This is a genomic window from Herbiconiux liukaitaii, from assembly GCF_041927495.1.
GTDB classification, from domain to species: Bacteria; Actinomycetota; Actinomycetes; order Actinomycetales; family Microbacteriaceae; genus Herbiconiux; species Herbiconiux liukaitaii.
The window spans coordinates 1-57671 of record NZ_JBHFHG010000001.1 but is presented as its reverse complement, the minus strand read 5'-3'; the positions used below and the strand labels follow the sequence as shown (position 1 = coordinate 57671).

The 57671-nt window shown below is 66.7% G+C and carries 50 protein-coding genes, 1 tRNA gene and 1 rRNA gene (1 of these 52 running past the window's edge); 18 read left to right on the top strand and 34 right to left on the bottom strand.

Annotated features, from left to right (window positions below; genetic code table 11):
- Positions 1-200, bottom strand: partial view of a hypothetical protein gene (locus tag ACEXQC_RS00260; protein ID WP_374817156.1) — the 5' end (the start) only. It extends 478 nt beyond the left edge of the window; the window shows 200 of its 678 coding nt (coding positions 1-200); the start codon lies at positions 198-200; the stop codon falls past the left edge of the window.
- An 82-nt stretch (positions 201-282) separates the two neighbouring features.
- Complete coding sequence (locus ACEXQC_RS00255; RefSeq protein ID WP_374817266.1) at positions 283-2946, bottom strand: phosphoenolpyruvate carboxylase; 2664 nt, start codon at positions 2944-2946, stop codon at positions 283-285.
- 148 nt (positions 2947-3094) lie between these two features.
- Between ACEXQC_RS00255 and ACEXQC_RS00250 the strand changes: the two genes are divergently transcribed.
- The 6 genes from ACEXQC_RS00250 to ACEXQC_RS00225 all read left to right on the top strand — a co-directional run bounded on the left by ACEXQC_RS00250 (position 3095) and on the right by ACEXQC_RS00225 (position 10674).
- A complete protein-coding gene (locus ACEXQC_RS00250) occupies positions 3095-4885 on the top strand; it encodes a DEAD/DEAH box helicase (RefSeq protein WP_374817154.1) in 1791 nt (596 codons plus the stop codon).
- Positions 4886-5165: 280 nt separating this feature from the next.
- Positions 5166-5255 (top strand): potassium-transporting ATPase subunit F, encoded by a 90-nt coding sequence (locus tag ACEXQC_RS00245; RefSeq protein WP_374817152.1) that lies wholly within the window; start codon positions 5166-5168, stop codon positions 5253-5255.
- Positions 5256-6929 carry a potassium-transporting ATPase subunit KdpA gene (gene kdpA, locus ACEXQC_RS00240; RefSeq protein WP_374817150.1) on the top strand — a complete coding sequence of 558 codons (1674 nt, stop codon included), beginning with the start codon at positions 5256-5258 and terminating at the stop codon, positions 6927-6929.
- Between the two features lie 5 nt (positions 6930-6934).
- Positions 6935-9025, top strand: coding sequence for a potassium-transporting ATPase subunit KdpB (gene kdpB / locus ACEXQC_RS00235; protein ID WP_374817148.1), 2091 nt, complete (start codon positions 6935-6937; stop codon positions 9023-9025).
- A gap of 38 nt (positions 9026-9063) precedes the next feature.
- Positions 9064-9663, top strand: coding sequence for a potassium-transporting ATPase subunit KdpC (gene kdpC / locus ACEXQC_RS00230; RefSeq protein WP_374817146.1), 600 nt, complete (start codon positions 9064-9066; stop codon positions 9661-9663).
- A 69-nt stretch (positions 9664-9732) separates the two neighbouring features.
- Positions 9733-10674, top strand: coding sequence for a LysR family transcriptional regulator (locus ACEXQC_RS00225; RefSeq protein ID WP_374817144.1), 942 nt, complete (start codon positions 9733-9735; stop codon positions 10672-10674).
- Here the strand turns inward: ACEXQC_RS00225 and ACEXQC_RS00220 are convergent.
- The 4 genes from ACEXQC_RS00220 to ACEXQC_RS00205 form a co-directional block, all read right to left on the bottom strand.
- The gene (locus ACEXQC_RS00220) at positions 10661-13051 is read right to left on the bottom strand and encodes a heavy metal translocating P-type ATPase (RefSeq protein ID WP_445451963.1); all 2391 of its coding nucleotides are present in this window, start codon (positions 13049-13051) and stop codon (positions 10661-10663) included. The two genes, ACEXQC_RS00225 and ACEXQC_RS00220, sit on opposite strands and share 14 nt — an antisense overlap.
- The gene (locus ACEXQC_RS00215) at positions 13051-13287 is read right to left on the bottom strand and encodes a heavy-metal-associated domain-containing protein (protein WP_374817143.1); all 237 of its coding nucleotides are present in this window, start codon (positions 13285-13287) and stop codon (positions 13051-13053) included. The genes ACEXQC_RS00220 and ACEXQC_RS00215 overlap by 1 nt, the downstream gene beginning before the upstream one ends.
- A 92-nt stretch (positions 13288-13379) precedes the next feature.
- Entirely contained in the window at positions 13380-13775 is a 396-nt protein-coding gene (locus ACEXQC_RS00210; RefSeq protein ID WP_374817141.1) for a hypothetical protein, read from the bottom strand.
- Positions 13772-14380: a nucleotidyltransferase domain-containing protein gene (locus ACEXQC_RS00205; RefSeq protein WP_374817138.1), complete on the bottom strand. Its 609-nt coding sequence runs from the start codon at positions 14378-14380 to the stop codon at positions 13772-13774. Before ACEXQC_RS00205 ends, ACEXQC_RS00210 begins: the two co-directional genes overlap by 4 nt.
- Positions 14381-14463: 83 nt before the next feature.
- On the opposite strand from ACEXQC_RS00205, the gene ACEXQC_RS00200 reads away from it, so the two are divergent.
- Complete coding sequence (locus tag ACEXQC_RS00200) at positions 14464-15042, top strand: YdeI/OmpD-associated family protein (RefSeq protein WP_374817136.1); 579 nt, start codon at positions 14464-14466, stop codon at positions 15040-15042.
- Between the two features lie 78 nt (positions 15043-15120).
- Here the strand turns inward: ACEXQC_RS00200 and ACEXQC_RS00195 are convergent, their stop codons facing one another.
- Both ACEXQC_RS00195 and ACEXQC_RS00190 read right to left on the bottom strand, forming a co-directional pair.
- Positions 15121-16518, bottom strand: coding sequence for a dihydrolipoyl dehydrogenase family protein (locus ACEXQC_RS00195; RefSeq protein ID WP_374817134.1), 1398 nt, complete (start codon positions 16516-16518; stop codon positions 15121-15123).
- Positions 16519-16590: 72 nt separating this feature from the next.
- A complete protein-coding gene (locus ACEXQC_RS00190; RefSeq protein WP_374817133.1) occupies positions 16591-17730 on the bottom strand; it encodes a zinc-binding alcohol dehydrogenase family protein in 1140 nt (379 codons plus the stop codon).
- Between the two features lie 141 nt (positions 17731-17871).
- Between ACEXQC_RS00190 and ACEXQC_RS00185 the strand changes: the two genes are divergently transcribed.
- Positions 17872-18402, top strand: a complete 531-nt coding sequence (locus ACEXQC_RS00185) for a TetR/AcrR family transcriptional regulator (RefSeq protein WP_374817131.1) — start codon at positions 17872-17874, stop codon at positions 18400-18402.
- A 17-nt stretch (positions 18403-18419) separates the two neighbouring features.
- On the opposite strand, the gene ACEXQC_RS00180 is transcribed toward ACEXQC_RS00185, so the two are convergent.
- From ACEXQC_RS00180 to ACEXQC_RS00165, 4 genes are all read right to left on the bottom strand, one after another.
- Entirely contained in the window at positions 18420-18803 is a 384-nt protein-coding gene (locus ACEXQC_RS00180; RefSeq protein ID WP_374817130.1) for a thioredoxin family protein, read from the bottom strand.
- 39 nt (positions 18804-18842) lie between these two features.
- The gene (locus ACEXQC_RS00175; protein ID WP_374817128.1) at positions 18843-19514 is read right to left on the bottom strand and encodes a hypothetical protein; all 672 of its coding nucleotides are present in this window, start codon (positions 19512-19514) and stop codon (positions 18843-18845) included.
- A gap of 74 nt (positions 19515-19588) precedes the next feature.
- Positions 19589-20101: a hypothetical protein gene (locus ACEXQC_RS00170; protein ID WP_374817126.1), complete on the bottom strand. Its 513-nt coding sequence runs from the start codon at positions 20099-20101 to the stop codon at positions 19589-19591.
- Between the two features lie 1129 nt (positions 20102-21230).
- Positions 21231-24062 (bottom strand): hypothetical protein, encoded by a 2832-nt coding sequence (locus ACEXQC_RS00165; RefSeq protein WP_374817124.1) that lies wholly within the window; start codon positions 24060-24062, stop codon positions 21231-21233.
- Between the two features lie 127 nt (positions 24063-24189).
- Between ACEXQC_RS00165 and ACEXQC_RS00160 the strand changes: the two genes are divergently transcribed.
- Positions 24190-24930, top strand: a complete 741-nt coding sequence (locus tag ACEXQC_RS00160) for a hypothetical protein (protein ID WP_374817122.1) — start codon at positions 24190-24192, stop codon at positions 24928-24930.
- Between the two features lie 174 nt (positions 24931-25104).
- Positions 25105-25686 carry a hypothetical protein gene (locus ACEXQC_RS00155; RefSeq protein WP_374817121.1) on the top strand — a complete coding sequence of 194 codons (582 nt, stop codon included), beginning with the start codon at positions 25105-25107 and terminating at the stop codon, positions 25684-25686.
- Between the two features lie 1003 nt (positions 25687-26689).
- Here ACEXQC_RS00155 and ACEXQC_RS00150 read toward each other — a convergent pair.
- Positions 26690-27124 carry a hypothetical protein gene (locus ACEXQC_RS00150; protein ID WP_374817120.1) on the bottom strand — a complete coding sequence of 145 codons (435 nt, stop codon included), beginning with the start codon at positions 27122-27124 and terminating at the stop codon, positions 26690-26692.
- 427 nt (positions 27125-27551) lie between these two features.
- On the opposite strand from ACEXQC_RS00150, the gene ACEXQC_RS00145 reads away from it, so the two are divergent.
- The 3 genes from ACEXQC_RS00145 to ACEXQC_RS00135 all read left to right on the top strand — a co-directional run bounded on the left by ACEXQC_RS00145 (position 27552) and on the right by ACEXQC_RS00135 (position 30724).
- Positions 27552-28712 (top strand): MBL fold metallo-hydrolase, encoded by a 1161-nt coding sequence (locus ACEXQC_RS00145; RefSeq protein ID WP_374817118.1) that lies wholly within the window; start codon positions 27552-27554, stop codon positions 28710-28712.
- A gap of 50 nt (positions 28713-28762) precedes the next feature.
- Positions 28763-29701 carry a hypothetical protein gene (locus ACEXQC_RS00140; RefSeq protein WP_374817116.1) on the top strand — a complete coding sequence of 313 codons (939 nt, stop codon included), beginning with the start codon at positions 28763-28765 and terminating at the stop codon, positions 29699-29701.
- 156 nt (positions 29702-29857) lie between these two features.
- A complete protein-coding gene (locus ACEXQC_RS00135; RefSeq protein WP_374817114.1) occupies positions 29858-30724 on the top strand; it encodes a hypothetical protein in 867 nt (288 codons plus the stop codon).
- 608 nt (positions 30725-31332) lie between these two features.
- Here ACEXQC_RS00135 and ACEXQC_RS00130 read toward each other — a convergent pair.
- Complete coding sequence (locus tag ACEXQC_RS00130) at positions 31333-33441, bottom strand: cell wall-binding repeat-containing protein (protein WP_374817112.1); 2109 nt, start codon at positions 33439-33441, stop codon at positions 31333-31335.
- Between the two features lie 306 nt (positions 33442-33747).
- On the opposite strand from ACEXQC_RS00130, the gene ACEXQC_RS00125 reads away from it, so the two are divergent.
- Positions 33748-34218: a hypothetical protein gene (locus ACEXQC_RS00125; protein ID WP_374817110.1), complete on the top strand. Its 471-nt coding sequence runs from the start codon at positions 33748-33750 to the stop codon at positions 34216-34218.
- A 785-nt stretch (positions 34219-35003) separates the two neighbouring features.
- Positions 35004-35798 carry a polyprenol monophosphomannose synthase gene (locus ACEXQC_RS00120; protein WP_374817108.1) on the top strand — a complete coding sequence of 265 codons (795 nt, stop codon included), beginning with the start codon at positions 35004-35006 and terminating at the stop codon, positions 35796-35798.
- On the opposite strand, the gene ACEXQC_RS00115 is transcribed toward ACEXQC_RS00120, so the two are convergent.
- The gene (locus ACEXQC_RS00115) at positions 35795-37216 is read right to left on the bottom strand and encodes a glycosyltransferase family 39 protein (protein WP_374817106.1); all 1422 of its coding nucleotides are present in this window, start codon (positions 37214-37216) and stop codon (positions 35795-35797) included. The two genes, ACEXQC_RS00120 and ACEXQC_RS00115, sit on opposite strands and share 4 nt — an antisense overlap.
- 212 nt (positions 37217-37428) lie before the next feature.
- On the opposite strand from ACEXQC_RS00115, the gene ACEXQC_RS00110 reads away from it, so the two are divergent.
- Entirely contained in the window at positions 37429-38217 is a 789-nt protein-coding gene (locus ACEXQC_RS00110; RefSeq protein ID WP_374817104.1) for a hypothetical protein, read from the top strand.
- Between the two features lie 88 nt (positions 38218-38305).
- On the opposite strand, the gene ACEXQC_RS00105 is transcribed toward ACEXQC_RS00110, so the two are convergent.
- Positions 38306-38379, bottom strand: a tRNA-Pro gene (locus ACEXQC_RS00105).
- 311 nt (positions 38380-38690) lie between these two features.
- On the opposite strand from ACEXQC_RS00105, the gene ACEXQC_RS00100 reads away from it, so the two are divergent.
- Both ACEXQC_RS00100 and ACEXQC_RS00095 read left to right on the top strand, forming a co-directional pair.
- Entirely contained in the window at positions 38691-39413 is a 723-nt protein-coding gene (locus ACEXQC_RS00100) for a TetR/AcrR family transcriptional regulator (RefSeq protein ID WP_374817102.1), read from the top strand.
- A 34-nt stretch (positions 39414-39447) separates the two neighbouring features.
- Positions 39448-40401: an ROK family protein gene (locus ACEXQC_RS00095; protein ID WP_374817101.1), complete on the top strand. Its 954-nt coding sequence runs from the start codon at positions 39448-39450 to the stop codon at positions 40399-40401.
- Positions 40402-40492: 91 nt separating this feature from the next.
- Here ACEXQC_RS00095 and der read toward each other — a convergent pair whose 3' ends face one another.
- From der to rrf, 18 genes are all read right to left on the bottom strand, one after another.
- Positions 40493-42025: a ribosome biogenesis GTPase Der gene (gene der / locus ACEXQC_RS00090; RefSeq protein ID WP_374817099.1), complete on the bottom strand. Its 1533-nt coding sequence runs from the start codon at positions 42023-42025 to the stop codon at positions 40493-40495.
- On the bottom strand, positions 42015-42722 hold the full coding sequence (gene cmk, locus ACEXQC_RS00085) for a (d)CMP kinase (RefSeq protein WP_374817097.1): 708 nt from the start codon (positions 42720-42722) through the stop codon (positions 42015-42017). Before cmk ends, der begins: the two co-directional genes overlap by 11 nt.
- Complete coding sequence (locus ACEXQC_RS00080; RefSeq protein WP_374817095.1) at positions 42719-43813, bottom strand: prephenate dehydrogenase; 1095 nt, start codon at positions 43811-43813, stop codon at positions 42719-42721. The genes cmk and ACEXQC_RS00080 overlap by 4 nt, the downstream gene beginning before the upstream one ends.
- Complete coding sequence (locus ACEXQC_RS00075; RefSeq protein ID WP_374817094.1) at positions 43810-44697, bottom strand: pseudouridine synthase; 888 nt, start codon at positions 44695-44697, stop codon at positions 43810-43812. The genes ACEXQC_RS00080 and ACEXQC_RS00075 overlap by 4 nt, the downstream gene beginning before the upstream one ends.
- Positions 44694-45296, bottom strand: coding sequence for an SMC-Scp complex subunit ScpB (scpB, locus tag ACEXQC_RS00070; protein ID WP_374817092.1), 603 nt, complete (start codon positions 45294-45296; stop codon positions 44694-44696). Before scpB ends, ACEXQC_RS00075 begins: the two co-directional genes overlap by 4 nt.
- On the bottom strand, positions 45286-46158 hold the full coding sequence (locus tag ACEXQC_RS00065) for a segregation and condensation protein A (RefSeq protein WP_374817090.1): 873 nt from the start codon (positions 46156-46158) through the stop codon (positions 45286-45288). Before ACEXQC_RS00065 ends, scpB begins: the two co-directional genes overlap by 11 nt.
- Complete coding sequence (locus ACEXQC_RS00060; protein WP_374817088.1) at positions 46142-47032, bottom strand: ParA family protein; 891 nt, start codon at positions 47030-47032, stop codon at positions 46142-46144. The genes ACEXQC_RS00065 and ACEXQC_RS00060 overlap by 17 nt, the downstream gene beginning before the upstream one ends.
- 108 nt (positions 47033-47140) lie before the next feature.
- On the bottom strand, positions 47141-48133 hold the full coding sequence (xerD, locus tag ACEXQC_RS00055; protein ID WP_374817086.1) for a site-specific tyrosine recombinase XerD: 993 nt from the start codon (positions 48131-48133) through the stop codon (positions 47141-47143).
- Entirely contained in the window at positions 48096-48752 is a 657-nt protein-coding gene (locus tag ACEXQC_RS00050) for an NUDIX domain-containing protein (RefSeq protein ID WP_374817085.1), read from the bottom strand. The genes xerD and ACEXQC_RS00050 overlap by 38 nt, the downstream gene beginning before the upstream one ends.
- 1 nt (position 48753) lies before the next feature.
- Positions 48754-50457, bottom strand: coding sequence for a CTP synthase (gene pyrG, locus ACEXQC_RS00045; RefSeq protein ID WP_374817262.1), 1704 nt, complete (start codon positions 50455-50457; stop codon positions 48754-48756).
- Between the two features lie 31 nt (positions 50458-50488).
- The gene (locus tag ACEXQC_RS00040; protein WP_374817084.1) at positions 50489-51700 is read right to left on the bottom strand and encodes a hypothetical protein; all 1212 of its coding nucleotides are present in this window, start codon (positions 51698-51700) and stop codon (positions 50489-50491) included.
- A gap of 40 nt (positions 51701-51740) precedes the next feature.
- A complete protein-coding gene (gene recN / locus ACEXQC_RS00035) occupies positions 51741-53489 on the bottom strand; it encodes a DNA repair protein RecN (protein WP_374817082.1) in 1749 nt (582 codons plus the stop codon).
- Positions 53490-53495: 6 nt separating this feature from the next.
- Positions 53496-54449, bottom strand: a complete 954-nt coding sequence (locus tag ACEXQC_RS00030; protein ID WP_374817081.1) for an NAD kinase — start codon at positions 54447-54449, stop codon at positions 53496-53498.
- Positions 54413-55216: a TlyA family RNA methyltransferase gene (locus ACEXQC_RS00025; RefSeq protein ID WP_374817079.1), complete on the bottom strand. Its 804-nt coding sequence runs from the start codon at positions 55214-55216 to the stop codon at positions 54413-54415. The genes ACEXQC_RS00030 and ACEXQC_RS00025 overlap by 37 nt, the downstream gene beginning before the upstream one ends.
- On the bottom strand, positions 55209-55382 hold the full coding sequence (locus tag ACEXQC_RS00020) for a hypothetical protein (protein ID WP_374817077.1): 174 nt from the start codon (positions 55380-55382) through the stop codon (positions 55209-55211). The genes ACEXQC_RS00025 and ACEXQC_RS00020 overlap by 8 nt, the downstream gene beginning before the upstream one ends.
- 20 nt (positions 55383-55402) lie before the next feature.
- Positions 55403-56428: an HAD-IIA family hydrolase gene (locus tag ACEXQC_RS00015; RefSeq protein ID WP_374817075.1), complete on the bottom strand. Its 1026-nt coding sequence runs from the start codon at positions 56426-56428 to the stop codon at positions 55403-55405.
- Positions 56428-57135 carry a tetratricopeptide repeat protein gene (locus tag ACEXQC_RS00010; RefSeq protein ID WP_374817073.1) on the bottom strand — a complete coding sequence of 236 codons (708 nt, stop codon included), beginning with the start codon at positions 57133-57135 and terminating at the stop codon, positions 56428-56430. Before ACEXQC_RS00010 ends, ACEXQC_RS00015 begins: the two co-directional genes overlap by 1 nt.
- Before the next feature lie 415 nt (positions 57136-57550).
- A 5S ribosomal RNA gene (gene rrf / locus ACEXQC_RS00005) occupies positions 57551-57667 on the bottom strand.
- Positions 57668-57671 lie beyond the last annotated feature (4 nt).

Genomic DNA, 57671 nt, shown 5'->3' with positions numbered 1-57671 from the left:
TCTCCTGGCACCTGGAGCGTCTGCGCCGATGCGGCGAGCGACCCCGCCTCGGAGCCCGTGGGGGCGCCGTCGGCCAGCGCACCCGTGGTGGGCGGAGGCGCGAGCAGCGTCACGAGCGTGAGGCCGGCCACCGTCACGACCGCGGCGGCCACGACCGTGCCGGACCGCCGGTGCGTGGAACGAAGGAAGAGTGAGCTCATGAGTGCCCTCCAGGGTACTCGCGCTCCCCCGGAGCCGCCTCCGAGACCGCTGGCGACCGGGGCCGGCGGCCGCGACCGCGGGTCAGCCCGTGTTCTGCAGGCCGGCGGCCACTCCGTTCACCGCGAGCAGCAGCAGGCGGTGCGGGGCGTCTCCCGGGTCGGTGCTCGCCGTGGCGCGCACCGTGCGGAGGGCCCGCAGCTGCAGCAGCGAGAGCGCGTCGACGTAGGGGCTCCGCAGGCGCACCGCGCGCTGCAGCACGGGGCGGCCGTCGAGGATCTCGGAGTGGCCGCTCGTCTGCTGCACCCAGTGCCTCGTGAGCTCCATCTCCTCCTGCACGAGGGCCGCGAGGTCGTCGCGGTCGCCCAGGGCGAGGTAGCGCTCCGCGATCCGCGGGTCGGTCTTCGCGAGCGACATCTCGACGTTGTCGATCATCGCCCTGAAGAGCGGCCAGCGCGAGTAGGCGTCGCGCAGCACGTCGACGTCGCCCACGGCGGCGAGCGCCGAGCCGAGCCCGAACCAGCCGGTGAGGTTGATGCGCGCCTGCGTCCAGGCGAACACCCACGGAATGGCGCGCAGGTCTTCGAGCGACTCCACCGAGAGACCGCGGCGGGCCGGGCGCGAGCCGAGCGCGAGCAGTCCCACCTCCTCCATGGGGGTGACCTGCGCGAACCAGGGCGCGAAGCCCTCGGCCTTCACGAGCTCGAAGAAGCGCGCGCGAGAGGCGGTGTCCATGGTGGCGGCGACTGCGGCGAAGTCGCCGGACGACTGGCGGTTCGCGGCCTCGTTCGACGGGCTCGACGCGAGAAGGGTGGCCGCGGCCATCTGCTCGATGTGCCTCGCCGCGATCGTGGCGTCGCCGTACTGCGCGAAGATCACCTCGCCCTGCTCGGTGAGCTTGAAGCGACCCTCCACGGATCCGGGCGGCTGCGCGAGCACGGCTTCGTTGGCCGGTCCGCCGCCGCGCCCGAGAGCACCGCCGCGGCCGTGGAAGAGGGTGAGCTCGATGTCGTTCTCGGCCGCCCAGTCCGAGATGCGGGACTGCGCCTCGTAGAGCGCGAGCGTGGCCGACACGGGCCCCACGTCCTTCGAGGAGTCGGAGTACCCGAGCATCACCTCGAGCCGGCGACCGGTCGCCTCGAGGCGAGCCTTCACCTCGGGCAGCTCGATCATCTCGCCCAGGATGCGCGGCGCGGCCTGCAGATCGTCGAAGGTCTCGAAGAGCGGCACGGCGTCGATCACCGGAGCGGCCTCGGCCGATCCGAGCGCGGCCTCGGCGAGCGCGTAGACGGTCTGGATGTCGGTCGAGGACTGCGTGAACGAGACGATGTAGCGCCTGGCCGCCGCGGTGCCGAAGCGCTCCTGCAGGTCGGCGATGGCCCGGTAGACCTCGAGCACCTCCTCGGTCATCTCGCTGAGGTCGCCGCCCGCCCTGACCTCCTCGATGGCCTGCCTGTGCACCTTGGAGTGCTGGCGCACCTCGAGCTCGGCGAGGTGGAAGCCGAAGGTCTCCACCTGCCAGAGCAGGCTCTGCAGCTCACCGTTCGCGCTGCGGGCGGCCCCTCCCGCGCGGAGCGACGTCTGCACGACCCGCAGGTCGTCGAGCAGCTCGGCGGGGCGCGAGTAGGCGAGGGCGGCGGACTCGGGGGCCGAGCCGGAACCAGAACCCGAACCCGAGCTCTTGCCCGCGGCGCGCGTCGCCGCGATGCGTGCCGCGATCACGAGCAGCACGCGCCGGTGCGGCTCGTTCGGTGCACGCTTGCCGATCTTCGAGGTCACGTGCGGCGCGAGCTCCTCCTGCCGTGCGGCGAGCGCCAGCAGCGCGTCGTCGGCGGGGGTGTCGGCGCCGTCGAGCGTGAGCGTGCGGCCGATGCGCTCGGCGGCGTGCTCGAGGCCGAGCAGCACGTGCTCGGAGGCGATGGCCGCGGCCGCCCTCGTGACCGCGGCGGTCACGAACGGGTTGCCGTCGCGGTCGGCGCCGATCCAGCTGCCGAGCCTGAGGAACGCGGGTGCCTTCACGGGCGCTCGTCCCGCCTCCTGCGCCAGCAGCCAGTCGTCGAGCAGGCGGTAGACGCGCGGCACGGTCTGGAAGAGGGTCTGGTCGAAGATCGACATGGCCGTGCGCACCTCGTCGAGCGGCGTGGGCCGCGTGGTGCGGAGCGGCGAGGTGCGCCACAGCACGTCGATCTCCTCGAGCAGGCGGCGTTCGGTCTCCATGGCGCTGATGGATCCGGCTGCGGCCTCGTCGCGGCCCGCGAGCAGCTCGCTGATGCGGCGGATGGCCGAGGCCACGGCACGGCGGCGCGCCTCGGTGGGGTGCGCCGTGAGCACGGGGTGGAAGCGAAGCGACTGCAGGCGCGCCGCGGTCTCCTCCCGACCGACCTCCTGCTCGAGCCGCTCGAGGGCGGCGGGCAGCGAGTCGCGGCGGTCGGCATCCGGGCCGGCGGAGGCCCGCGACTTCAGCACCCGCACCCTGTGGTGCTCCTCGGCGAGGTTGGAGAGGTGGAAGTAGCACGTGAAGGCGCGCGCGATCTGCTCGGCGCGTTCATGGCTGAACGACTCCACGAGCGCCTCGGCGTCTTCGATCGACGCATCCGAGTCGCGCTCGTAGGCGTGGATCACGAGGGCTCGCAGGCGTTCGACATCGTCGAGGAGCTCGGCACCCCCCGCCTCGCTCAGCACACGCCCGAGCAGCGCACCCAGCAGGCGCACGTCGGCGCGCAGCGCCTCGTCCACCTCGTCGCGCACGTGCTCCCGGCTGGCACCTGGGCGGAAGGGATCGGCACCCGCTGCGGGGTGGTCGGCGGTGATCTCGGAGGGCTCATCCTGATTGGTCACCAGATCACGCTAGCGCCCCGTGCGCCCCTCCACAGCCCAGGCGTACTACCGTTAGAGCATGACTACCCCCGGCACCACCCCCACCGACGAGGCGGCACCCGTCGCCGACACCGCCCGCGTGGAGATGACCTTCTCCGACCTCGGCCTCGCCGACGGCGTTCTGAAGGCACTGAAAGACGTTGGCTACGAGACCCCTTCGGCCATCCAGGCCGCCACCATCCCCGCCCTGCTGGCGGGTCGCGACGTCGTGGGCCTCGCCCAGACGGGCACCGGCAAGACCGCGGCCTTCGCGCTGCCCGTGCTCTCCCGCCTCGACCTCGCTCAGAAGACCCCGCAGGCCCTCGTGCTCGCGCCCACCCGCGAACTCGCCCTCCAGGTCTGCGAAGCGTTCGAGAAGTACGCCTCGCACCTCAAGGGTGTGCACGTGCTCCCCGTCTACGGCGGCCAGGGCTACGGCGTGCAGCTCTCCGCGCTCCGCCGAGGCGTGCACATCGTCGTCGGCACGCCCGGCCGCATCATGGACCACCTCGAGAAGGGCACGCTCGACCTCTCCGAGCTCAAGTACCTCGTGCTCGACGAGGCGGACGAGATGCTCAAGATGGGCTTCGCCGACGACGTCGAGACGATCCTCGCCGATACCCCGGACGACAAGCAGGTGGCCCTGTTCTCCGCCACCATGCCCGCCCAGATCCGTCGCATCTCGCAGAAGTACCTGCACAACCCCGAAGAGATCACGGTCAAGAACAAGACCACGACCTCGGTCAACACCACCCAGCGCTACCTCATCGTCTCGTACCCGCAGAAGGTCGACGCGCTCACCCGCATCCTCGAGGTCGAGAACTTCGAGGCCATGATCGTGTTCACGCGCACCAAGAACGAGACCGAGACGCTCGCCGAGAAGCTGCGTGCGCGCGGCTACACCGCCGCCGCCATCAACGGCGACGTGGTGCAGGCCCAGCGTGAGCGCACCGTCAACCAGCTCAAGACGGGCAAGCTCGACATCCTCGTGGCCACCGATGTGGCGGCCCGCGGTCTCGACGTGGAGCGCATCAGCCACGTCGTCAACTTCGACCTGCCGATCGACACCGAGTCGTACGTGCACCGCATCGGCCGCACGGGCCGCGCGGGGCGCACGGGTGACGCGATCAGCTTCGTGACGCCGCGCGAGCGCCGCATGCTCACCTCCATCGAGCGGGCCACGCGCCAGCCGCTCACCGAGATGAAGCTGCCGAGCGTCGACGACGTCAACGCCACGCGCCTCACGCGCTTCGACGACGCCATCACGGCGGCCCTCGCCGATCCGGAGCAGATCCAGCAGTTCCGCGACATCATCGCGCACTACGTCGACCACCACGACGCCCCCGAGTCGGATGTCGCGGCGGCGCTCGCGATCGTCTCGCAGGGCGACACACCCCTGCTCCTCTCCCCCGAGGCCGAGCGGGCGCAGCGCTTCGAGCGCGACAGGGATCGCCCCGAGCGCGGCGACCGTCCTGAGCGCGGTGGGCGAGACGGCGGTCGCGACGGCGCCCGTTCCTACGGCGACCGTCCCGAGCGGCGTGACCGCTCCGCAGGCGGCCCCAAGGCCACCTACCGTCTCGCCGTGGGCAAGCGCCAGCACGTCGAGCCGCGCCAGATCGTGGGCGCCCTCGCCAACGAGGGCGGCCTCCGCCGCGAGGACTTCGGCGCCATCCAGATCCGGCCCGACTTCTCGCTCGTCGAGCTGCCGGCCGACCTGCCCGCCGACACGCTGCGCCGGCTCGCCGACACCCGCATCAGCGGCAAGCTCATCGAGCTGCGCCCCGACCGCCAGGGCAGCTCCGCCAAGCGCGAGGACCGCCCCCGCTCCTAGCCGCGAGCACCAGCACGGCCGGAACCCCCTCCCTTCGCGGGAGGGGGTTCCTTCGCGTTAGGGGGGCGCGGCGAAAGAGCCTCCCACGGCCCGAGGAGTGTCAGGGAACCGTTAGGACGAGCGGATGCGCACCGCGAGGAGCGCAGGATCGATCTCCGTACCAGTGCGCCCACCGTGGGCCTATCGGATGGAGATATCCCGTGCTCGACCTCGTCTACATCGCCGCGATCCTCGCCGTCTTCGGCGTCGTCGCCCTCTTCGCACGGGGGGTCGGCAAGCTGTGATCGCGTTCGAGATCCTCGCGGCCCTCCTCGGCGCCGCCGCCGTCGTCTACCTCGTGGTGGCCCTCGTGAAGCCGGAGAAGTTCTAGATGGAGATCTGGCTCCTCGTCGCCCAGCTGGCGACCCTCGCCCTCATCCTCGCCCTCGTCCACCGCCCGCTCGGCGACTACATCGCGTGGACCTTCACGCGCGCCAAGGATCTGAAGGTCGAACGCGGCCTCTACCGCGTGGTCGGCGTCGACCCGGCCGCCGAGCAGAGCTGGAGCGCGTACCTCAGGGGCGTGCTCGCGTTCTCGCTCATCGGCGTGCTCTTCGTCTACGCCCTGCAGCGCCTGCAGGCCGTTCTCCCCTACTCGCTCGGCTTCCCCGCCGTGCCGGAGGGCCTCTCGTTCAACACCGCGGCGTCGTTCGTGACCAACACCAACTGGCAGTCGTACTCGCCCGACGTGACGCTCGGCTACACCGTGCAGATCGCGGGCCTCGCCGTGCAGAACTTCGTCTCCGCGGGCGTCGGGCTCGCCGTCGCGATCGCGCTCATCCGCGGCTTCTCGCGCCGCAGCACGGGCACCATCGGCAACTTCTGGGTCGACCTCACCCGGGCGGTGTTCCGCATCCTGCTGCCGCTCGCCGTCGTCTCGTCGATCGTGCTGATCGCCGGCGGCGTCATCCAGAACTTCTCGGGCTTCACCGAGGTGACCACCCTCACGGGCGGCACCGCCACCATCCCGGGCGGCCCCGTGGCCTCCCAGGAGGCCATCAAGATGGTCGGCAACAACGGCGGTGGCTTCTACAACACCAACTCGGCGCATCCGTTCGAGAACCCCACGCCCTGGACGAGCCTGTTCCAGATCGTGCTCATGCTCGCCATCCCGTTCTCGCTGCCCCGCACCTTCGGCACCATGGTGGGCGACAAACGCCAGGGCTACGCCATCCTCGCGGCCATGGGCACGCTCTTCGTGCTCTCGCTCGCGGCCCTCACGGCCTTCGAGCTCGCCGGGTCGGGGTCCGGTCCGCAGCTGGCGGGGGGCGCCATGGAGGGCAAGGAGCAGCGGTTCGGCATCGTCGGATCCACGCTCTTCGCCACGACCTCCACCATCACCTCCACAGGCGCCGTCAACTCGATGCACGACAGCTTCACGTCGCTCGGCGGCATGATGACGCTCTTCAACATGATGCTCGGCGAGATCGCGCCCGGTGGCATCGGCGCGGGCCTCTACGGCATGCTCATCATCGCCGTCATCACGGTGTTCATCGCGGGCCTCCTCGTGGGCCGCACGCCGGAGTACCTCGGCAAGAAGCTCGGACCGCGCGAGATCAAGCTCGCGAGCCTCTACATCCTCGCCACGCCCACCCTCGTGCTCGCGGGCACCGCGCTCAGCTTCGCCGTTCCGGCCATCCGCGACGACGTCGAGAGCACGTCGATCTGGAATCCGGGGCTGCACGGCTTCACCGAGGTGCTCTACGCCTTCACGAGCGCCGCCAACAACAACGGCTCCGCGTTCGCCGGCCTCACCGCCAACACGCCCTGGTTCAACACCGCGCTCGGAGTGGCCATGCTGCTCGGCCGGTTCGTGCCGATCGTGCTCGTGCTGGCCCTCGCGGGGTCGCTGGCCGCCCAGGGCAAGGTGCCGGAGACCGCCGGAACGCTGCCCACCCACCGCCCGCAGTTCGTGGGCCTCCTCACCGGCGTCGTGCTCATCGTCGTCGCTCTCACCTACTTCCCCGTGCTCGCGCTCGGGCCGCTCGCCGAAGGGCTCCAGTAATCGTCATGCCGTCACTCACCAGTCAACTCGTCGCGGGGGTCCCCGAGGCCGTCCGCAAGCTGTCGCCACGCCTCATGTGGCAGAACCCCGTCATGTTCATCGTGGAGGTGGGCGCGGCGTTCACCACCGTGCTCGCCATCGCCCAGCCCTTCCTGGGAGGCACGGGCGGCGACTCGCTCGCCTTCACCTGGGCCATCGCCATCTGGCTCTGGCTCACCGTGCTCTTCGCCAATCTCGCCGAGTCGGTGGCCGAGGGCCGCGGCAAGGCGCAGGCGGCCACTCTCCGCTCCACCCGCACGAGCACCATGGCCGCACGCGTGGTCGGCTACGACCCGGCCGGCGATCCCGCCGCCCTCGGCGCCGACACCGAGCAGGTGGCCTCGGCCGACCTGCGTCTCGGCGACGTCGTGGTGGTGGTCGCGGGTGAGCTCATCCCCGGCGACGGCGACATCGTGGAGGGCATCGCCTCCATCGACGAGTCGGCCATCACGGGCGAATCCGCTCCGGTCGTGCGCGAGTCCGGCGGCGACCGCAGCGCCGTGACCGGCGGCACCCGGGTGCTCTCCGACCGCGTGGTGGTCGCCATCACGTCGAAGCCGGGCGAGACCTTCGTCGACCGCATGATCCGCCTCGTCGAGGGCGCCAGCCGACAGAAGACGCCCAACGAGATCGCGCTCAACATCCTGCTCGCGAGCCTCTCGATCATCTTCCTCATCGTGGTGCTCACACTCGGCCCCATCGCCGGGTACTCGGATGCGGCCCCCTCGCTCGCGGTCATGGTCGCGCTCCTCGTGTGCCTCATCCCCACGACCATCGGCGCCCTGCTCTCGGCCATCGGCATCGCCGGCATGGATCGACTCGTGCAGCGCAACGTGCTCGCCATGTCGGGCCGCGCCGTCGAGGCGGCGGGCGACGTCACGACGCTGCTCATGGACAAGACGGGCACCATCACCTACGGCAACCGCCGCGCCTCCGAGTTCGTCGCCCTCGCCGGGGTCGACGCCACCGCGCTCCGCGACGCCGCCGCCCTCTCGTCGCTCTCCGACCCCACCCCCGAGGGCAAGTCGATCGTCGACCTGGCCATCGAGCAGGGGTTCACCAAGCCGTCGGCCGTCGACGGTGAGATCGTCCCGTTCACCGCGCAGACCCGCATGAGCGGGATCGACTTCGCCGACGGCCGCCAGATCCGCAAGGGCGCCGGTTCGGCCGTCACCGCCTGGGCGCGCGAGAGCGGCACTGGGTCGACTGGGGAGGCCGGCGGCTCACTGTTCGACGAGCTCGAGGAGTCGACCGACCGCATCGCGGGCCTCGGTGGCACCCCCCTCGTGGTCGCCGTGCGGGAGCCGGGCGCCCCTGCCCGCCTGCTCGGCGTGGTGCACCTCAAGGACATCGTCAAGGAGGGCATGGCGGCCCGCTTCGCCGAGCTGCGCTCGATGGGCATCCGCACCGTCATGATCACGGGCGACAACCCGCTCACCGCCAAGGCGATCGCCGCAGAGGCCGGTGTCGACGACTACCTCGCCGAGGCCACTCCCGAGGACAAGCTCGCGCTCATCCGCAAGGAGCAGGAGGGCGGCCGCCTGGTCGCCATGACGGGCGACGGCACCAACGACGCGCCCGCCCTCGCGCAGGCGGATGTCGGTGTGGCCATGAACACGGGCACGAGCGCGGCCAAGGAGGCCGGCAACATGGTCGACCTCGACTCCGACCCCACGAAGCTCATCGACATCGTGGCGATCGGCAAGCAGCTCCTCATCACCCGCGGGGCGCTCACCACGTTCTCGATCGCCAACGACGTCGCCAAGTACTTCGCCATCATCCCGGCGATGTTCGCGGCGGTCTTCCCCGGCCTGGGGCTGCTCAACATCATGCAGCTGCACTCGCCGTCGTCGGCCATCCTCTCGGCCGTGGTGTTCAATGCGCTCGTCATCATCGTGCTCATCCCGCTCGCGCTCCGGGGCGTCAAGTACCGGCCGCTCTCGGCGTCGCGCATCCTCTCGCGCAACCTCCTCGTCTACGGGCTCGGCGGCGTCATCGCGCCGTTCATCGGCATCAAGCTCATCGACCTGGTCATCAGCCTCATCCCCGGCTTCTGAGCCGGATTCCCCGAAGACAGAAGGAAGAAGACATCCTCATGGCCACCACCCGTGGTTCCGCCCGCCCGTACTGGGTCGCCCTCCGCTACATGCTCGTCGCGACGGTCGTGCTCGGCCTCGCCTACCCGCTGCTCATCCTCGGCATCGGCCAGCTCGCGCTGCCGGCGCAGGCCAATGGATCCCAGCTCACCGTCGACGGAGAGACCGTGGGCTCCTCGCTCATCGGGCAGTCCTTCACCGACGCCGACGGGGCCGCCCTGCCGGAGTGGTTCCAGTCGCGGCCCTCCGCCGCGGGCTACGACGCCTCGGCGTCGGTCGCCTCGAACTACGGGCCGGAGAACCCCGACTTCCTCGCCGAGATCGAGACGAGGCAGCAGGCGATCGTCGAGAGCGACGGCGTCTCCGCCTCGGACATCCCCGCGGATGCGCTCACCACCTCGGCCTCCGGCCTCGATCCCCACATCAGCCCCGAGTACGCCCGACAGCAGGTCGCCCGTGTCGCCGAGGCCCGCGGTCTCGACGAGGCGGAGGTCGCCAAGCTGGTGGAGGCCCACGTGCAGGGCCGAGACCTCGGGTACCTGGGCGAGCCCACGGTGAACGTGCTCGAGCTCAACGCCGCCCTGGCCCAGCTCGGCTGAGCGCCTACGCTGGAGGCGCAGCACGGTCGCGTGCTGCGCCTGGCGACGTCGAGGGAGACATCGAGAACCGTGCAGCTCACGAACCTGAACCTGCGCCAGCTCGAGTACTTCGTCGCCATCGCGGAGGCCGGATCCATCACCCTGGCCGCCGCGCACCTGCACGTCTCCCAGTCCGCCGTGGCGGCAGCGCTCACCTCGCTCGAGCGGGCGCTCGACGTGCAGCTGTGCATCCGCAGGCGCTCCCACGGCATCACGCTCACCTCGAGCGGTCGGCTGCTCCGCGACCGTGCCAGAGCACTGCTGCACGAGACCGCCGGCATCGAGCAGGAGGTGAGCGGGCGCACGGCGCCGCTCACCGGAACCGTCGTGGTGGGCTGCGCCGAGGAGTCGGCGCCCATGATCCTGCCGCCGATCCTGCAGGGGCTGCGGCACGCGCATCCGGATCTCGCCGTCGAGGTCGAGATCGCGCTCGAGGAGTCGTTCTGGCCGCGCGTCGAGAGCGGAGAGGTCGATCTGGCCGTGAGCCTCGACCATCGCCTCCCCGCCGAGCTGAGCCGGGTGAGGCTCCGGGCCATGCCGGTGCTCGTCGTGCTCCCGCACGGGCATCCGCTGGCCGCGCAGGAGCGGGTGCAGATGGCGGACCTCGCCCACGAGGACTACATCATGCTCACCACGGAGCCGGGTGCCACGCACGCGTACTCGATGTTCAACCGGGCGGGGGTGCTGCCGCGCATCGCCTTCCGCTCCCCCACGTTCGAGCTCGCCCGGGCCCTGGTGGGGCGGGGGCTCGGCTACACCATCCACGTCCAGCGGCCCGCCGGCGACGTCACCTACGAGGGGCTGCCGCTCGAGGTGCGGCCGCTCGTCACCGGACTGCCGGTGGAGTACGTGGCGATGGCGTGGTCGGCGCGCGTGCGCCCCTCGCCCCGCGTGCAGGCCGTCATCGACGCGGCGCTGCGGGCCTGGCCCGACGCCGGAGAGGCGCCGGGCGAGCCCCTCAGCGCGGGGTGAAGCCGCGGAGCCGCAGGCTGTTCGTCACCACGAACACCGACGAGAGGGCCATGGCGGCCCCCGCGAGCAGCGGATTGAGCAGCCCGAGCATCGCCACGGGGATGGCCGCCACGTTGTAGGCGAAGGCCCAGAACAGGTTGCCCTTGATCACCCCGAGGGTGCGCCGGGCGAGCCGCACGGCGTCGGCGGCGACCGAGAGGTCGTCGCGCATCACCGTGATGTCGGCCGCGGCGATGGCCGCATCCGTGCCGCTGCCAAGGGCGATGCCCAGGTCGGCCGCGGCGAGCGCGGCGGCGTCGTTCACGCCGTCGCCCACCATCGCCACCACACGACCCTCGGCCCGGAGCGCACGGATGGCCTCGAGCTTGCCCTGAGGGGTCACGCCGGCCCGCACGTCGTCGATGCCGACAGCCGCCCCCACCGCGGCGGCCGCTCCCGCGTTGTCGCCCGTGAGCAGCACGGGTCGGAGCCCCAGCCGCACGAATTCGGCCACGGCCGCGCGGCTGCCCTCCTTCACGGTGTCGCCCACCACGAGCACGCCGCGGGCGGTGCCGTCCCAGCCCACCGCCACCGCGGTGCGGCCCTCGCGCTCGGCGGCGTCGAAGGCCTCGGTGAGCGCGGTGTCGAGGCGGATGCCCCACTCCTCCGCGAGCCAGGCGGGGCGGCCCGCCACCACGAGGTGACCGTCCACCATGCCCTGCACGCCGCTGCCGCCGGCCGCGCGGAAGTCGCTCACTGCTGGTGTAAGCGCCGGTGCTGTCCTCTCGGAGGCGGCCACGACCGCCCGGGCGATCGGATGCTCAGAGCCCGCCTCGACCGCCGAGGCCAGCCGCAGCACCTCCGCCGCATCCTCGCCCGCCGCCGTCACCGTCTCGAGCAGCGCCATGCGCCCGGTGGTCACCGTGCCGGTCTTGTCGAGCACGATGGTGTCGACGCGGCGCGTCTGCTCGAGCACCTGCGGCCCCCTGATGAGGATGCCCAGCTGCGAGCCGCGGCCGGTGCCCACGAGCAGCGCCGTCGGCGTCGCGAGCCCGAGGGCGCACGGGCAGGCGATGATGAGGGTCGCCACGGCGGCCGTGAATGCGGCCTCGACGGATCCGCCCGCCAGCAGCCACCCCACGAACGCCACGATCGCGAGCCCGATCACCACGGGCACGAACACACCCGAGATGCGGTCGGCGAGGCGCTGCACCTCGGCCTTGCCGGTCTGCGCCTCCTCCACGAGGCGGCCGAGGCGGGCCAGCTCGGTGTCGGCTCCCACCCGCGTCACTTCCACCACGAGACGACCGCCCACGTTGAGGCTCGCGCCCACCACGCGGTCGTCGACGCCCACCTCCACGGGCACGGACTCCCCGGTGAGCAGGCCGAGGTCCACGGCGGAGGAGCCCTCGCGCACGAGTCCGTCGGTCGCGATCTTCTCGCCGGGCCGCACCACGAAGACGTCGCCGGGCACGAGTGCGCTCACGGGCACACGCACCTCGCGGCCGTCGCGCAGCTGCACGGCCTCCTTGGCGCCGAGCTCGAGCAGGGCGCGCAGAGCGGCCCCGGAGTCGCGCTTCGCCTTGAGCTCGATGTACCGCCCGGCCAGGATGAACACCGTCACGGCGGCGGCGACCTCGAGGTAGAGCTCGTCGCCGTGCCCGGCCCCGAACAGGCTGAAGCCCATGCGCATGCCGGGTTCGCCCGCGGTGCCGAAGAAGAGCGCCCACAGCGACCAGCCGAAGGCGGCGAGCACACCCACGCTGATGAGCGTGTCCATGGTCGCGGCGCCGTGCCTGGCGTTGACCCAGGCGGCGCGGTGGAAGGGCCACGCTCCCCACACGGCCACGGGGGCCGCGAGGGTGAGCGCGAGCCACTGCCAGTTCACGAACTGCAGCACGGGCACCATCGAGAGCAGCACCACGGGCACCGCGAGCACAGCGGAGACCACGAGCCGCTGCCGCAGCACGCGCGCCTCGACCTCCGCAGCGGATCCGCCGCCGGCACTCCCCCCGTCGCCCCCAGCGCCCCCGGCCCCATCAGCGGCAGCCGCCGCCCGCACAGGAACGGCCGCGGTGTACCCCGCAGCCTCCACCACCTTGATGAGCTCCTCGGCCCCGGGTGGCGTCACACCGCCGGGCCCACCGTCAGCCTTGTCTTCCTTCTCGACATCCACGTTCTCGATGTCCACCCGGATGCGCGCCTTCTCGGTCGCGTAGTTCACGGTGGCCTCGACCCCGGGCACCTTGTTGAGCTTCCGCTCGATCCGATTGGCGCACGACGCGCACGTCATCCCCCCGATATCGAGCTCCACATCGAGCACCCCCGCGCCCGCTCCACCCGCACGCGGCGCACCGGACGAGCCACCGGCTCCCTGCCCCACCGACCCGGCGCTCATCAGTGCTCCACGAGGCTGTAGCCGGCCTCCTCGACGGCGTCGCGCACGGCGCCCTCCGAGACAGCCCCATCACTCACGACCCGCACCACCGAGGCGCCGCCCACATGCAGCTCCACGTCCACCGAGCTCACGCCGGCGACCGCCGACACCTCCTCGGTCACGCTCGCCACGCAATGCGCGCACGTCATCCCCTCCACGAGGTACTCCGCCGCGTTCCCACCGGTCACATCACTCATGTCACACCTTCCGTCCCTCCCTCCAACGTATACCTACCAGGGGTATTCCCGAAGCAGTGAGATCTCGTGAGGTTTGAAGCTGCAGTCCGGTCTCACCGGGTCGCACGAGCAGCCTCGAGCAGGGCGAGATGTGCAGCCTGAGCGCTCTTCACCTCGGCGGCCGACACCGAATTCGTCGAGTACCCCGCCTTCGTCTTCACAGCGAGAAGGCGTCGGAGATGCTTGACCGCATCGCGGTCCGCCTTCTCGAGGAGCTTCAACGCCTCCTCGTGATTTCCGCTCGCGCTGTAGCCGAGGCCCCGCCGGATGCAGATCACGTCGGCCGCGGCGATTCCCGCGTGCACAGCCAGCGTGACGAACACATCGGGGCCATCCGCGACACCCCTTGCCTCGTCGAAGTGAACCGCCGCCGCATCCGCGAACTCATCGGCCTTCTTCATCCGGGCGTCGGCATCGGCAGGTGTGGCGAGTCGAACAGGCGGCGTCATGCTCCGACCAGCCTTCGGAACGCCTGCCGATTCCCCGCAAGCGGAATGCCCTCGTCGAGGATCTCCTGGAGAATCGGCTCGTCAGCAAGTCGGCCACGGATCTCCGATTCGGCGAACACGAGCGGACGAGCGTCATTGCCCGTCCACGCCGTGATGGAACGCGCCAGCTGCGCTACCCGCTCCTCCCACTCGGGCGCTTCGATGTCCCCTCCCACGAGCATGATGTCGATGTCGCTGTCAACCCGCATGTCCTTCCGCGCAGCCGAGCCGAAGAGGGCCGCGTAGGTCGGCGGCCTCGCCCACGTGGCCATCTCGTCGCCGATCCGCGAGCGGAGCAGTGCCGGCAGATCAGCGAGCCCGATGATCCACGGCGCGGCAAGGTGTTCCCGGTTCAGGCGATACGAAGCGGTCCGGCCAACGGATCTCCGGACAACGATCCCCTGGTCGGTGAGCCGCCCCAGGGCCCGACGGACCCCTTCGGTTGACCTGCCGATCATCGATTGGAGATCCGGCACGGTGAACTCAGCCTCAGCCCGCGCGAGCACAGTCAGGATCTCGCCATCGACGGCGGCGGTGATGACACGGAGCGGATGATTCAGCTGCACTTCTCAATCATACAATTCTACGTACCACCGTACAATAGTGTGACACCGGCGTAGGGATCTCGCCGTTCGATAGAGTCCTGGGCATGGCAGCAGCAACCGAGGCCGCAGGGCCCGTCATCCGCTTCGAGGCCGGGGTGGGGAGTGTGGAAGGGCGCCGCATCGTACGTCTCCCCACCGAGGCGAGCGCCCAGCTGCCCTCGCGCGGTCAGGTCGCGGTCGAGGGCACCCTCGACGGCCGCGACTTCACCGGCGTCCTCGAACCGGACGGCCTCCGCGGCCACTGGCTCGACATCGACCGCCCGTCCGCCTTGGCGCCCAACCCCGCTGACTCGAGCACCCCGAGTCCTTCGAACGCGACCGTGTCGGTTGTTCTCACCCCCACGAAGGCGTGGCCCGAGCCCGAGGTGCCGGCCGACTTGCGCGCCGCGCTCGACGCCGCCCCGTCTTCCGCCGCCACGTGGGCCGACATCACCCCGATGGCCCGCTGGGAATGGGTGCGCTGGATCACGGCGACCCGCAGCCCCTCCACCCGCGACCGCCGCATCGAGGTCGGCATCTCCAAGCTCGACCGCGGCAGCCGCCGACCGTGCTGCTTCGACCTCTCCTCCTGCACAGACCCCGACCTCTCCCGCAGCGGCAAGCTCCTCCTGCCCTCCCACTGATCGATCACCGGAGCGGCAGGGTCTCCCGATCCTCCCCGCGCAGTTCGTCACGATGTCGCGGGCGGCGTGTCCGGTGGCCTATTGCAGGTCGAGCCAGATCTCGCTCATTGTCGGAAAGCTCGGAATCGCGTGACGCAGCTTTCGGAGGGGCACTTCGCCGACGATCGCGATTGTCGCGGCATGCACCATATCGGCGACGTCCTGACCCACGAAGGTGGCTCCGACGAGTACGTCGCGGTCCTCGTCGATCACGAAGCTGACCCGCCCCTGGTAACCCTTGGCGTGGAGCTGGGCTCCGAGCACCGCGCCGAGATCGGCCTCGACCTTCCTGGCGCTGATTCCCTTCGTCACCGCTTGTTCGTGGGTGAAGCCGACGGAGGCGACCTCGGGATCGGTGAAGATGACTTGCGGTACCGCCCTGCCGTTGACCTCGTCTTGGAAATCGGATTCGTCTCCGCGGCTCGTCGCGATGATCGACGCTGCCGCTATCCGGGCGTGGTAGCTGGCCTGATGGGTCAGCAGAGCGCGTCCGTTCACGTCGCCGATCGCGTACAGCCACTCATGGCCGCGCGACTGCATGTGGTCATCGACTTCTACGAACGCGCCTGCAGCAAGGCCGACGGTTTCGAGACCGAGGTCTGTGGTCGCCGGTCTCTTCCCCACGGCGAGGAGGAGTTCATCGGTCAGTTCGCTTGTTCCATCGTCGAGCGCAAGCAGCAGCTGACCGTCGGCCTGTCGACTGACACCGATGGGTTGGACGCCGAATCTGACCTGCACACCCGTGGCGAGCAGTCCTTCGAGAACCAGGTCGCCTACGAACGGCTCGTGCGATGGCAGCAGACCCGGCCTCCTGTTGAGCACCACGACTTCTCGACTTCCCAGCGAGCGCCACGCCTGTGCCAATTCCAGACCAACCGCCCCGCCACCCAGAACGACCAGCTTGTTCGGAGCCACCGAAGCGGAGGTGCCCTCCCGATTCGTCCAGGGCTTCGCCTCCTTGAGACCGGGGATGTCCGGAATCGTCGCGGTCGAACCCGTGGCCAGAATCACCGCGTGTCGTGCGTGAAGCTCGAGCTGCCCGTCGGACGTGGCGACAGAGACGCGACGAGGCCCGACGAGACGGCCACGTCCTCGGATGAAGACCGCTCCGGCATCCACGAAGTCGTCGACAACCGCGTGGTCGTCGTGATGCAGGACCACGTCATCGCGGTAGCTCAACGCTGCCGCCGCGTTCAGGGGTTCTGTGATCGCCTCACGAGCACCGGGAAGCCGGCCGGCCGAACGAAGTGCGTGTCCGCTTCGCAGCATCGCTTTGCTCGGTACGCAGGCCCAGTTGAAGCACTCCCCTCCGACGAGTTCCATCTCGACCAGGGCCACCGACATCCCCGCAGCCAGCAAGGGGGTTGTGCAGTCCTCACCCCCAGGGCCGGCTCCAATGATCACGACGTCGTAGGTGACGGGAGCGTCTAGCGCCATCTGTGGTCTCCAATGTCAAAGCTGTCTCCACGATAGGTCAGTGCGGTCCAGGGACGTGTGGGCATCCGGACCTCAGCTGACCTGGTCGAGCGAGACGACCAGTTTCGTGGCGGAGACGCCGGCTCGCTGGAGGTCCATCGCGTGCTGGAAGTCGCCCACGGTGTGCCCGACGACGGTTGGCTTCGGGGTTGCGGTGTAACTGCCATCCGCCAGTGCGTCGGGAAGGAAGTCGCGGAAGATGGCGGTGCTGACCGTGTTCTTCTTGATGTCCGTGCCGAAGATGTACTTCAGTCCGACGCCGTGCGGGCGGGCCGAGAACTGCAGTGCGATGTTCGCGGCGATCAGGCGGATGGTCACTCGTGCGCGTTCGAGCCTGCCGCGCGCAGGATCCGCGAGGCTCGCGAAGTCGACCGGCGGCGTGGCGATCGCGACGAACTTCTTGCCGCGGGCCTTGGCCATGATCTTCACGCAGGCGGGCGCTCCGGTCGTGCCGAAGGAGACCGCGCCCGCAACTGTTCGATCTGCGAGCGCCGTGATGATGTCCGGGATCACGGTCGGGCTGTTGTAGTCGAACACCTGCGACGCCCCCAGAGACGTCACATAGTCGAAGTTCTTCGGCGACGCCGTGGTGATGACCTCGTAGCCCGCAGCGACAGCGAGCTGGATGGCGTTGCTGCCGACGCTGGTCGAGCCGCCCCAGACGAGAACGGTCTTCCCGGTGGGACGAGCCTCGGCCGAGGGACGTTGCAGACCCAGGTAGTCGTCCTGGAACAGCCCGGCCGCGGCTGTCGAGACGGCCATCGGAAGCACGGACGCCTCCTCGAAGCTCATCCCGTCCGGCACCCGTGAGGCCAGCCGCTCACGCACGACGGTGTACTGCTGGAACGCACCTTCCGAGCCGGTATTGGTGTCCTTGTCCGTCCCGACGGCGAGTGCGAACACCCGGTCGCCGACGCTGAACCTCGTGACTCCCTCACCGAGTTCGACGACCTCGCCGGCAACGTCGGTCCCCAGGACGGCGGGGTACTTGAGCCAGCCGTACAGCAGATTGCCTTCGACCTGGATGATCCAGTCCAGCGGATTGATCGCGACCGCGTGGTTGCGCACGACGACCTGACCCGGACCCGGATGGGTGTACGGAGCCGATTCGACCACGAGCTCTCCGTGCTTGCTCTGGATCTTCGCGGCGACATTGGTGGGGAGTACGGACATGAGAAGCCTCCTGGTCAGTGTGATTGCACTTGGTGCATACGCAATGGTCACACACGGTTGCACTGAGTGCAATGGCTCGGCCAGAATGGTGCGATGAGCCGCTGGGAACCCAACACCGTCGAGAGGTTGCAGGATGCGGCCATGACCCTCTTCCAGGAGCGTGGGTACTCCGACGTCACCGTCGCCGACATCGCCGAACACGCCGGGGTCACCAAGCGGACGTTCTTCAATCACTTCACCGACAAGCGTGAGGTGCTGTTCGCGGGGGCGACGGCGCTCGAGAAGCAGGTCGAGCTGGACATCCTCGGGTCGGATGCCGGGCAGCCCGCCATCGATCTCGCGATATCCGCCTTGGCGCGCGCCGGCCAGACCCTTTCGAACTACAGCGAGACGGCCCGCCTTCGCCGAGACGTCATCGCGTCATCTCCCGAGCTGCAGGAGCGCAGCCTGATCAAGATGGCCGCGCTGTCGAGGGTGATCGCTGCGGCTCTGATCGCGCGTGATCGCCACACCCCTCATGCCGCACTGGTCGCTGAGTCGGCGGTGACAGTCTTCGGGACTGCATATGCGGCGTGGGCCGACTCACCGGCATCCCCGTTCTCGGACCTCATGCACACAGTCCTCGCCGAACTGAAGGCCGCCATCGGCGCTACGGCGCCGGGCTCGCCCTGACGGTGCCGCGAGAAGAGCTAGAGGTGAGTGTGTCCGTGACCCTCGGGGTGCGCTGACGCCTCGGCCCGGAAAGCGTCCATGTCCAACGCGCGAACTTCGTTGATGAGGTCAGCCAGTGCGGGCTTGGGGAGCGCACCGCCCTGGGAGAAGACGATCGTCGAATCCCGGAAGGCCATCAGCGTCGGAACAGCCTGGATACCAGCTGATGAGGCGAGCGTGGTCGCGACTTCGATGTTCACCTTCCCGAAGACGATGTCGGGGTTGCTGTCCGAGGCCGCCGAATAGATCGGTGCGAACACTCTGCACGGAGCGCACCATTCCGCCCAGAAGTCGAGGAACACGATGCCGCCCGCATCGATGACTTCGCTGAGATTCGCTTCGGTGATATCGACGGTCGCCATAGGTACTGTCTAGCAGTTCTGCCCTCGCATCACGCGAATCTAGTCGGACGAGGCCAGGAGCTGCGTCCACGACGCTCTGTCCTCGAGCAGCGCCAGCAGGCGCTGACGGACCGGCTCTCCGGGATCTCTCCCGTCCACGGAAGCATGTCGTGCGTCCAGCAGAGTGTCGACGAGCTCGCTGCTGCCCGTCCGCGACGCGGCTTCGCCGATGCGTCCGAACCCGTGGCGATAGAAACCGGGTCCGTCCGCGAGCGCCGAGGCCGTGCCCCGGAGCTGCAGCTCGCGGCGCAGGTCGAGGAGCACCACGGCATCCTGCGCCCACCCGGGAAGGCTGCGGAACCGATCCGATCGCGGGAAGTCGGCCGGCTGGGAGGGACGCACGAACCACATGAACGACAGCGCCTCCCAGCGGTCGTCGATCTCGCGCAGCGCCGTCGCGGTCAACTCGAGCCGGTCGCCCGCCACGACACGATCCAGCCCGAGCACGTCGTCGGTCGCATCGACGCGGTCGATCACGGACGCGAGAGACCTCTGCAGCGCTCGGGCTCGTGGCGACACGGGCACGCCGTCCGCCGCCTCCTCCCTCAAGCGGTTGCGTCGGCGGATCGCCAGGTAGGCAAGGCCGACCGCGACGGGCGCGAGAGCACTCAGTCCCACGGCCACAGCGACGACGACCCCCGCGGTCTGCGAGAAGGGTTGATCCCCGGTCATCACGACCATGATCGCAATCACACCGACACCCGTCAGGAGCCATCCACAGGCTCCCAGCGCGAGACGTCGCGGATTCACTCCGGCGCGGTGAACGACCAGAGGTGGTCGACGCCGCCCGTGACCGCAACGGCCGCGACGTTCTGCCGCAGGTCGGCACCGTCGAACAGCTGGGTCGCGCAGGCGCCGACGCCGAAGCGCTCCTGGAACCACTGGGAGAGCGGGCGCGCGCTCATGCCCTGCCAGTGGAAGAACGGGCTCTGCTTCTTGTCGCGTGCCTTCCACGTCGCCTTCTCATCGTCCTGGATCAGGTCGACGGGCACGGCGCCTTGAATCGCGGCCTCGAGAGCGGCGAGATCGGGGGTGGTCTCAGCCGGGTCCCAGAACAGCCGGATCACGAAGCCGGTGCCCTTGCCACCGGGAGCCCGCACCCCGCGATACGTGCCCACGTACCGGTGGTCGGCCTGGCTCCACAGCTCGAAGGCGGCCTTGGCCTTCTTCTTGGCGCCCAGCACCCCGGACTCGTCGCACAGAGCGAGGAACCCTTCGGGTGAGGTCAGGCGGGCAGCGATCTGGGCATGGTCGACCATGGAGGATCCTTCTCTCGCTAACAGAACCCCCACGATCCTAGCGAGCACGTGGAACCGCCAGTGGTCCCATCCGGAAACGACGAAGCCCTGGTGAGGGTTTCCTCTCACCAGGGCTTTCCGTCGGCCTGATAGGACACTATTCAAACTTGTCCTTTACAGAGGTCAACTTGTTGAATCTCGAGCGAATTCATGAACGAGCCCAGGCAGGCAGGCGGAATTCCGCAAGGAAGGTCCAGACAATCCGAGACGTCGATCGCCGGCTTGGCCAACCAACTCTCGCTCGAATAGCCGCAGACTATGAAGCCGGATCCTCCACCATCCAGCTCACTAAACGCTACAAAATCAGCAAAAGCAGCGTGCTTCGGATCTTACGAGACCAGCACGTCATGATGCGCCCGGGCACACGTGAACAAGGCCCGATCAGCAGGTGACCTTCGCAGTTCGCCTCCGCCAAGGCGTCTGCGACGATCGCTCGCCGGGCGCCTCTTCCAATATGACCGAATCGCGCGAGAAATCAATCCGCCGCTCGCTGCTGCGCGAACATTACGGTCAGTCCTGTCCAGCGAAGAATTCGACGAGTCTCATTGTTCGCTCTGCAAACATCACCTCAATATGCGTATCGGTTCGACCGTCTACTTCTCTCTTGAGTAGCCCAAGCTCGCTCATCACTCGGCTGCGAGCGCCCGATGAGAGTCGATCCTCAGCAAGTTCTATCGCTAACCGTCGCCATCGCGGAGACCATCCAGAAATCCAACCCCTGAGCACATGGGTGGCCATCCATTGTGCCTGCCGTAGTGCGATCGCCTCCTGCAGGTCGCCCGGCAGCCACTGCGTGGCGGGTTCATCAGCGACAACGCGAGCAAGCACTCCCAATTCATCCACGGGGAGGACGCACTCCCGTTCGTCCAGTAATTCCGGAACCGCTAGAAGCTCATCGGCCGAAACAACGTTCGCTATAAGCACCTCATTGCGCTGATTATGATCCGCCCGCGAGATTTCGTGAAGCCGTCAAATTAACAACGCTTCTATTGGTCCCCGCGTCGGTCGGGTCCAGCCGTCTGCTCTGCGATTGTGGTTAGCGCATTGAAGGCTGAAACGAGACTCGGGGCTGTGATGAAGACGGCGAAATCTAGACCCTGCGGCGGCCCTCCATTTCCAGGGCAACATCGATTGCCTCGTAGCCCAGGAGGCACGCGAGGACTGACTGCGCGTCTCCTGAGCGTGAAGAAGTTAGCTTGTCCAGATTCCGGATACCGAAACTCTTGAGTTCATCGCCTGATGCATCGAACGGCGGCCGCTCGTCATGGGCGTCCAGCATTCGGAAGGTGATCTCGTCTTCACCGTCGTCTGCAACGAATGTGCTGGCCATCAGTGTGAGCCCAAACACCGACTCAACGGGTTGGACAAGAAGATGGATAGACCTTCGGTCGAGTGCGGCGCTCGGCTCGTTTGTACTGACGGCCCGGATTGCTGCGAGGAGGCGCTCTTGCGTATCTCGTTCCTGCCTGATCTCCGCGATGAGCTCGTCTTTGTCCAGGCTGACGCTGACCGGATCCAGTCCACTGTTGAACGCGCGACCCTTTTCAGTCAGGAACTCTGCAACCTCGTGCATTGCATCGTCTACCTCTGTCATGTTCGAGTGGGCTATCCAGTTGTCGACTCGCTCCCCAGCCCGCAAGTGTCTGTCGCGGATTAGTCGCAGTTCACGAAGCGGATCAGTACTGAAGTAGTAGCCCTCCGGGAAACGCATCTCGCGGTACTCGCTGAGCAGGCCGCCAGATACCCATAGCTCGGCCCAAGCAGCTCCATCATCTCGGATGTCGACCAAGACACTACGAGGCCCTCCCAGCCCGAGGGCAGCAGCCTCAATGGCTGGAATAGCTTCACGGATCGCCTCAAAGACTCCTCGCTTCCGATCAAGGTGACCCCTCACCGCCTGGGCGGATGGGAGAGTAGAGCGTCCCGAGAGGAGCTTGGCGGCCGAGAGATATCGCCCATGCTTCACACGGTGTTGAGGGAGATCGCGAGCCGCAATCACCCTCAACTCGGACGGATAACGAGCACCTTCGTAAGCGAGGAGTCTTTGCCGGGCGTCGTCTCGCTCCGAGGAGGTCCTGAATCCGATCGTGGCGGCGAGGCCCTGACCTTCAAATTCAACGTCCACAGCGAGACCAGGTAAGTCCCTTGCGAGCACTCCGGGTGATGAACGCTGAGCAAGCTGATCGTGGAAGTTTCGGTGAACTGGAGCGGTTCCCCGGCCAATGGCATAGAGCGCCATCTCAAACGGCAACAAGACGGGGCGCAGAAACCGGTCGAAGATTGTCGACCCGAGTCGTGGATACGGACGCAGCTTGAGCGTGTGCTCGAACTCACCTAGTAAGGCGGCGTACTCAAAGTTCCCCGGTATCACTGGGACGATTATTGACACGCGGTCATTCGCAGAGGTAACGACTAGGCCCTTATCAGTCAGCGACTCGATTGCGGCGATCGGATCGCCCGGGACCCCGCAACGCCGTCGAGCATGAACCCCAACCTCAACCGTGTTTGCGCCTTTACGGAAGTCACCGTTGGGTTCCTGCATCTCGATGGTTGCCAGAAGGATTGACAACTCATCGCGTGTGAGGCTCAACAAGCCCGCGCACCAATCATCGGCGGCCAGACGAGAACTCGCCTGGCGCGTGAGCCACGGGAGCGTCGTCGTAACCCACGGCGCAATCACCGGCTGGTCGGTGATCCAAGGTCTAAGCACAGTGATACTTCTGAGACTTGCCTCCGCTCGATCACCGTCATCCATGAGCTGATTCAGGAGGTAGTCCCTACGCCGATCGTGAAACCAGATCGCCGAGTCCGCTCTTTCGATGAGCACGCCGGCGCGTACTAATTGCGAGCGCCTTGTCGACCAGGTAAGTCGATCCGTGCTCAGGAGCTGAGCCAGAAAGTCGTCCGCGGGCGGATCGACAAACACACTCAACAACATCGCGCTGGTTTGCAGTTCTGCAGAAAGCGCCTCCCAGGACTGATGCAAAAGGGCCGCGAACGCATCTGGGCCGCGCAATTGCTCAAGCGGCTGCCCCAGGTGGTGGAGCCGAATTGCTTCCTCGACGAAGAATGGGTAGGAACTCGTTATCGTCGCTATTTGAGACCACAGCGCTTCCTCTACGGACGCGCTGCGCAGCCAGACGCGGAGGTCTTCGTCCAGGATGGGCTTTATCCGATGGACCTTGGCACCGCGCGTCTCCAGGCGGCGGACCAAATCGGATTCCTGGACGCTGTGAGTGCTAAACGTAAGAAGCACGAGAAGTTCGTCGATCGAACGGTCCGCTAGCTCTGCCAGGAGGTCCAGATCATTCGAGTGCAAGTAGTCACCGCGATCCATGCGCAGTATCAGCCGTCCAGCAAGCAGCTGCGCCAGTTCGCCAGCGACAGAGAGCAGTTGAGTCGCAACGTCAGGAACCATTAGTCCTTGAATTTGGTCGGACAGGCTCCCGCCTTCCGAGGCTTTCAGCAGCTCCGCAAGTTCGTTTCTAGACGCTTCCGCCATCTCCTTGCCGAACTTTTGCTCAAAGTAGGCGAACATGCGAGCGGTAATCAACCGTCCAGCCTGACGCTGCGAGGCGGTGAGACCGCGATCCACAACCTTTGTGATAGCGATCCAGGTGTCCCGCAACTCCCGAGGGCGCGTCGCGAGGTGATTCGCGAGTAACTCCGCTAACGAATCCACGAACGCATTTTGCAGGCTCCCCCCGCCGCTACTGAGCACTACCGGGTGCGCGACATGGTCCGAAGCTGCCCATCCAGCCTCCAGATCGCGAAGAACCTCAGACTTGCCGATGCCCGAATCTCCGGCAAGGACCACCACACCGCTGCTTGCGGAATGAATACTCTCAAGATCCTTGGCGCGTCCGTGAAGGACGAACCGGGACAGCTGATTTTCACAACTGTCAGGCGCGGGCTCGCTCATGAATCGACACTACCGTCAGGCCGCCTGGCCGTGTCGAAGGGCAAAGGGCTGGTGCAAATCCGTCAAAAGGTGACGGTTCGCGTGGGGTCCTCCTGGCAATGTCGGAGGCTGTTGCGATCATGACTTCATGACGGAACTTGCATACATGGTGCGCGAAGACTGGGCTCAGCACGGAACCGCGATGGAGCATCAGAGCGCCATCATTCGGAACTGGATTGGCGGCCCGCCGTACCTGTTTGCCGTCACAGACGTAACGAAGTTCAACCAGGATGACCGCGGCGCGGATGTTGAGGCCGCAGTATTCGTCGCGCCGAGCAGAGCCGACCGCAAGGTGTTCAACATCCGTGAGCTCAAGAGTCTCGAACGTGGCACCAATCTCGTCGACCACGCGATCGTCGTACTCCATCCGTTCGAGCAACGTGAGCTCGAGACGATCCGCCAGACGGTGGAGGCGAACTCCGTCGGCAAGCTATTCATCTTGATTCGGTCTCGGTACGAGATGGTGCGCACCTGGCTTGATGGGCTAGGCGCAATGAACCTCCATACAGGCGAAGGCGCTCCCGCAACCGACCCCCTGCTGCTTGCCGCCGCCGAGATGATTCACAACGAGGACTACAACGGCCTTGACTCCGGACGCGGCAAGGATGCTGTAGTTCAGCTCGTTCGCGCGTTCGTCGCAGAAGGCTATTCCGATGAGCCGGAGGCCTGGTTGCGGGCGTACTTCGCGGTCGGCGGCAGCTTCCACCACGCTGAGTCAATCGAGAAATTGACCAAGGAGATAAAGGCCGGCACCCGCCACCGGGTGAAGACGCGATATCGCGACGACATCGTGAACATCATCAGGGAGCAGCTCGCCGCGCAACGGTAGGCACTTCCGTGGTTGCTGTCGAGCCAAATGGGCGAGCAGTATTTCTCCTACTGTTTGATCGCGTGCTCAGCGCCTTGACCCTCGTGCACTACTTACAGATGACGCTTGGGCCGATTGACGATAGGTCCGCTTCGATCGGTTCTCTCGTTTCTCGAATGACATATTCTGTCGAGGATGACGGACTACACGCCACTAGACCCCATCTTGCCGGCCCCTGAACTAATTGAACTACAGTCGGCGATCGGCGCTGTCGCGATGGCAAGTGCGCGTCTTGAGGAGACTCTAAGTCGAATCCTCGCTTACCTTGCTGGGAGCGATGAGGCCTGGATTCTGTTCACAGGTCGCGCGGCGAGGTCGGCCATCGACCAGTCGCAAGCGATCATCGCGGAGCGGACAGGGTGGGTGGAAAAGCGCGCAGATCTAGAGGCAGTGACGGACCTGCTAAAGCAATCGGCCCAACTGCTCGAATACCGAAACGGCGTCGTTCACGCGCTTTGGTCCCTCGAAGCGTCGTCCGACGAAGCGCCCAAACTCCCGTGGCACAGATCTGGTACAGAAGAACGGATTCTGTACCCTGCCCGATCGCGCATGAACAAGGGGCCCACTGACCAAGCAGTCACCATTTCTGATGTCCAGGAACTCGCAGGCCACATTGACAAAATGAGTGTCGAGCTGATCGCCGCGGTTCGAGCGGCCAAGTACCACCTTGCCGGTGGATTTGCGGAGCTTCCCAGCGATGTTCGCTGGTACTTGTGACCACACAATTGCAGGCCACTTTGACTCGCTCTTGGATTGAGCACGACCGCCTACGCCACATCACCCAGTGGCTGTTGTCCTTGGAGTCCGTCAATGACAGTAGGAGCAAGAACCCGCAACTCTTCGACGGGAAGGACAGGCTCGCGCATCTCTGGCTGGCAGGACACCGCCAGGAGACCATCGGCTGAGATCGGATCTACCGCAAGCGCATCATTGAGGCGGATCGTGATCCGACTGCGATCGTTCATAGGCCTTGAAATTGACAAACGATCGAGGATGCCTCGCCACTTGCCCTCCAAACGAACTGTGAGGGAGGCCGAATGGTGCTCGCTTGATTGCCACCGCGATTACCGTGAGCTCCGCCAAGGGCTTGGCACGAGCGTTTTTGTAACTGGCGAGCACTGCGCCCTCACACAGCCGCACATGACCTTGTTGAGTCGCATCCACGTAAGCTACGGGTGTCGCCCTGAGCGTTGTGGAGGCAGTTGCAGACTCAGAGCAACCAGAAACCAGGGCGCGACGCGTATCGCCTGGCCTGCCAGCGAGGCAAGTCCGCTAGACGCCCACTGCTAGACGACGAGTCTTCGGGGGCAGGACAAGCGTGACGGACAGGCATCAGCTTGAAGACCTCCTACGTGAGCTGTACGGGGACGACATAGGAGAATTCAGACACACGCACGAGTGCTCATGCGCTTCCGTGAAGGACTTCGTCGCCTTCACGACCGAGGCGGGAAGCCCAGTGGGCGCGCCCTCAAGGCATCTGCTTGTAGCCGGACCAGTCCTCCGCCTTTGCAACGCTCTGAAGCTGCTCCTGGCTCGGCTTGGTCTCGGCGCGCTTGCCGGAACGTACGCGCTGGGCTGTGAAAGGTACGGCTTGCGTACGTTGCATTGGCCGTATGACCGCTAGTTGCCCCAACCCAGCTGAGCAGATGATCTGACCGAAGACCTAAGTCTGCCTTCCGAAGTTCACCAGAGGACGCTCCGCGGAGGGGACGCCTCGTCATCACCATCTATCAGGATTAGGGGACAATTTTGCGGAGATCTCGCGTTGCAAGTCGGGATCCGATTCCAAGCCCTGGAGAAATGTCTTGCCTTCTTTGCCGCCGAAACGCAGGATGGGGCGCACGAAAAAAATGCGCGTCGGGCCCAATCTTTTATCGCTAATCAGGCCCCTTAAGGACGGCAGGTCAGCGCGTTTAGCAAGTTCCGCGAGAGCGACAGCAAGTCCAGTTGCTTCTCCCTTGTCACGCGAGCGCCGATAGAGGTCTTCCAATCGCTCCCAATACAAGTGCATTTCGGGTTTGCTCAGTGCTCGCCCTAGCCATTCGGCAGTTCGTTCCGGATAGCCTCCGCGTTCAAGATGGTCCAAGGCAATCAGATAAGCCTCGATCGGGAGATCGGGCTTCCCGCGCAAATCCCCGACGGAATTCACCGTCACCCCGGCACGCTTCAAGTCGCGAAGAATTGGTTCCTCAGCTTTTGCGTATGCCTGCCTACGCCTCTCGCGTTCCTTCTGCCGCTCACGCTCCTCGCGCTGGTAGGTCTCATTCCCTGCAAGCTCACGGAGATACTCCCCGGCCGTGACTGCTTTCCTCGAACCCTTAACCATCACGTTCCTGGAGTCGGTATCGCATGCGCGTCACCTCTAGGGATCGCATCCTCTGAATGACTTCAACTACCAATGGCGCCCCCAAGTGTAAAGATCCCTGCGTTAGACACATGCTTATCAGACCCCGCGATCGAAGTGAGGCGGGTGCAGCTGGGGCGCCTTGGGGTCTTTCGACGCCGTAGCCAATCTCCGCCAGGAATCAATCAACACGCCCGCCATACTTGAGGCACACAGAGACGGCCAGGAGTGTGCCCAGTTGCGAATTGAGACGATCAATGTCGGAGACGGCGCATGCGCCGTAGCCAGTGACACCGACAAAACCACGGATCTCACAATGATTGACTGCGGGCGTTGGCGACGAGGAGATCGTGACGCCGCCAGCCGCGCCGCGAACTACCTTGGAGAGCGTCTTGGTGAAGTCACCACCCTCGTTGTCACACACTTCGATCGCGACCACTGGGGCGGCCTCCTAGAGTTAGCTGCAACCCACGAGACCCGTCGCCCCAACAACTCGCCGCCCGTCGAGATCCGTATTCCCGGCATGCCGGATACCTTCGCCGCGGACCTTCGTGCCGGCATGCTCGCGCTGATCTCGAGCCGAGACGGTACCCCGGTGAATGCCATCGAGCTCCTCGACGCATGGCAGGCGACCAACATCGGAGTGCGTCAGACCGTGCAATACGCCGGGGACGAATTCGAAGCCAACGGCCTCGAATGGAAGGTGCTCTGGCCACCTCACCAGATCCCCCCTGAAATGGGTAGCCGAATCATAACCTGGCTCAAGGATCTCAACCAACTTGCACATGAGATGGAATCCGCCGGCCATGGCAAGCTGCTAGACGACCTGCGCAGGGCCTATGCCGAGGTCGAAAGGTTCGACACCGCAGTCGACCGAAAAGAACCCTGCCCAGACGCGCCGACCTGGTCGTCGCTGCCCGAGACGCGGATTGCCGAGCACACCGCCGACGACCACCCGCGACTGGACACAGTCGAACCTGTACCAGCAGACACGGAGTTCGTTTCGGCTCCAGCGGCATTCAAGAAAGACCTCGCGAAGCTCGCCGCGCGGATGGGCGCCCTCGACAACGCGCTGAGCCTGGTGATAGCCACCAAGGCGGGGGACTTCATCAACTTCGGCGACATTGAAGGCGACGCTCTCGAAGCTCTGCTTCTGTCAGGAAAGGTCGAGTCCGAGTATCCCGTGATGTTCGCACCGCATCACGGAACCCATGAAGCTCCTTATCTGCTCCCGAAGTCCGGCGTATGCATTTCGCAGAACGGCACTGATCACCACAAGAAGAACCTTAATCATCGTAGAACGCATGTTACTTACTGCCGGTGCATCAGCACGTGGGACCACGGGAATATTGATCTGGAAACAGAATGGCGGGGAGTTTGGCCCAATCCCTGGTGGTAGCTGGAACTAGATACGGCTCCACAACTTCCGCGGGGAACGGATGAGAGGGAATGACTGTGGTCTTCGACGATATGAGTGATGAAAAAAAAGCATCCGACTCACTTCCGCGCGACTCCGAACATTTCGAACCCATGTATTTGGGGTATCAGACGAACTCCTCAGACAACCCTCCGCTGCCGCAGACTCAGCCTCTCCGAACACTTGATTCAGAAGAAGAGGTCGAGATCACCGAGGCGATTCACTACGTCGCCCGGTTGGATGGGCTCATTCTTGAGAACGGGCTACCCGACGCTCTTCTTGCGATCCACAGGCTCATCGAAGATCTGAAGACACATTCAATAAGTGACGTGACAACGTCACCATTCAAGATTCGAGTCCGCCGCACCTTCAATAACTGGTTCGCCGAGTTCACCGCATTCCGTGCGGACTTGGAGCTTCGAGCCGTTCAGGATCCGACTGCCGGGTCCAATGAACCGGCGGACTTGTTTCAGCATGCGTATCGAAACCATCCGGAGTTTCGGCTGACTTGGCAAATGAGAAACATCTCTCAGCACCGCGGCTCGGTCGGGGCGTACCTACGGTTCCAGACCTGGCTTGATACGACAGATGAGTCCCTACACTCATGGTTCTTCATCAAAACCGAGGAGATGTTCGCCGCGCATCGCGGGCGGAAGGACTGGGACGAATGCGAAGCGATGTGGATCGCCACCCATGGAGCTTCGCCGGAAGTCGATGTCAGACGCGTCTTCGGCCCAGCGTATCGAGCTGTCTTTCGCATCCTCAGTCATTTCATCTTCAATCGCGTGCCGACCTACGAAGCCGCGGCGAAGGTGTTCGCCCGGGCGGGGAGTGAAGCTGGCGCGCACGGATATCCCGTGCTGTACAGGATGCGACTCGACCGAGATGCCCGAGAAGTTCGTGGCCTGGATCTTCTGAGACTAGAGCCGAAGAACCTACGCGCAGCGTGGGTCTCAATGGAGTGTGCCTGACTGTTCCTTCTCGATCCCGACTTGCGCGGGGCAATACCTCGACTCACGACAGACCCGCCCGGCGTCATCAACGCAGCTCCCGAGCTACAGCTTCGCGACCTCCCAGGTGGGACCCCGGACAGCTCACCGACCTAGAACAAGAAGTTTCGAGTCGCGATGCCAAACGGAACCCTCTGGACCCGCCCTCGCGTCAACGGCGTTCTTCCAGAAGACCGACGAGCCCTCGAAGACTTCGTTCCTGACGACATCGTCTTTCACTTCGGTGGCCCCTACGTCAGAGCAGTATGCAGAGTCGTAGCCCCCGCAACCGATGCCCTCCGGCCAGAAGGCTACCCGTACGGTCCCAATGAGACGTCCGCCAACGACGACGGCCGGCTCGTCCGCGTCGAGCTCATCGCAGGCGACCTCAGATTGCACCGGAACCGGGTTGCGGAGCTCATCACCCACGGCTCCCCCGGGCCACTCTCCCGATACGGCGTTCCGCGCGAGGCCTACATCTCCCCCTTATCTGACCAAGACGCAGACGCCCTCCTCCAAGAACTCGACCTCGCAGTCCCAGAGCGACACCTGTCCGGCCGGCCCCACGAAGACTGGCCCGCAGGCTCCGGCGCCACAGACGCCGAGGCGATCGCCCGAATACGAAAGGAGCAGGGAAGTCTCCGCGCCCATCTGTTGCGGGGTCGGACTCTCGCACCGTGCGCCCTCTGCGGGAAGGAAACGCCAGCGACGTTCTTGGTAGCTGGCCACATCGTGCCCCGATCTGAGATCTCGGACGAGGATCGGTGGAAGTTCGACGAGATCGCAATGCTTGTGTGTCTCTTCGGATGCGACGCGCTCTTTGAACAGGGGTACGTCGCGATCGATGGAACCGGCGTCGTCTCCCCCGGGCGCCGGGCAGACGACGAGCGACTTGAGGAAGAGATTGGGGCTCGAATTGGGCGCAAGGCGATCGGATGGCACGAACAAAACGCGGCCACGTTCGAGAAGCCTTTCCTCAACCATCGGTCCAGACTGGAGGTCTGACGGATGATGGCGATCCGCGACGTCGGTGTGCGGCTTTCGGGGGCGCGGCAATGACCCTATATCTAGCACGAGGGATAGAAGACGACCACCACTGGGTTGTCCGCGAGTTGGACAGCATACTCGTGGAGACTCCATGGCGAGTCGAACGCGAAGCCGATGGCTACCGGTTGAGTCATGCCGACGACCACGAGCGGACCGCCGCGGTGTACAGACTGGGCGCTTTCCCGACACCTGACGCCGCTGTTGAACGGCTCCGCTCGTCCTTGTAACCCGCGAGAGCTGCGCCCTCACCGAGTTGCTCGTCACCTGAATGAGACGCCCCACGTGAGCTACAGGTGTTACCCGAGTGCTCTCGAGGTGGTTACTGATCTCGAGCGACTAGGAACCATTTTGCGACGCACATCACGTGGCCCGCCAGCGGGGCAAGTGATGTGCGACGCAGTGGTGGCGCTAAGGCATCGCACATGGTCACCGTTTCTTACACCGCCGACCCTCCTGGCCTGCTCGGCGAGGTCCGATCGCTGCGGCTCAAACTCTGATTCGCAATTTCCTCCACCTGTAAAGACTCGACCAATTCAGCAACGACGCGCACTACGACACCGCGTAAGTCAACACACCGTGGGGTTCATTGCGGTATTACTAACACTGCTAGGTCCTCCGAGAATCACAACCTGTTGAATGTTGAGCGCTGTGAATCTCGCCAAGACGTCGGCGGGGATGCATGTGCCAGGCACGAGGAATAAGGGGCCACTCTTTCTTGCTGCAGCAGCACTCCCGGTGAGAGCATCTGGGAAATTCGTTCCGGTAGCTATGAACGCCGTGTAGGGATTGCCGTAGATATACCCATTTGCAGCGAGGGAAGCTTGATATCGGTCAGCTCCCGATATGCGTTCAGCCGGCGCCACCGCATTGAGGGAAGAAACGAGACCATTAGTCAGAGAGGCTGGCCCGCCGACAGCGCGAATCTTGGTCGGACTCAAGCTGGCCAATTTCGAGGCGGTGGCGCCGTCAATAGCTGTCCACTGCCCGTACACGAGGATCAGTGGAACCCTAATCGCGGCTGCTGCGGCTCCCGCGGAAACCGCGTCCGGGTAGTTCACTCCGGTAGCCACATACGCGTAAAGGTTTGAGCCTGGGAAGGCGTGGGTTGCGACGTTTCGCGAAACTTCGTAGCGGTCTGCACCTCCGATTCGGACAGTATTTGGCACAAGGGCCTGGAGTTGATTACGCACCGTCTCCGAAACAGAGTTCGGACCTCCTGCGATAACGATTCTCTGCGGATGTAATCGTTGGATCTCGGATTGAACGCTTGCTGGCAGAGAAGCTTGTGTGGTGAGAAGGAGCGGTCCTCCCTGTTTAGCGGCGGCCGGGCCGGCACTCAAAGCATCAGGGAACGTTTCACCACTAGCCACCCAGACAACAGGTGCGCCCGTAGCGGCCGATGGGAACGCATACTGCGAATACGCGACACTGGCGGAATACCTATCTGCGCCCGCAACACGATTTACCTGGAATGAATACGTTGGAAGAGAAGACACACAAGTGGGTGCGGCCGCCAGAGGGTTCGCATCAAGGTCGACAAACGCCTGAGGGAAGGTGACCGGATTGTTGGCCAGCCAAGGGAAGCCTCGGCTTTGGAACTTGTACCAACATCCATCTTGTTTGGTGGCTCCAGCGACGTCCTGCTGAGCGACCCACCGGAGTTCGTGATTGGGCGCCTGGTCGTGGTAACCAGTCACGCTCTGCCAACCCAGGTTGTTAGACGAGAAGTCAATTAGGTAGTCGACTGTGGGCGCACCAGGGCAGAGAGGATCAGCGACGTAGTGATGAACAGTCCAGCTCGCAGAGGAGTTTGTCTCCTCCCGGTATTGGACGTAGATGGTGTCGCTCGATGCACGTTGCTCGGAAATGAGGTTGCCACTCGCGTTGTAGAGCCGCGTCATACCGACACCCTTTTGAATTTGACTTCCGGGAGCGAACTTTAATGGCGTCCCAGAGTAAAGGTGCTGGATCTGCATATACGTGCGGGATTGAATCGCGCTCTGGTACATGTCGTTGGTAGTGAAGCCACGGTTGTCGCCCGTGAAGTACGCCCCGCCGGCAGCGATGGCGCCTACACAGAGAGCGGGAACCGCATCTTGTCGGTCCGGGATGAATACCATCCACATCGGGTCTGCGGTGAGCGTTGTCCTGGCTGCAGCCGACACAGGAGCAATGTCCGCGTTGAGGTCCGCAGTGACCACAGTCGGATCGTCAATGCTCCTTCCTACGGCGGATTCGTCAGTAGACGGAATCGTCACCGAGTAAAAGTACGGCTGAGCACTGTTTAGGTCATCTCCGGTGTAGTCCGTGGCGGAGATCGTGTATTCATGTGCTTCAGTTCGACTGCTGTCGCCGTCAGTGAATTCCTGAGCGGTAGAGGTAGAGACAACTTCACCGTCGCGGGTGATAGTCCAGATCGTGTCCGGCGCAACGCTTGCCGACCATGTGAGCGAGACGCCCGATGTGCCCGCGGACCAGGCAAGTGGCGCTGCTGTATCGGTCTGGTCGTTGTCTCTACGAACATGCGAAACCGTGCGATCGACGATCAGTCCGTCACTATCGACTTCGAAACTAACCGAGATAGCTCTGTCGCTGGAGAACGTTCGAGCGTGGAACTGAGACTCCTCCGGCACAATCGCAAGATGTCCTTCATCTTGGTTCCACACGGCATCCACGAACCGAGTGTCCGAGGCCGAGTCTGCACGAGCGGGGACCGTGATGGCGTACGAATCGGCACTTCGAAGCTCCGGCTTCGGAAGTGTTGAATCGAGGGGCAGCTGATCCACGTCAGAAGCGACCACCGCAGTCGCGGTAGAAGGCGTCGTAACTACACTTTGAAGAAAGAGCACTCCAGAAATACCTATGCACGCCGTCGCAATTGCTCTTCGCTTTTTCACAATTTCTCCCCCGCTGCCGCAATCCGTCTTGGCTACACTAGTAGAAGAAAATTCCGCCCAAGGTTAAGTCTCGTCCAACGGAAGGTGCTCGTGAAACTCGCCAGTTCATCGACGAGATCTACACTTAGGCGGTATCTCGGGGCTGCCGTTGCAGGACCGATTCTGGGCTTCCTGCTCGGGCTGGCGATCGCGAACCTGATCATTACTCCCGGAGGGATTGCCGACAAGGATCCCGTGGCTTGGCACGTCGTCTATGGCCTGATTGGCTTCGGCGTAGCGATAATTGTCATGATCGGGACTACGTCGTCTGTGGTAGTCATTACTCGCCTGGGCGGCACGGGATGGTGGCGGGTTGCGGGTGGGTGCGCAGGCGGCATTGTTGCATACGTAGTTCTGATAGTCGTTGCCCAGTTAATTACCGGCGATCTACTCATTGTTCCCTTGTTTTTCTGGACACCTTTGCCCCTGGCAGTCGTCCTGTTGCTAGTGCTCTGCGCCGCAGAGTTTCTGGGACTATCGAGGAGTGAGCGAGGAGACAAAACCCGGGTGGACTAACCCGGAACCACCGGAACATCACGTGATCGCGCTGTGGCGAGATGCTGCACACAGCAGCTCTGCCAATCTCTGAAGAATGGAGCCGGGTGACGACCGGGCGCATACCGCGGTACTGGCACTATGCTCCTGGGAACGCGGGGAAATCTCGATGACGGACCAATACGCTGACTCCCTCCTGCACGAGCTCGACCTCACTACTCAGGAACGACGGCTGCCTGGCCGCCCCCACGAGAAATGGGCTCCGGGGTAAGGCGGCACAGACGCCGAGGCGATCGCCGGGATTCACACTCATCGAGCTGTGCAGAACTTTATGTGACACCTCCACATAGGCTACGTGTGTCGCCTTTCGCGTTCTGGGTGTAGTTGCTGATCCTAAGCAACCATCGAGTCGAGCTCGGAGCGCATCGCATCGTCCGCGAGTCCCGCTAGTCACGATGCTGGTATAACGGTGAGTCATCGAAGGGTGGGGCCAGTGTGACAGACAGGCATCAACTAGAAGACCTCCTACGTGAGCTGTATGGAGACGACATAGTCGAATTCAGACACTACCCAGCTACGCGGGAATGCTCCGTGCGCTTCCGTGACGGCGTTCGGCGCCTTCACGACCGGGGTGGTAAGCCCATCGGCCGCGATCTCCTTGCGGGACGCTAGGTCAAAACACGACGTCACATCTGTCACCGTTCTGTAGGGCAGAGGGTCGAGACAAGCCATGTATTCTGACTTCCTGCCCATACGTATGTCCACGGTTAGCCGAAGAAGCTCTGCTGACTCCCTTCGTCAGCGAGGTGAATGAACTGGCAAGAACTCTGGTCGTAATTCCGACCTATAACGAGATCGAGTCGGTCGAAACGGTTGCGGCTCGCGTGCTCGCCACCGAGCCGGCCGCCCACGTGCTCATCGTCGACGACAGCTCCCCCGACGGCACGGGTGAGCTCGCCGATCGCCTCTCAACTGCTGACCCCCGCATCCACGTCATCCATCGCTCAGGGAAGAGCGGTCTCGGTGCCGCCTACCGTGCCGGCTTCACCTGGGCGCTCGAACGCCAGTATGACTTCGTCGTCGAGATGGACGCGGACGGCTCGCACCAGCCCGAAGAACTCCCGCGCCTCATCGGATTGCTCGCGGCGGGCAACGACATGGCGATCGGAACGCGCTGGATCGCGGGTGGCGTGATCGTCAACTGGCCCGCCTACCGCAAGCTCATCTCGCGTCTCGGAACGGCCTACGCCCGCGTGCTGCTGCGGTCAAAACTGCACGACCTCACCAGTGGCTTCCGTGGCTTCCGTGCCGAGTCCCTCGGCACGATCAACCTCGCAACCCTCAACTCCCAGGGCTATTGCTTCCAGATCGAAATGGCCTGGCTGTTCGAGCGCAGCGGCGCCCGAATCGGGGAGTTTCCGATCACCTTCGTCGAGCGCGCCGAGGGCGTGTCGAAGATGTCCACGGGCATCGTGATCGAAGCGCTGGCCAAGGTCACCGGCTGGGGCCTGTCGGGGCTGATCGGCAGGTCCCCGAAGCGCCTCGATCTGCCGCGTACGTCAGATAGACCCAAGAGTCCTTCCCGTGGGAGCGGAGCTTAGCCGCCAGCCGCCATCTCGTCCTCCAGCACCCACAGCGTCACATCGTCGAGCACGATGGGTTCCAGGTCGGTGCGGTACTCCCGGAGGTACACCTCGACGTCATCGCTGAGGGGGAAGCGGACGGAGTCCTTCGTCACCACAGCGACGACATCGCCGTCGGCTGGACTCAGAACCTGGCGTCCATCCAGATAGGGTGCGTACTCCCACTCCGCGAGGCCGCCGACGAGGATGTCGCCGTCGCCCACGTCCAGCTCGTCGAGTTCCTCGACGACGAGCGCCATTCCCCGAGGGCGCTCGGCGGCGATCGTCGCAGAGGTCCACGCTCCACTCGCGACCGCAACGACGACCATCGCCACAGCCACTGCTCGGCCGACGCGCCTTCTGCGACCCGCAGCATTCCAGAGCACGGACAACCCGATGCCGCTGAGCGCGCACAGAAACCAGACCCAGACGTAGTAATAGTGCGTCAGCGCGACGCTCGAAAGCACCAGATAGAACACGAACAGCAGGGCGACCCCCGAGTACAGGAAGATGCTCAGTGCGGGAGGGCGACGCCAGAGAGCCGACACCGCGCCGACCAGCAGTACCGCGGTGGCCGCCACACCCATGCCTTCGACGCTGAACAGAAGATTGGTCCACCATGGCGGGTGCAGATACACAGCGCCGGCGACCACGACCGAATGGCCCGTTGCATTGTGTTGAGACTGCATCTCGAGCATGTACGTGATGGCAGAGCGGATGCCCATCGGGGCGTAGAGGAGCACGAACGCTGTGGCGAAGACCGCGACGAAGACGACACCCCCGACGAGCGCGTCTCTCAGGCGTCGATCCAGGAGCGGAAGCACCAGGATGGCAGGGACGAGGACGGCCGAAGAGACCTTGGAGGTCACGGACAGAGCCATCGCCACCGCGGAGACGATCAGCCAGACCCACGAGCGTGTGCGGAACCACATCCAGGCCGCCGCGAACGCCGCGATAGCGAAGAACACCATGAAGGGTTCCAGGAGCGCGAACCGGTCGAGGCGCACACCGCTGCTGACACCGTGGGGAAGAAGTGTCCAAGCAGCAGCAGCAAACGCAGCGAACGGCCATCCGATCTCTCGCCGGAACCACAGGAAGATGACCACACCACCCAGAACGACAACGACACCCACCGCAATGCGTCCAGCCAGCTCGCCCTCTCCCAGAATGAGCTGCGCGAAGCCCAAGAGATACTTGGCAGTCGGAGGGTGCTCCCTGTTGAGTGCGAAATCGCCCTGGAGGTACGCGCGACCAGCGGTCAGGTAGATCGGCTCGTCAGCGTTCAGATTCGCAGACGACAGGTTCCAGAACGATTGGTACAGCGACCACACGAAGAGAACTCCGACGACGACCAGTTCAGCGACCCTGGACCGCTGGTAGGTCGCGTGGTCCGGCATTATGCCATCGTAGCGACGCCAGACATGAGCCATCACGCGCCACGGTCTGAATCGACGACAGCTCCCCGTCCGCAGCCGCAGGTTCCTGCATGCAACACCCGAAATAATCTACACCAGCGGGCTGAGCCCCGCCGCTCAGTCTGTCTAGGCACCCCAAACGCGACCGGCCTTCAGAAACTGAGAGAGGTACTAGCGCGTCCTATTCTGAGAGAATGAACGTGAACGATGTACCGGCAGTGGTGCCGCAGTACTGGGGCACGCTGACTCAGATTGTTCCGGTGTTCGCTTTGGCACTGGTGCTTGAAGCTCGACGCCTTGCATCCACGTGGACCATCACCAAAAAAAAGGCTCGGCGCTGGTCTGCAGCTTGGTTTGCTGCGGTAGCCGTCTTCCTTTTCACGATCCTCTTTTGGGGACTGAACACCTTAGCCTCTGGCCGAAGTGAGCCTTGGCAGGTTACCGCGAGCCTGGTCTTGATTCTTGTTGCGGCTGCAATGTTGGCCATACAACCTGTCATTGGCCTCGCAATCGGGGGAAATGTGGACGCGGTCCTGCACTTGACTCGCTCGCTACCCCTTTCCAAATGGGCGAAGTCCAATCGCCGTTTCAGTAAGTGGAATACAGAGTTGCAAGAGATCCTCGTCCGCACCTTGGAGCGCGAGGAACAAGCTAAAGCGCTGCTTGAGATGAGCGAGGTCTTGGAGTCCGAGGCTTCGACAAATCTCGCCGAGTGTCGGGCACGTAAGGCGCAGGCACCAGATGGGGACCAGTCCGCAATCGACGAGGCAATCGCTGACGCCGAGCGGGAGGAAGCCGCGGCGATCAAGACTAGGAAGTATGCACAAGAAGTCTTCTCAGAAGTCGGCAGCCGTTTCGAATCCAGACTCGACGCCTTGAATGAGGCGAAGGCGGCCCACGAGAAGCTGGAACGGCGACGAGGTGCCGAAGGCCGTGCCCAAGTGATAGAGAACCTCGAGCGGATGAAGAAGGACGCACCGTAGGGGTACGGGTAGGGGTAGCCGCCTCAGAATGTTTGGTGGAACGACGAAAGCCCTGACGAAATCTGCATTTCATCAGGGCTTTCTCTTGTCGGGCTGACAGGATTTGAACCTGCGACCCCTTGACCCCCAGTCAAGTGCGCTACCAAGCTGCGCCACAGCCCGTGGCCTGTCACCCGAACCGGCGAACCGCTCCGGACAACTTGTCCATGATAGCGCCTTCTGGGAGTGCTCGCCGACACGGGCCCCGACCGTCACGGTGCCATAACGGATGCGGCCTGTGGTCAGGGCGGGTGAATGCTCCTGCATAGAATCGTGTCAGAGGCGCGCTGCGGGGAAGACCCGGATGGCCCCCGCAGCGCCCTCACCCACAGCCGTCACAGCAGTCGTGGAAACGGCGCAAAAACTGCGCAAAAGTTTGGGACAGACAGTCCCGAACGGAGCGTTTTCATAAGTTCGGCATTGCATAATTGAGCATGCCCCAGTCACCTGCCTTACCCGCACCTACCCGACGTCAGGGCGCGTCCGTCAATCTGACCGAACCCCGAGCGGCCAGAACCCACGAATCACTGACGATCGCCCTGTTCGATCTCCTGCGACAGCACGACCTCACCGAGATCTCGATCTCCGAGCTGTGCCGCACCGCAGGAGTCCACCGAACAACCTTCTACGGCCACTACGCCGACATCTATGCCTTCGCGTCGGACTCGTTCGCGCGCATCCTGGATGAACTCGCCGACGTGGCCGACCTCGAAGGCGGTGTGCCCCTCGGAGACCCCGATCCGACGGTCACCACCGCCAAGACCGATGCGGAGCTCGGCGATCCGGAGTCCGGACCCTCCCGTGCCCTCACCGCCGCCTACATGCGCTCCATGTCCGGCATCCTCGAGCACATCCTGGATCACCGCTCGGCCTACCGCATGATGTTCGGCACCCGGGTCGACGCCGGCTTCCGGCGTGACCTGCATCAGCGCCTTCTCCGCCACGCCACGCTCGCCGTGCAGCACTGGCGCCTGGTGGGCCTCGCGCCCGGCATCGACGAGGCCACAGCCGCCGCCTTCATCGCGGGCGGATCCGTGGGCGTCTTCGAGAAGTGGGCGCTCAGCGACGACACGGATGTGGCCGCCCGAACGGCCGACATCATGGGCACCGCCGACGCCTGGATCGCCTCCCGCACCCTGGCCCAGCAGTCCGCCTGACCTCTCCCGACCGACCTCACGCCACAATGGAGGCGTGAGCACCGACGCCGACTCCACCACCCCCAGAGCCCTCGCCCTCGCGATCGACATCGGGGGCACCAAGGTGGAGTCGGCGTTCGTCGATTCCTCCGCCGCCCTCGTGCCCGGCACCAGGCAGCGCGCCGAGACCGGCACCGGCAGCTCCGCCGATCAGATAGCGGATGCGGTGCGTCGCGTCATCCGCGCCACCCTCGACCGCACCCCGCCTGGTGCGAGCATCCTCGGCGCCGGCATCGGCAGCGCCGGCCCCCTCGACGTCGTGCGAGGCACCGTCTCGCCGCTCAACCTCCCCGCCTGGCGCGGCTACCCCGTGCGCGACCTCGTGCGCGAGGCGAGCGGCATCGAGAACTCCGTGCTGCGCCTCGACGGCCTGTGCATCCTGCTCGCCGAGCACTGGGCGGGGGCGCTGCAGCACCACCGCACGGCGATGGGCATGGTGGTCTCCACCGGCATCGGCGGCGGCCTGCTCGTGGAGGGTCGGCTCGTGGGTGGCCGCTCGGGCAACGCCGGCCACATCGGCCAGCTCCAGCTGCACGAGCACGAGAGCACCGGCAAGGATCTCAGCGTCACCCTCGAGGGCATCGCCTCCGGCACGAGCATCGTGGCGTGGGCCCGCGAGCAGGGCTGGGCGGGCACGACCGGCCAGCAGCTCGCCACGAGCTACGCGCAGGGTGACCCGATCGCGGTGGCGGCGGTCGAACGCTGCGCGAACGCGGTCGGCGACGGGATCGCCTCCGCGTGCGCCCTGCTCGACCTCGAGGCGGTCGCCATCGGGGGCGGATTCGCCAACGTCGCGCCCGACCTCATCGAGCGCATCAGCGCCCGCGTCGAGGCGGTCGCCCCGCTCGACACCATCCGGGGCGTCGAGATCCTCCGCTCAGCCCTCTCCGACGAGGGCCCTCTCATCGGAGCAGCGGGCCTCATCCACCGCGCCGACCTCCGCCCGTAACGCGTGAGTCGCGCCTAAGTGCTCCCACACCGGCGAAAACGCGCGGTATGACAGCACTTAGGCGCGACTCAGCGAGCGCGCGGGGTGCGGGCTAGCGCTTGCGCTTCTCGCGCACGCGCATGTTGACCACGATGGGCGATCCCTCGAAGCCGTAGATCTCGCGCAGGCGGCGCTGCACGTAGCGGCGGTAGCCCGGGTCGAGGAATCCGGTCGTGAAGAGCACGAAGGTCGGCGGCCGAGACGCGGCCTGCGTGCCGAACAGGATGCGCGGCTGCTTTCCACCGCGCACGGGGTGCGGATGCGAGGCCGTGAGCTCGGCGAGGAACGCGTTGAACTTGCCGGTGGGGATGCGGGTGTCCCACGACTCGAGCGCGAGCTCGAGCGCCGGCACGAGCTTCTCGAGGTGTCGACCGGTGCGCGCCGAGATGTTCACACGCGGAGCCCAGGTCACGTGCGCGAGATCCTGTTCGATCTCCCGCTCGAGGTAGCGGCGCCGCTCGTCGTCGAGCAGGTCCCACTTGTTGAACGCGAGCACGAGCGCACGGCCCGATTCCAGCACGAGGTCGATGATGCGCAGATCCTGCACCGAGATCGGCTCGGTCACGTCGAGCACCACCACGGCCACTTCGGCCTTCTCGAGCGCGGCCGAGGTGCGGAGCGAGGCGTAGAAGTCGGCGCCCTGCGAGAGGTGCACGCGCTTGCGGATGCCGGCGGTGTCCACGAAGGTCCACACCTTGCCGCCGAGCTCGATCTGCTCGTCGACGGGGTCGCGTGTGGTGCCGGCCATCTCGTTCACGACCACGCGCTCTTCACCCGCGGCCTTGTTGAGCAGCGAGCTCTTGCCCACGTTCGGCCGGCCGAGGATGGCGACGCGTCGAGGGCCGCCCACCTCCTGCTTGGCCACATTCGAGACCTCGGGCATCTTCTGCATGATGAGGTCGAGCAGGTCGGCCACGCCGCGCCCGTGCAGCGCCGAGACGGGGTAGGGCTCGCCGAGGCCGAGTGCCCACAGTGCCGAGGCCTGGGGCTCCTGACGGCTGTCGTCGACCTTGTTGGCGGCCAGGAAGACGGGGCGGTCGGCCCGGCGCAGCATCTTCACCACGTGCTCATCGGTGGCGGTGGCGCCCACGTTGGAGTCGACCACGAAGAGCACGACGTCGGCGAGGTCGATGGCCACCTCGGCCTGAGCGGCCACGGCGGCGTTGATGCCCGAGGCGTCGGGCTCCCAGCCGCCGGTGTCGACGAGCGTGAAGCGGCGCCCTGCCCACTCGGCCTTGTAGGCCACGCGGTCGCGGGTCACACCCGGCTTGTCCTCCACCACGGCCTCGCGGCGGCCGAGGATGCGGTTGACGAGCGCGGACTTGCCCACGTTGGGCCGCCCCACGATCGCGAGCACGGGCAGCGCGGGCAGGTAGATGACGCCGTCGCCGTAGTCCTCGGTGAGCTCGAGCAGGTCGAGGTCGCCCTCGTCGAGCTCGTAGTCCTCGAGTCCGGAGCGGAGCGTCGAGGCGCGCTGCTCGGCGAGATCCTCGTCGACGGTCGCGAGGCGCTCGGCGAGGTCGTCGTCGGGGGCGTCGAACTCGTCCGGGTCGTTCGCGGAGGCTGGGGTGCGGTTATCCGCCATGAGAGATCCTTGTCGTCTGGGCCACGACCTCGACCACCGCTTCGACGGTCTGGTCGAAATCGAGTTCCGTGGAGTCGACGGTGGTGACACCGTCTGCGGCGTTCATGAAGTCGACCACCCGGGAGTCCGCCTTGTCACGTGAGCGCAATGCCTCACCCACGGCGGCGGCCGATTCACTGGTCAGTTCCTTCGAACGCCTCGCCATTCTAGCCTCTTCCGAGGCCGTGAGCAGGATGCGCACGGGGGCATCGGGTGCCACGACCGTCGTGATGTCGCGACCCTCGGCCACGATGCCCGGCTTCGGGGTGTCGGCCATGATGCCGCGGAACCTCTCGTTGAGCGCCGAACGAACCTCGGGGATGCGGGCCACGAGGCTCACGATGCCGGTCACCCTGGGCTCGCGGATGGCGTCGGTCACGTCGTTCTCGCCCACCCGCACGTAGTAGTCGTCGGGGTCGGTGCCGATCCTGAAGTCGAAGCGCGCGAGCTCCTCGATCACCCGCTCCGGCACGGCGGCGTCGATGCCGCGGTCGAGCAGGTCCCACGACAGCGCGCGGTACGACGCACCGGTGTCGAGATAGGCGAAGCCCAGGGTGCGCGCGGCTTGCCGGCTCACGCTCGACTTGCCGCTGCCGGCGGGCCCGTCGATGGCCACCACCACGGGCGCATCGGTCACGTCACGAAATGCCGCAGTCATCCGGCGATCCTCCATCCACGGGCCGCGAGCGCGGCCGTCAGCTTCTCCACTGCTTCGGGCAGCACCGAGATCTCGGCGAGGCCGATCTGGGCCCCCGGGGAGTGCTCGAGCCTCAGATCCTCGAGGTTCACCCCCTCCTCCCCCACCTCGGCGAAGAGCCGCGCGAGCTCGCCTGGCGAGTCGTCGACCATCACCACGAGCTGGGCGTACCGCTTGTCCTGGCCGTGCTTGCCGGGCAGGCGGGCCACTCCGGCGTTGCCGGCGGCGAGGGTCTCCGCCACCGTGCGGCGCCACGTCGACTCCTCCGAGCCGGTCGATTCGAGGGCGCCGATCACCTCGTCGAGGTCGTCGCGCAGGGCGCGCAGCACCGAGGCGGTCGGAGCAGCGTTGGCACCGAGGATCTGCACCCACAGCGCCGGGTCGCTCGCCGCGATCCGCGTGACGTCGCGCACCCCTCCGCCCGCGAGCCCCACGGCCGAGGCGGGGGCGTCGATGAGCCGGCGCGCCATGAGGGTCGAGATCACCTGCGGCGCATGCGAGACGAGGGCCACGCTCGTGTCGTGCTCCTCGGCGGTCATCTCCACGAGGGTCGCCCCGAGGTCGAGGATGAGGTCGTCGATGGCCGAGGCCGCCTGGTAGCTGATGCCCTCGTGGCCCGCGACCACCCAGGGCCGCCCCACGAAGAGGTCGGCGCGGCCCGCCATGGGCCCGCCCCTCTCGCGACCGGCGAGCGGATGCGATCCGATGTACCGGGTGAGGTCTCCCGAGGCCGCCGCGACGGCGTCGAGGATGGGCTTCTTCACGCTCGCCACGTCGGTCACCACGGCACGCGGGTAGGCGGAGAGCTCGCGCACCACCACCGAGGCGGTCACATCTGGCGGCACGCAGACCACCACGATCTGCGGCTCGTCCGCATCACCCGCCCGGCGCCCCGCGCCGTAGTCGATGGCGATCGAGACGTTCGTGGGCGAGGCGTCGGAGAGGATGACGTCGACACCGCGGGCGCGGAGCCCGAGGGCGATGCTCGTGCCGAGCAGCCCCACGCCGACCACCCGCACGGGGCCCGTCAGTCGGCTCTCCACCACGTTCACTCCTCGGATCCCTCACCTGCGTCGGCCGCCCCATCGCCGTCGAGGTCATCGCCGTCGAGATCATCGCTCTCGAGGTCGTCCCCGGCGGCTCCGTCCGAGCCCACGCCTTCGCCCCTGGCGTTCCGCGAGAGCGTCAGCAGCTGGCCGAGTTCCACCTTAGTCAGGTCGCGCATCCCGCCCGATTTGAGCGTGCCCAGGTTGAGCGGGCCGAACGCGCGACGCACGAGGTCGACCACGGGGTGGCCCACCTCGTCGAGCATGCGGCGCACGATGCGGTTGCGCCCGGAGTGCAGCGTGATCTCCACGATCGAGGTCTCGCCCTCCACGCCGAGCAGGCGCGCCTTGTCGGCGGCGATGGGGCCGTCCTCGAGCTCGACCCCCTTCGTGAGGGTCGAGATGGTCTGCGGCGAGACGCGGCCCTCGACCTTCGCGATGTAGGTCTTGAGCACGCCGAACGACGGATGCGCGAGCACGTGCGCGAGATCCCCGTCGTTGGTGAGGATGAGCAGTCCGCTCGTCTCGGCGTCGAGCCGCCCCACGTTGAAGAGCCGCTCCTCGTACTGCGAGGTGTAGCGCTGCAGGTCGGGCCGCCCGTGCTGGTCGGCGAGCGACGAGACGATGCCGGTGGGCTTGTTGAGCATCACGTATCGCTTGTCGGGATCGAGCTGCACGGCGGTGTCGTCGACCGAGACGAGGTCGTTCTCGGGGTCGATCCTGCGGCCGAGCTCGGTCACGACCTCATCGTTGACCTTGACGCGACCGGCCTGGATGAGCTGCTCGGAGACGCGGCGGGATGCCACTCCGGCGGCCGCCATCACCTTCTGCAGGCGCACGCCCTGCGGTTCGTTCTCGTCCCATGCCGGGATCTCGAAAGGGGGTGTCATCGGAGTGCCTCCAGGTCGTCGAAACCCTCGCTGCCGTCGGACAGCAGAGGGGAGATCTTCGGCAGCTCCTCCAGGGAGTTGATGCCGAGCTGCGTGAGCAGCAGGTCGGTGGTGCCGTACAGGATCGCGCCGGTCTCGGCCTGCGTCGAGACCTCGGTGATGAGTCCCCTGCTGAGCAGGGTGCGCACCACGGAGTCGACGTTGACGGCGCGGATGGAGGCCACGGCCCCGCGGCTGATCGGCTGCTTGTAGGCGATCACCGAGAGCGTCTCGAGCGCGGCCTGCGAGAGCCTCGAGGGGTTCTGGGTGATCACGAAGTCGCGCACGAGCGCGTCCCACTCCGAGCGCACGTAGAGGCGCCAGCCGCCCGCCACCTCGCGCAGCTCGAAGCCGCGCCGCACCCGCGCCCCAGCAGCGCTGCCGGTGGCCTCCCCCTCGGCGGAGACGCCGTCGTAGTCCTCCACGAGCCGTTCGATACCCTGGCGCACCACGGCCACGGGCCGCCCGAGGGCGGTCGCGAGCGCCACGAGGCTCTGCGGCTCGTCGGCCACCATGAAGATGGCCTCGAGGGCCCTGTCCACGTCGAGGTCAGTTGTCATAGTCGGCACCCAGATTGGCGAGGTTGTCTTCGGTCCAGTTCTCGGCCGTCCAGCGCAGCGTGAGCTCGCCGAGCGGCTCGATCTGCTCGAACGAGATGGAGGCGTGCCGGTAGAGCTCGAGCACGGCGAGGAACCGCGCGATCACCACACCCTTCTCGTCGATCCCCGCGATCAGCTGCCTGAAGTTCACGGGCACCCCGCTCGCCACGGCCGAGCGCAGCACCGCCACCACGTGGGCGGCCTGCTCGCGGATGCTCACGAGCGGCGCGTGCAGGTGCTCGAGCCCCACCACGGGCACCTCGCGCGGCGCGAGGGCGAAGGCGGCGAGCGCGGCGAAGTCGTCGGCCGTGAGCGTCCACACGAGCTCGGGGGTCTGCTGCCGGTACTTCTCCTCGAGCCGCACGGCACGCGGCCGTCTGGTCGACTCGGCGTCGAAGTGCTCGGCCAGCCAGGTCGAGACCACCTTGAACGCCCGGTACTGCAGCAGGCGGGCGAAGAGGAGGTCGCGCGCTTCGAGCAGGGCCACGTCCTCCGCGTCGACGAGCTCGCCCTGCGGCAGCAGTCCCACGATCTTGAGGTCGAGCAGCGTGGCCGCCACCACCAGGAACTCCGAGGCGCGGTCGAGCTCCTCGGCCGAGTCGAGGTTCTTGAGGTACGCGATGAACTCGTCGGTCACCCGGCTGAGCGCGATCTCGGTGATGTCGAGCTCGTGCTTCGTGATGAGCTGCAGCAGCAGGTCGAACGGTCCCTCGAAGTTGTCGAGGCTCAGCGAGAAGCCGGGCGCGCTCGTGCCGGGCGCACTCGTGCCGGCCACGCTGGTGACAGGCGCGGGTTCCGCGAGTGCTTCAGGCGATCGCGCCACGGGCGACCAGTTCTCTGGCCAGCTGCTTGTACGCCTTGGCCGAGGAGTGCTCGGGCGCGAACTGGGTGATCGGCTTGCCCGCCACCGTCGCATCCGGGAACTTGACGGTGCGCCCGATGACGGTCTCGAACACCTTGTCGCCGAAGGTCTCCACCACGCGCTCGAGCACCTCGCGCGAGTGCAGCGTGCGGGGGTCGTACATGGTGGCGAGGATGCCGTCGAGCGTGAGCGCCGGGTTGAGCCTGTCGCGCACCTTCTCGATGGTCTCGACGAGCAGGGCCACACCGCGCAGAGCGAAGTACTCGCACTCGAGCGGGATGAGCACGCCGTGGCTCGCGGTGAGGGCGTTCACGGTGAGCAGACCGAGCGAGGGCTGGCAGTCCACGAGGATCACGTCGTAGTCGTTGCTGACCTTGCGGAGCACCCTGGCCAGGATCGACTCGCGGGCCACCTCGCTCACGAGGTGCACCTCGGCGGCGGAGAGGTCGATGTTGGCCGGGATGATGTCGAGGCCCTCGACGCTCGTCTTCTGGATGGCGTCGGCGGGATCCTTGATGGTGCCCACGAGCAGGTCGTAGACGGTGGGGATGTCGTGGGTCATCACGCCGAGACCGGCCGAGAGCGCGCCCTGCGGATCGAAGTCGACCGCGAGCACCTTGCGGCCGTACTCGGCGAGCGCCGCCCCCACGTTGACGCTCGTGGTGGTCTTGCCCACGCCGCCCTTCTGGTTGCAGAGCGAGATGATGCGCGCGGGCCCGTGCGAGGCGAGGGGCGCCGGATCCGGGAACTCGGTCACGGGTCGGCCCGTGGGGCCGTTCTTCGGCAGGTCGAGCCCTGAGAGCTCGTCGACCTGGGTCTTCTTCGCCGTTCTCATGTTCCGTGTCGGCACCGAAGCTTCTCCTCGTGTCCTGACCGCCATCCCGGCGGTCGGCTAATTCTATGCCGGTGAGGCTGTGCTGCGCGCAGCCGCTCCGGCGTGCGGCTAGCGGGCTCGGGGGTGGGAGGTTCGGTACATGTCTAGGAGGGTGTCTGCCGTTACGTGGGTGTAGAGCTGGGTGGTGGCTACTGAGGAGTGGCCTAGGAGGTCCTGTACTACTCGGACGTCGGCGCCGCCCTGGAGGAGGTGGGTGGCGAAGGAGTGGCGGAAGGTGTGCGGAGAGACGTGCGCCCTGATCTTCGCGCGCTCCGCGGCGGACTGGATGACCAGCCAGGCGCCCTGGCGGCTGAGTCGCTGGCCGCGGATGCCTAGGAAGAGCGCGGGCGTCGACGGGCCGCGCACCGAGAACATCGGCCGCACGCGCACGAGGTAGGCGTCTAGCGCCCTCTGCGCGTAGCTGCCGACCGGCACGATGCGCTGCTTGCTGCCCTTGCCGGTGAGTCGCACGATGTCGCCGTCCTGCACGTCGTCGACGTTGAGCGACACGAGCTCGCTGATGCGCGCCCCGGTCGCGTAGAGCATCTCGAGCAGCGCCCGATCGCGCGTGGCCACCGGATCGGCCCCCACGTCATCCGATCCCCCCGTCGCCGTCAGCAGCCGCTCCATCTCGTCGATCGAGATCGCCTTCGGCAGCCTCAGTCCGAGCTTCGGGGGCTTCACCTCCCGCGAGGCATCGACCTCGGTCACACCCTCGTCGGTGAGGAAGCGGTGGAACGAGCGCACGGTCGACAGCATGCGCGCCACCGACGACGCGGAGAGCTCCCCGCCCTCCGCCGTGCGCAGCTGCCGCTGGAAGGCGCCGATGTCGGCCTCCCCCACCGCGGTCACGTCCTGGAGCCCCGCCGCCCGCAGCCACTCCACGTAACGCGCCAGATCACGCCGATAAGCCGCCACGGTGTTGCCGGCGAGCCCGCGCTCCACCACGATGTGCCGCAGGAACCGGTCGACGTGCCGATCGAGAGCATCCCCGCTCGCCCCCGCCGACCCCGCGGTCACGGTGCTAGCCGCCCGCGCCCGGCCGCTCGGGCCAGGGAGCATCCGCCGGTCGCAGCGTCGTCCAGCCCCGCGAGCGGGAGTGCTCGGCCGCGAGCGCGCCGATCACGAGCGACGGGTTCTGCACGCGGCTCGCCACCACGGCGTCGACGAGCTCGGTGAGCGGCACCCAGCGCAGCTCCATGTCGGCCTCCTCGGCCGTGCGCTCGAAGGCACCGGCCGTGGGGCGCACACCGCGGGCCACGAAGATCCGGATCGCCTCGTTGTTGCCGCCTGGGGTCGTGAGGTAGTCGATGAGCACGTTCCACTCGTCGGCCTCGAGGTCGGCCTCCTCGGCGAGCTCGCGCTTCGCGGCCTCGAGCGCGGGCTCGTCGGCCACGTCGAGCAACCCGGCGGGCGGCTCCCACTCGCGACGACGCACGGGGTGCCGGTACTGCTTGATCACGAGCACCCGGTCCTCTTCGTCGAGAGCGAGGATCGCCACGGCGCCCGGGTGGTCCACGAAGTCGCGGCGCAGCGTCTCGCCGCCGTACCCGAAGGCCTCGCGGCGCACATCCCACACGTACCCGTCGAAGACGACCTCGCTCGAGGTCACCTCCACGGTCACCACGTCATCCGCGAGCAGACGGCCGTCGGCCTCTGCCGCCTCAGGCACCCCGGCCATCTCAGGCATCCGCGTCCTGCACGGCGAACAGCCGGCTCGCCTCCTGGCGCTCGAGGGCCGCGCCCACGAGCCCCTTGAAGAGCGGATGCGGCTTGCTCGGCCGCGAGCGCAGCTCCGGGTGCGCCTGGGTGGCGATGTAGTACGGGTGCACCTCGCGCGGCAGCTCCACGTACTCCACGAGCTGCCCGTCGGGCGAGAGGCCGGAGAACCACAGTCCGGAGTCGGCGATCTCGTCGCGGTAGCGGTTGTTCACCTCGTAGCGGTGACGGTGGCGCTCGGAGGCGGTCGGCGCTCCGTACACCGCCTCGGCGATCGAGCCCGCGGCCAGGTCGGCCTCGTAGAGACCGAGCCGCATGGTGCCGCCGAGGTCTCCCCCGGCGATGATGTCGACCTGCTCGGCCATCGTGGCGATCACGGGGAACTCGGTGTCGGGGTCGAACTCGCTCGACGAGGCACCGGGCAGGCCCGTCACGTTGCGGGCGTACTCCACCACCATGCACTGCAGGCCGAGGCACAGGCCGAGGGTCGGGATGCCGTTCTCGCGGGCGAACCTCAGGGCTCCGAGCTTGCCCTCGATGCCGCGCACGCCGAAGCCGCCCGGCACGCAGATGCCGTCCACGTCGGAGAGCTCGCGGGCCGCCCCCTCGGGCGTCTCGCACTCGTCCGAGGGGATCCACTTGATCTTCACCTTCGCGCGGTGGGCGAACCCGCCGGCGCGCAGGGCCTCGGTCACCGAGAGGTAGGCGTCGGGCAGATCGATGTACTTGCCCACGAGCCCGATCGTCACGTCGTGCTTGGGCTCGTGCACGGCGTCGAGGATGGGCTGCCAGCCGGCCCAGTCCACGTCGCCGGCCTTGCCGTCGAGCTCGAGGTGCTTGGCGATGTAGGCGTCGAGACCCTGGTTGTGCAGCATGCTCGGGATGTCGTAGATCGAGGGCACGTCGACGGCGTTGACCACGCCCTCCTCGTCCACGTCGCACATGAGCGCGATCTTGCGCTTGTTGCTCTCCGACACGGGCCGGTCGCTGCGCAGCACGAGCGCGTCGGGCTGGATGCCGATGGAGCGGAGCGCCGCCACCGAGTGCTGCGTGGGCTTGGTCTTCTGCTCGCCCGAGGCGTTCATGTAGGGCACGAGCGAGACGTGCACGAAGAACACGTTCTTGCGGCCGAGCTCGTGGCGCACCTGGCGGGCCGACTCGATGAACGGCTGCGACTCGATGTCGCCGACGGTGCCGCCGATCTCGGTGATGATCACGTCGGGTCGCTCGCTCGCGGGGCGCGAGGAGTCGTGCGCCTGCAGGCGCATGCGGCGCTTGATCTCGTCGGTGATGTGCGGGATGACCTGCACGGTGTCGCCGAGGTACTCGCCGCGCCGCTCCTTGGCGATCACGCTCGAGTAGATCTGCCCCGTGGTCACGTTGGCGGCCTGGTCGAGGTTGATGTCGAGGAAGCGCTCGTAGTGCCCGATGTCGAGGTCGGTCTCCGCTCCGTCGTCAGTCACGAACACCTCGCCGTGCTGGAACGGATTCATCGTTCCGGGATCAACATTGAGATACGGATCGAGCTTCTGCATCACCACGCGGAGACCGCGGGCGGTGAGAAGGTTGCCGAGGCTGGCGGCCGTGAGGCCTTTGCCGAGGGAGGAGACGACACCCCCTGTGACGAAGATGTGCTTCGTCAGCTTCGAGTCGGAGTCGGTGCCGATTGCGTGTTCCGGCCGGTGCGCAGCTTGAGCTTCATCCACGGAATTCCATCCTAACAGTGCTCTCGGGAGTCGTGGGCGTGTCGGCGGGGGCGCGCAGTCGCCGAGCGGTGCGCCGCACCACCCCGCGCACGGAGGTGGCCGGCCGCGACGGACCCGGTATCCAGGCGATCACGGCGGCGGAGAAGGCCAGCACTCCCACGATGACCGTGCCGGCGACGAGCGGCGAGATCGCCGCCTCGTAGATCGCCGCCACCGCGTCGACAGCCTCGTATCCCGGTGCGATGGAGGCCACCAGCACGACCTGCCCGATCCGCACGGCGATCCCGAGCAGCACCATCGCCGCACCGAGTGCGAGTGCGGCCCTGAACAGCACGACGAGCCGTCGGTGTGCGATCAGCACCCCCGCAGCGAGGAGCACGAGGGCCACCCACGGCAGCCACGCACCGACCGCCACCACGAGCCCGAACACGAGCGCCGCCCGGGCCAGCCCGTCGGACTGGGCCACCACCACAGAGACGTCCACGCTCGGGATGGCCGCCGCGAAGCCGAGCCCCTGCTCCACCATCGCGGCCTTCACGGCGTCGAGCACCGGTGCCAGCTGCACGGCGAGCTCGCCCGAGCTCGAGATCGTCAGCGCAGATCCCGGTTCGCCCAGCAGCGCGGCCGCCACCTGCTCGTGGCTCACCCGCAGGGCCTCCCGCCAGAGGCCTCCGAACGCGTCGGAGTCCACCACATCCGTCACCACCGAGGTCGCGAGCGACCGCAGGCCGAGTGCGGCGGGCTCCTCGAGCGCCTGCAGGGCGGCTGACGCGGTGGGCGGCAGCCCGAGCCCTGCGATCGCGTCGAACGCCTGCCCCGTGGTCGTGCGGAAGTCCACCTGCCGGTCCACCGCAGCCATCACCTCCGTCACCACGAGCGACTTCACGGCCTCGTCCTCGGCGAGCGGCGCGAAGGTCGCCACGAAGGTGTCGGTGCTCGAGAGCTGACCGCCCACCCAGTGCGCCCCCACGGCCACGGGAGCGAGCAGCAGCCCGAGCAGCACGAGGGCCACGGATGCGACGGTGCGGCCCCACGCACGCCGCGGGCGCTTCAGCGGGTCCACTCCCCCATCGCCGACCGACGCCGATGCGGACGCCGACACAGCCGCAGCCCGCAGCTCGTCGTTCGCAACCCGCAGCTCGTCGTTCTCGGCCTGCAGCCGCTCCACGAGCACCATGAGCTCCGCGTTCGTCACCCTCGCCACGGCGGCCCCCCATCCGCGAGCCCCCGGCCCGCGATGCGTCTCAGTGTGACACAGCGTGCGGCGCAGCGAGGCTCTGCGCCGTGTGGAGCAGTTCGGCGGCGTGCGCGAGGCCCGACTCCGAGTCCGGCAGCCCCGAGAGCAGTCGCGCCATCTCGGCCAGCCGGGCATCCCCCGTCAGCTGCACCACGTTCGAGGCCGTCACGGGCCCGTCGAGGTCCTTCTCCACCCGCAGGTGGTTCGACGCGAACGCCGCCACCTGGGCGAGGTGGGTCACCACGATCACCTGCGACTTCTCGGCGAGCGCCGCGAGCCGTCGACCGATCTCGATCGCGGAGGCGCCGCCCACACCGGAGTCGACCTCGTCGAACACGAAGGTCGGCACCGGATCCGCGGCGGCCAGCACCACCTCGATGGCGAGCATCACGCGCGAGAGCTCGCCTCCCGAGGCGCCCTTGCCGAGCGGTCGCGGGTCGCTGCCCTCGTGCGGCCGCAGCAGGAACTGCACGAGATCGCGCCCCGTCGTGCCGAGCTCCTCGCGGGGCGAGATCTCCACCACGAAGCGGGCGTTCGGCATGGCGAGGGCGGCGAGCTCGCCGGTCACCCTCTCGGCCAGCTCACTAGCGGCGGCGGTGCGCAGGGCGGTGAGGCCGTCGGCGCGCTCCAGGAGCGCGGCGTACTCGTCGTCCACGAGCGCCGTGAGCTGCTCGATCCGGTCGGAATCCGAGTCGAGCTCGAGCAGTCGCGGCTCGGCACTCTCGGCGTAGGCGATCACGTCGGAGAGCTCGGGCCCGTACTTGCGCATGAGGTTCGTGAGGTCGGCGCGCCGCTCCTGCACGGTGTCGAGCCGACCGGCCTCGTCGGTGTCGAGCGAGGCCGAGTAGCTGGCCAGCTGCGTCGCGATGTCCGAGACCAGGAAGCTCGCGTTCTCGAGCGCCTCCACCACCGGGGCGAGCGTCGCGTCGTGGTGGGCCACGCGCTCGAGGGCGCGGCGAGCGGCGTCGATGAGCACCACGGTGTCGGGGGTCTCCCCCGTCTCGCTCGAGATGCTCTCCTTCGCCTCGGCCGCGGCGAGCCGCAGGTCTTCGAGGTTGGTGAGTCGCCCGGCCAGCTCGGCGAGCTCCTCGTCCTCGCCCGCCACGGGGGCGATGGCCTGGATCTCGTCCACGGCCGTGCGCAGCTGGTCGGCCTCGCGGATGCGCGCAGTGCGCTCGGTCACGAGGGTCTCGATCTCGGCGGTGTGCGCCTGCCAGCTGCGGTGCAGCTCGCGGTAGGCGACGAGTCGCTCGGCGAGCTCGGCCCCCGCGAAGTTGTCGAGCGAGATGCGCTGTGCCTGCTGGCTCTTGAGCCTCAGCTGATCGGACTGCCCGTGCACCACCACGAGGTCGCCGCTGAGCTCATTGAGCAGACTGATGGGCGCCGATCGCCCTCCCACCACGGCCCGGCTGCGCCCCTCGGCCGAGACCGAGCGCGAGAGGATGAGCTCCCCGTCGAGCGCGCGGTCACCGGAGCCAGCGCCGTCGAGCGGCTCCACCTCGCCACCCGCCTCGCGCACGCGGTCGGCCACCCGGCCTCCCGACTGCACGAGCAGCCGTCCCTCGATCCATGCCTGAGGCGCACCCGAACGCACGGATCCGGTGTCGGCACGTTCGCCGAACAGCAGCCCGAGGGCGGAGACCACCATCGTCTTGCCGGCGCCGGTCTCACCCGTCACGGCGGTGAAGCCCGGTCCGAGCGGCAGCACCGCCTCGCCGATCACTCCGAGGTCCCTGATGGACAGTTCTTCGATCACAGGCAGTCAGTCACTCTCGATCGGCCCCCGCCACCCGTTCACGGGCAGATTGAATTTGCGCACGAGCCGATCGGTGAACGGCGACATGGTGAGGCGGGCGAGGCGCACCGGGATGGGCGAGCGCCGCACGATCACCCTGGCCCCCTTGGGCAGGTCGTACATGCGCCTGCCGTCGCTCCACAGCACGGCACCGCCCTGGCTGCGGTCGAGCACCTCCACCGCGAGCGCGGAGTCGGGGCCCACCACGAGGGGACGTGCGAAGAGGGCGTGGGCGCTGAGCGGCACCATGAGCAGCGCGTCGAGGCTCGGCCACACCACGGGGCCACCGCCCGAGAAGGAGTAGGCGGTCGACCCCGTGGGCGTCGACATCACCACGCCGTCGCAGCCGAAGCTCGAGAGCGGTCGCCCGTCGATCTCGATCACGACCTCGAGCATGCGTTCGCGGCTGGCCTTCTCCACGGTGGCCTCGTTGAGCGCCCAGCTCTCGTAGACCACCTCGGAGTCGACCTTCACCCGCACCGAGAGCGTCATACGCTCCTCCACGAGGTAGTCGCGCTCGAGTGCGCGGTTCACGGTGGCTGTGAGGTCGTCGCGCTCGCTCTCGGCGAGGAATCCCACGTGGCCCAGGTTCACGCCGAGCAGAGGCACGGTCGAGCCGCGCACGATCTCGGCGGCGCGCAGGATGGTGCCGTCGCCGCCCAGCACGATCACGAGCTCGAGGTCGTAGACCGAGACGGCGTCGCCGAGGGTGGAGAAGGGCTTGAGGCGTTCGAGCACCTCGGAGTGCTCGTCGTCGTCCACCTGCGCGATCACGGGCGTGACTCCCGCATCGCGGAGCTGCCCGCACACGCTCAGCGCGGCCTCGACGGAGTCGGCCCTGCCGGTGTGCAGCACCACGAGGATGTATCGTTCTGCGGCCACGATCACCCTCCGGTCAGCTCGGTCACGCGCTGCAACCATTCTGTCGGATGCGCGCCCTCGCGTTCGCTGAACCAGGCGAGGTACTCGAGATTGCCCGCTCCCCCGGCGATCGGCGACCGCAGGAGTCCCGCGGTCTTGAGCCCGAGGTCCCACGCGCTCCACAGCACGTTCGCCACGGCGTCGGAGCGCAGGTCGCGGTTCTTCACGATGCCCTCCTTCACCCCCGTGCGACCGACCTCGAACTGCGGCTTCACGAGCATCACGAAGTCGGCGTCCGGCCGGGCGAGCGCGCGCAGCGGAGCGAGCACGAGCCCGAGCGAGATGAACGAGAGGTCACCCACCACGAGGTCCACCGGACCTTCGACCCCCGAGGCCCCGGCGAGAGTCGCGGGTGTCGCGTACCGGAGGTTGTAGCCCTCCACCGACACCACCCGCGGGTCCCTGGCGATGATCGGATCGAGCTGCCCGTGCCCCACGTCGGCCGCGATCACCTGGCGCGCCCCGCGCTCGAGCAGCACCTGGGTGAACCCTCCCGTCGAGGCTCCCGCGTCGAGCGCGAGCGCACCGCGCACGGTCACGGCCGGGAACTCGTCGAGGGCCGCGATGAGCTTGTTGGCGCCTCGGCTCACGTAGCGGTCCACGCCGTCGACGGTCACGACCTGCTCGTCCTCCACCGGGAAGGAGAGCTTCACCACGGGGGTGCCGTCCACGCGCACATAGCCGTTCGAGATGAGCCGGGCGGCGTGGGTGCGCGAGCGCGCCAGACCGCGAGCGGCCACAGCGGCATCCAGTCGAGTGCTAGGCATTCGGTCCAGTGCTGTCGCTGCCCTCGAGGCGCGACTTCAGCTCATCGTGCACCTGCGCGTAGGCGGAGGCGCGCTGGTCGAGCGGCTGCTCCTCGATCACCCGGAGCCGCGGCACCAGAGCGTCGTCGAGCTCGTTCCGACCGGTGCCGACCTGCTCTGTGCTCACCCGTCCAGCGTACCCCGGCGTCAGCTGTAGAGGCCGGGCTCGACGTCGAGGGCGTGGATGGCGAGACCCGAGTTCCAGATGGCCGCGCAGCCCGCGCGCACCAGATCCACCGGGGAGTCGCCCGGCGTCACGATGCGCACGACGTGCCCCTTCATCCGCACCACGGCGGAGCCGACGGTCGTCTCGGTGCCGTCCTTAGAGGTCTCCGTCACGGGGTACTCATCGAAGAGCTGGCGCAGGTCGTCGAGGATGAAGTCGGGCCGGCAGTCGGCGGGGGCCGCGAGCAGCTGCTTGGCCCGGTCGATGCCGGTCAGCACGTGGATCGCGCGGAGCCCCGCCCGCTTGGCGCCCTTGGTGTCGGTATCGAGTCGGTCGCCGAGGAAGGCCGCCGTGGCGGCCGTCGTGCCGAAGCGCGTCATGGCCTCCTCGAAGATGGCCACCTCGGGCTTGCCCGCCACCACGGGCAGTCGGCCCACAGCGGTGTGCACGGCCGAGACGAGTGTGCCGTTGCCGGGGGCGATGCCGCCGGCCACCGGGATGGTCCAGTCGGTGTTGGTGGCCACCCAGTGCACGGCGGGGTCGTGCAGTGCGAAGCTCGCCTCGGCGAGCTGCTTCCAACCCACATCCGGCGAGAAGCCCTGCACCACGGCGGCGGGAGAGTCAGATGCGGCCCGCGTCACCACGAGGCCGGCCTTCTCCACCTCGGAGGTCAGCCCCTCCCCGCCCACCACGAGCACGGTCGCTCCCGGTTCGACGAGAGCCGTGAGCAGTCGCATCGCTGCCTGGGGAGACGTCACCACATCGTGCGGCGCCACGGTGAGGCCGAAGCTCGTGAGGTGCTCGGCCACCTGCGCATCGGTGCGCGAGGCGTTGTTCGTGACGTACCCGGTTCGAAGCCCTGCCTCGACCACGCGAGAGAGCGATTCCGCTGCGAAGGGAATGGCCGTCGGGCCCTGGTAGACCACGCCGTCGAGGTCGGCGAGCACGGTGTCGATGCCGGCGAGCGGCTGCACCGTCTCGGCCTTCTTGGAGCGGAAGATGCCCATCAGTCCTTCTCGCCGTCGGTGAAGTCGTCGAACTCCTCCACGATCTCGATCACGTCGTCGTCCTCGCCGTTCAGGGCGGCGTCGGCCCGGGCGGCGAGCTCACGCCAGCGCGCGGACTCCTCCTCCTTGCCGAGCTCCTCGAGCACCTCGGCGTAGGCGTCGAACAGGTCGGGGCTGTAGGAGTAGGCCACGGAGGCGTCGAGCTGCGGGATCTCGAGTTCGGCGAGGGCCGCATCCGGCTGCCCCAGATCGAGCCGGGCGCCGGACATCGCGATGGCCACGGCCACCTGGGCGGCGGGCGAGAGCGTCGAGCGCTCCACGGATCGGCCGGTCTCGAGCGCGCGGTCGGGTCGACCCATCCCCCGCTCGCTGTCCACGAGCAGAGCGAGCTGCTCGTTGGAGCCGGAGATGCGTCGGAACGTGCGGAGCTCCCGCAGCGCGAGGGCGAAGTCGCCCGTGCGGTAGGCCGTGATGGCGAGCGTCTCGCGCACCACGGCGATGCGGCCGGCGCGGCGGGATGCGGAGATCGCATGCTGGTGGGCGAGCTCGGGATCGTCGTCGATGAGCCGAGCCGCCATCGCGAGGTGCCTGGCGACCTCTTCGGCGTTCTCCTTGTTGAGGGTCTTGAGCTGCAGCCGGGCACCCTTGTCGAGATCACGGGCGCCGACTTCCTCGGGGATCTCCGGGTCGTCGTGCCTCGTGCGCACAGCACGGAGTTCACGGGCCCGCAGCTCCTCCTCAGTGAGAGGAGGACGCTCGAACCGCGAGGCGCTCGCATCGTTGCGAGCGGGCTTGCCATCCTTCGTCCAGAGCCGGCGCTCCCCGGGGGCTCCGCGATCCGGTCGCTGCCCACCACGCTCGGGCCGCTGCCCAGAACGCTCAGGCCGCTGGCCACTTCGCTCAGGCCGCTGGCCGGAACGCTCGGGCCGCTGGCCACTTCGCTCGGGACGGGAGCTGCTGTCGCGACGAGGCTGGAACGGACGCTTGTCCGCATCACGCCGAGGCGTGTGCGCACGGTCGCTGCGACGCTTCTCGTCTTCAGACTCAGTCACGATGGCTCCTCTGTTGATGGTGTTAACGCAAAATGGCCACCCATTGCTGGGTGGCCATTTCGTGAAGTAAGTCCGGCGGTGTCCTACTCTCCCACAAGGTCCCCCTTGCAGTACCATCGGCGCAGAGAGTCTTAGCTTCCGGGTTCGGAATGTGACCGGGCGTTTCCCTCTCGCTATGGCCGCCGAAACAC

What these genes read in the sequence shown, in the direction of transcription:
- ACEXQC_RS00250 (WP_374817154.1), top strand. Translation starts at nt 3,095, where the DNA reads ATGACTACCCCCGGCACCACCCCCACCGACGAGGCGGCACCCGTCGCC.
- kdpA (WP_374817150.1), top strand. Translation starts at nt 5,256, where the DNA reads ATGGAGATCTGGCTCCTCGTCGCCCAGCTGGCGACCCTCGCCCTCATC.
- kdpB (WP_374817148.1), top strand. Translation starts at nt 6,935, where the DNA reads ATGCCGTCACTCACCAGTCAACTCGTCGCGGGGGTCCCCGAGGCCGTC.
- kdpC (WP_374817146.1), top strand. Translation starts at nt 9,064, where the DNA reads ATGGCCACCACCCGTGGTTCCGCCCGCCCGTACTGGGTCGCCCTCCGC.
- ACEXQC_RS00220 (WP_445451963.1), bottom strand. Translation starts at nt 13,051, where the DNA reads ATGAGCGCCGGGTCGGTGGGGCAGGGAGCCGGTGGCTCGTCCGGTGCG.
- ACEXQC_RS00215 (WP_374817143.1), bottom strand. Translation starts at nt 13,287, where the DNA reads ATGAGTGATGTGACCGGTGGGAACGCGGCGGAGTACCTCGTGGAGGGG.
- ACEXQC_RS00210 (WP_374817141.1), bottom strand. Translation starts at nt 13,775, where the DNA reads ATGACGCCGCCTGTTCGACTCGCCACACCTGCCGATGCCGACGCCCGG.
- ACEXQC_RS00200 (WP_374817136.1), top strand. Translation starts at nt 14,464, where the DNA reads ATGGCAGCAGCAACCGAGGCCGCAGGGCCCGTCATCCGCTTCGAGGCC.
- ACEXQC_RS00195 (WP_374817134.1), bottom strand. Translation starts at nt 16,518, where the DNA reads ATGGCGCTAGACGCTCCCGTCACCTACGACGTCGTGATCATTGGAGCC.
- ACEXQC_RS00190 (WP_374817133.1), bottom strand. Translation starts at nt 17,730, where the DNA reads ATGTCCGTACTCCCCACCAATGTCGCCGCGAAGATCCAGAGCAAGCAC.
- ACEXQC_RS00185 (WP_374817131.1), top strand. Translation starts at nt 17,872, where the DNA reads ATGACCCTCTTCCAGGAGCGTGGGTACTCCGACGTCACCGTCGCCGAC.
- ACEXQC_RS00180 (WP_374817130.1), bottom strand. Translation starts at nt 18,803, where the DNA reads ATGGCGACCGTCGATATCACCGAAGCGAATCTCAGCGAAGTCATCGAT.
- ACEXQC_RS00175 (WP_374817128.1), bottom strand. Translation starts at nt 19,514, where the DNA reads ATGACCGGGGATCAACCCTTCTCGCAGACCGCGGGGGTCGTCGTCGCT.
- ACEXQC_RS00170 (WP_374817126.1), bottom strand. Translation starts at nt 20,101, where the DNA reads ATGGTCGACCATGCCCAGATCGCTGCCCGCCTGACCTCACCCGAAGGG.
- ACEXQC_RS00165 (WP_374817124.1), bottom strand. Translation starts at nt 24,062, where the DNA reads ATGAGCGAGCCCGCGCCTGACAGTTGTGAAAATCAGCTGTCCCGGTTC.
- ACEXQC_RS00160 (WP_374817122.1), top strand. Translation starts at nt 24,190, where the DNA reads ATGACGGAACTTGCATACATGGTGCGCGAAGACTGGGCTCAGCACGGA.
- ACEXQC_RS00155 (WP_374817121.1), top strand. Translation starts at nt 25,105, where the DNA reads ATGACGGACTACACGCCACTAGACCCCATCTTGCCGGCCCCTGAACTA.
- ACEXQC_RS00140 (WP_374817116.1), top strand. Translation starts at nt 28,763, where the DNA reads ATGACTGTGGTCTTCGACGATATGAGTGATGAAAAAAAAGCATCCGAC.
- ACEXQC_RS00135 (WP_374817114.1), top strand. Translation starts at nt 29,858, where the DNA reads ATGCCAAACGGAACCCTCTGGACCCGCCCTCGCGTCAACGGCGTTCTT.
- ACEXQC_RS00115 (WP_374817106.1), bottom strand. Translation starts at nt 37,216, where the DNA reads ATGCCGGACCACGCGACCTACCAGCGGTCCAGGGTCGCTGAACTGGTC.
- ACEXQC_RS00110 (WP_374817104.1), top strand. Translation starts at nt 37,429, where the DNA reads ATGAACGTGAACGATGTACCGGCAGTGGTGCCGCAGTACTGGGGCACG.
- ACEXQC_RS00100 (WP_374817102.1), top strand. Translation starts at nt 38,691, where the DNA reads ATGCCCCAGTCACCTGCCTTACCCGCACCTACCCGACGTCAGGGCGCG.
- der (WP_374817099.1), bottom strand. Translation starts at nt 42,025, where the DNA reads ATGGCGGATAACCGCACCCCAGCCTCCGCGAACGACCCGGACGAGTTC.
- cmk (WP_374817097.1), bottom strand. Translation starts at nt 42,722, where the DNA reads ATGACTGCGGCATTTCGTGACGTGACCGATGCGCCCGTGGTGGTGGCC.
- ACEXQC_RS00075 (WP_374817094.1), bottom strand. Translation starts at nt 44,697, where the DNA reads ATGACACCCCCTTTCGAGATCCCGGCATGGGACGAGAACGAACCGCAG.
- scpB (WP_374817092.1), bottom strand. Translation starts at nt 45,296, where the DNA reads ATGACAACTGACCTCGACGTGGACAGGGCCCTCGAGGCCATCTTCATG.
- ACEXQC_RS00060 (WP_374817088.1), bottom strand. Translation starts at nt 47,032, where the DNA reads ATGAGAACGGCGAAGAAGACCCAGGTCGACGAGCTCTCAGGGCTCGAC.
- xerD (WP_374817086.1), bottom strand. Translation starts at nt 48,133, where the DNA reads ATGCTCCCTGGCCCGAGCGGCCGGGCGCGGGCGGCTAGCACCGTGACC.
- ACEXQC_RS00050 (WP_374817085.1), bottom strand. Translation starts at nt 48,752, where the DNA reads ATGGCCGGGGTGCCTGAGGCGGCAGAGGCCGACGGCCGTCTGCTCGCG.
- ACEXQC_RS00030 (WP_374817081.1), bottom strand. Translation starts at nt 54,449, where the DNA reads ATGGTTGCAGCGCGTGACCGAGCTGACCGGAGGGTGATCGTGGCCGCA.
- ACEXQC_RS00025 (WP_374817079.1), bottom strand. Translation starts at nt 55,216, where the DNA reads ATGCCTAGCACTCGACTGGATGCCGCTGTGGCCGCTCGCGGTCTGGCG.
- ACEXQC_RS00015 (WP_374817075.1), bottom strand. Translation starts at nt 56,428, where the DNA reads ATGGGCATCTTCCGCTCCAAGAAGGCCGAGACGGTGCAGCCGCTCGCC.